Genomic DNA, 47,199 nt, shown 5'->3' on the forward strand with positions numbered 1-47,199 from the left:
GGAACGTCACGAAGGTACGCGAGTCCTCGTGGATGCCGTGCTCGGCCAGCCAGGTGTCGAAGGTGGCGTAGTAGTCCTGCCCGGAGGGCGAGGACGTCAACGCGGTGAAGAAGTCGACCATGTCCTGCTCGTAGCCGGTCCAGGCGACCATCGTCGGGGACAGTTGCACCGCCGGCACTCCGTAGCGTGCGCCCAGCAGCGGGCCCGGCAGCCCGCCGATGTCGTAGAGCACGAGGTCCGGCCGGTCCGCATCGTAGTGTGCGGTCAGTTGCGGCAGCACCGCGATGCCCTCGTCGAGGAAGACCCGCATCGCCGTGGCCGGGTCCTCCGGCCACGGCGTGTCGCCCTGCGGCAGGATCGTCGGGTGGGCGATCGGCTCGGCGCCGGTCGGTGCGACCAGGCCGGTGAGCGGTTCGCCGACCACGTAGGTCACCCGGTGACCCCGGTCGACCAGTTCGCGGATCAGCGCCAACGAGGGGTAGATGTGGCTGGGTGCGGTGCAGCCGACCATGGCGATATGAGCTGGTTTACGCATTCGAGATAGGTCCCGTCGAGTCGGAGAGACGTGTGTCATCCGAGGGTCGAGGCGACGCGGACCGGGCCCGGGCCACTCACCGAGGCGAGGGCGTCATCGGGCCGAGGAGGGCACCGGTCGGCAGCCGACCGGTGCCTAGCGCGCCGCCTCAGGCGGAACGCAGGCGCATGAAAGCGATGATCATGCGTACGACCCTAGTGCGGCAGATCAGACCCGTCAAACCGGAAACACCGGCACGTCTTGTCGGCCGCGAGCATCAGCCGGTACTGTCCCGACAATAGCCACCGATCAACCCGCCGCCACCCCGACCGGCCGGCACCTGCTCTGGTATCGGCGGCCCGCCGTGGACTGGCAGTCCCAGGCCCTGCCGATCGGCAACGGCCGCCTCGGTGCCATGCTGTTCGGCCAGCCCGACCACGAGCGGATCCAGTTCAACGAGCAGAGCCTGTGGGGCGGGGTCGACGGCTACGACAACGCCCTGGCCGGGCAGCCTGACGACGTGTTCGACCCGAGCATGACCGGCTTCGGCTGTTACCTGGCCTTCGGCGACCTGCACCTGCGCTTCCACACCCACCGCCAGCCGGACGCCGATTACCGCCGGGCGCTGGACCTGGAATCCGGTATCCACACCACCCGCTTCGGTGCGCCCGGTCGGGGCGTCCGGCGGGAGGCGTTCGCCAGTCGTACCGCCGATCTGCTCGTCTTCCACTACGCGGCCGAGCGGGCCGACGCGCTCGACTGCGACATCACCCTGACCAGCGCGCAGGACGCGACCGCGACCGCCGACGCCGGGACCATCGCCTTTCGCGGCGTGCTGGGCAACGGGCTGTGGTACGCCGCCGCCGTCCGCGTGGCGGCCACCGACGGGCAGGTCACCGCCGACGGCCACCAGTTGCGGGTACGGTCGGCGACCCGGCTGACGCTGCTGCTGGACGCGCGTACCGACTACCGGCTCGACGCCACCGCGCGGTGGCGGGGGCCGGACCCGGAGCCGGTCGTGCGGGCAGCACTCGGCACGGCGGCCCGGCAGCCCTACGCCGCGCTGCGTGCGGCGCACCTGGCCCAGAGCGGTGCGGTGGCCAGCCGGGTGCGGGTGAGCTGGGGTGCCAGCGCCGACGAGGTCGTGGCGTTGCCGACCGACGAGCGGCTGGCGCGGTATCGCGCGGGCGGTGCCGACCCCGAACTTGAGCAGACCATGTTCGTGCTCGGCCGGTACCTGCTGCACAGTTCCTCCCGGCCCGGTGGTCTGCCCGCCAACCTGCAAGGGCTGTGGAACGACAGCAACCAGCCGCCCTGGGCGGCGGATTACCACACGAACATCAACGTCCAGATGAACTACTGGTGCGCCGAGACCACCGACCTGGGCGACAGCCATCGGGCGCTGGTCGAGTTCATCCGGCAGGTGGCGGTGCCGAGCCGGGTCGCCACCCGCAACGCCTTCGGCGCCGGCACCCGCGGCTGGACGGCCCGCACCAGCCAGAGCATCTTCGGCGGCAACTCGTGGGAGTGGAACACCGTCGCCAGCGCCTGGTACGCCCAGCACCTTTACGAGCACTGGGCCTTCACCCAGGACACCGGCTACCTGCGGGACACCGCCTATCCGATGATCAAGGAGATCTGCGAGTTCTGGACCGACCGGCTGATCGACGACGGCTGCGGCCACCTCGTCGCGCCGCAGGGCTGGTCGCCGGAGCACGGTCCACGTGAGGACGGTGTGCCGTACGACCACCAGATCATCTGGGATCTGTTCCAGAACTACCTGGACTGTGCCGGCGCGCTCGACGTCGATGTCGACTATCAGGTCACCGTCGCCGACCTGCAATCCCGGCTCGCGCCGAACCGGATCGGGCGGTGGGGTCAACTTCAGGAGTGGCGAGCCGACCGCGACGACCCGGACGACCGGCACCGGCACACCTCGCACCTGTTCGCGGTCTATCCGGGTCGCCAGATCACCCCGACCGGCACACCGGAACTCGCGGCCGCCGCGCTGGTGTCACTCAAGGCACGCTGCGGCGAGCGCGACGGCAGCCCCGTCAGCGACACCACCGTCACCGGCGACAGCCGCCGGTCGTGGACCTGGCCCTGGCGGGCGGCGATCTTCGCCCGGCTGGGCGAGGCGCAGCCGGCGTGGCACATGTTCCGGGGCCTGCTGCGGCACAACACCCTGGACAACCTGCTGTGCAACCACCCACCGATGCAGTTGGACGGCAACTTCGGCATCACCGCGGCGATCGCCGAGATGCTGCTGCAGAGCCACGACGGGACCATCCACCTGCTGCCGGCACTGCCACCACACTGGGCCGACGGCAGCTTCGAGGGGCTGCGGGCCCGGGGCGGCTACCGGGTCGACTGTGCCTGGCGGGCGGGCCGGGTCACCGACTTCACGGTCACCGCCGACCGCGCTCCCCACCGTGACCCGGTGGCCGTCCGGGTCGACGGGCAGGATCTGCTGGTCGAGCCGGCACCCGGCTGACCGTCTCAGGACGCCAGCAGGCCGTCGGCCGCCAGGTCGTCCCAGAGCACGTCGGGCACCGGCTTGGCGAGCAGTTCGGCGTTACGCACCACCTGCTCGACGCTCTTGACCCCGACGACCACGGTCGCCACCGCCGGGTGCCGGGCCGCGAAGGCCAGGGCCGCCTGCGGCAGGGTCACCCCGTGCCGCCGGCAGATGGCGGCGATGCGTACCGCCCGGTCGTGCACCGGCTGCGGCACCGGGCGGTAGTCGTACATCCGGCCTGGTTCCTCGGTGGCCAGTACGCCGCTGTTGAAGACCCCGGCGGCGAGCACCGACACCCCGCGTTCCTGGCAGGCGGGCAGCAGGCGCTCCTGCGCCGACTGGTCGAGCAGGGTGTACCGGCCGGCGAGCATCACGGTGTCGATGTCCGTCTCCACCACGAACCGGTGCAACATCTGCCACTGGTTCATGCCGACGCCGATGGCACCCACCACGCCTTGCGTACGCAGGTCGTGCAACGCCGGGTACGCCTGCTCGACCGCCTGCCGCCAGTGGTCGTCGGGGTCGTGCAGCAGCACCACGTCGATGCGGTCGAGGCCGAGTCGGTCGAGGCTGGACTCCAGCGACCGGCGGACCCCGTCGGCGCTGAAGTCCCACTCGCGGACGTGGTCGGCCGGCACGTCGAACCCGCCCTCGTCGTCGCGCAGGTGCGCGGTCTGCGGCGAGGGCACCAGCAGCCGACCGACCTTGGTGGACACGGTGTACTCGGCGCGAGGCCGGTCGGCCAGTGCGGCGCCCAGCCGGCGTTCGGACAGGCCGAGGCCGTAGTGCGGGGCGGTGTCGAAGTAGCGGATGCCCGCCTCCCACGCCGCGTCGAGGGCGTCGTGTGCCGTCTGCTCGTCGACCGTCCGGTACAGGTTGCCGATCCCGGCCGCGCCGAAGCCGAGCGGACTGACGGTTACCGTCGAGCTGCCGAGCCGTCTCATGGGTGCTGCCTCGATTCTGCGGTGGGGATGGTCGTCGGTGGGCGCAGCCGCAGGCCGTGCATCCCGCCGTCGACGGCGAGCACGGTCCCGGTGGTGGCAGCGGCCAGTGGGCTGGCCAGGTAGGCGACCGCCGCCGCGACCTCGGCGGGGGTGACCAGCCGGCCGATGGGCTGGCGGGCGCGCAGGGCCGCGTACTCGGCGGTGGGGTTGTCGGCCGCGTCGACGAGTCGGCGTACCCACGGGGTGTCGACGGTGCCGGGGTTGACGCAGTTGACCCGGATGCCCTCACCGACGTGGTCGGCGGCCATGGCGAGGGTCAACGCCTGCACCGCACCCTTCGTGGCACTGTAGAGGGCCCGGCCGGGCAGGCCGGCGGTCGCCGCGATCGAGCAGGTGTTGACGACGGCGGCGGACGCGGAGACCCGCAGGTACGGCAGGGCTGCCCGGGTGACCCGGACGATGCCAACCACGTTGACGTCGTACACCCGGTGCCACTCGTCGTCCGGCTGCGCCTCGATGGTGCCCTGTGCACCGGCGCCGGCATTGTTGACCAGCACGTCCAGCCCGCCGAGCCGCTCCACCGCGGCGGGCACCGCCACGTTCACCGAGTCGGCGTCGCTGACGTCGCACTCGATGGCGTGCAGCGGTGCGGGCACGCCGGACGGGTCGAGGTCGAGACAGGCCACGGCGGCACCGCGCGCGGCGAGCAGCCCGGCCACTGCCAGACCGATGCCCGATCCTCCACCGGTCACCACGGCGGCCAGCCCGGCGAATTCCCCGCTCACGCGGTGCCGACCGGCTGGCGTTGCCGACCGAGCCCGTCGATCTCCAACTCGATCACGTCACCGCCGCGCAGGTACGGCTTCGGCTCGGGCATCCCGAGCGCCACCCCGGCCGGGGTGCCGGTGTTGATGACGTCACCCGGCTCCAACACCATGAACTGGCTGACGTAGTGGACGATCTCGGCCACCCCGAAGATCATGTTCTTGGTGTTGCCGTCCTGGCGCAGCATGCCGTTGACACTGCACCGCAGACCCAGCTGCTGCGGGTCGGGCACCTCGTCGGCGGTGACCAGCCAGGGGCCGAGGGGATTGAACGTCTCGCAGGACTTGCCCTTGTCCCACTGGCCGCCGCGTTCCAGCTGGAACTCGCGTTCCGAGACGTCGTTGGAGATCGTGTACCCGGCGACGCAGTCGAGCGCCTCGTTCGTACTCGTCAGATAGCGGGCGGTACGGCCGATGACGACGGCAAGCTCGACCTCCCAGTCGGTCTTGCCGCTGCCCCGTGGAATGAGGACCTGGTCGTTCGGGCCGACCACGGTGTTCGACGCCTTCATGAACAGGACCGGCTCGGCGGGTGGCTTCGCGCCGGTCTCGGCGGCATGGTCGGAGTAGTTCAACCCGACGCAGACGATCTTTCCCGGTCGGGCGATCGGGGCGCCGATCCGGGCCGTGGGATCGGCCTCGGGAAGGGTGCCGCTGTGCACCGCCGCGCGTACCTCGTCGATGCCGTCCCCGTCGAGGAACGCACCGTCGATCTCGGAGACCAGGCCGGAGAGGTCGACCAGTCGGCCGGCCCGGTCCAGTGCGGCGGGCCGCTCGTGCCCGACCGCTCCCACTCGCAGTAGCTTCACCGTGCACCCTTCGGCCAGACATCGGATCTATCGCCCTGGTTCTATCCGGATCATCGAGCACCGGCAAGCCCCGACCGGAAACTCAGGTGGCGGTGCGTTCGGCGGCCTCGATGGCGGCGTCGGTGACCCAGAACATGCCGACCAGCAGGATCAGGGCCAGCACGCCCATGATGACGAAGACCGCTTGGAGGCCGAACACCTCGGCGAGCCCGCCACCGACCAACGCCCCCAGCGGCATGCTCCCGAAGGCCAGCAGCCGGTATCCGCTGTTGACCCGCCCGAGCAGGCGGTCCGGGGTGATCTGCTGGCGCAGCGAAACCGTGATGACGCTCCAGGAGGTGAGCAGGATCCCGCCGACGAAGAAGATTCCGCCGAGGATGAACGGGTTGGTGCTCACCGCCGGAGCGCCCACGACGACCGCGATCGCGACCATCGCGACGCCGAGCGCGCGGGCCCGACCGAGCAGCCGCTCGATCCTCGCGGCGACGAGCGACCCGAGCACGATGCCCGCCGCCAGGGTGGTCAGCAGGAGGCCGTAGCCCGGCTCGCTGAGCCCGATGGCCGAGTTCGGCCCGACCGCGTACAGCACCAGCACCGCGAAGGTGGCCGTGGTGGTGAGGTTGCTGACCCCGACCATCAGTGCCAGGGTCCGCAGCAGTCGGTGTCGCCAGAGGAACCGTACGCCTTCGGCGATGTCGGCGCGCAGTGTGCTGGTGCCCTGCCGCGCCACCCGGAACCGGCCGCCGACCAGCAGCAGGGCCACCACCGCGGCCGCCCAGAGCCCGGCCGGCCCGAGCATCGCGTACGCGACTCCGCCGGCGACGAGGAAGCCGGCCAGCGGCGGGCCGACGAACTGGTTGGCGGCCAGTTCGACGGCGTACAGCCGTCCGTTGGCGCGGGGCAGCATCGCGCGCGGGACGAGTTGCGGCAGGATCGACTGGGCCGAGGTGTCGTACAGGGTCTCGGCGGTGCCCGCGCCGAAGGCCACCAGGTAGAGCAACCAGATCGAGCCGGCGTCGAGGGCCACGGCCAATGCCAGCGCGCCGAGCAGGGAGGCCCGGAGGCTGTTGGCGGCCAGCATCACCTGTCGCCGGTCGAGCCGGTCGACGAGCGCGCCGGCCGGCAAGGCGAACAGCAGCCACGGCAGGCTGAACGCGGCGGCCACCCCGGCGACGAGCACCGGCGAGGTCGTGTAGCTGACGGCGGTCAGCGGCAGGGCGATCTTGACGATCCCGTCGGCGAGGTTGGACACCGCCGACGCCGACCACAACCGCCAGTACCGGCCACCCAGACCGCCCGAGCCCGTGCCCGTCGACTCCGCAGCGGTCGGCTCGAGACCGGCCGGCACCGCGCCTGTCGACTCTGAGCCGGCCGGTTGCGTGGTCGCTACTGACTCATCCACCCCCGTCACCGGCAGATCATCGCAGACCCCGCGCCCCTTCTCGGTCCCCACCCGAGGCCGCCGGTACGCGGCGGTCGACCGGCCGGAAACCGACCGTGGAGAACCGCGATCATGGATGACCGAAATTATCGATATTCACAAGCATCTTGCTCCGACCCATGGTGCACGCCCATACTTTGGCTACACGCGAAGCTGCGGATTGGCACGAATTGCACCGTTGGCACGGCGAGGTGGACGGACACCATGCTCCGTAGGGCAGCACCTCCCGCATCGCGACGCCGGTCCTCGTCCTCGGTCCACGCCTTCCTGCCGTGGCCCGGTCCGGCGGCGCTGTCGTAGTCCATGGAGGTGGACGTGAACCGAACCGTAGCGGCGCTGGGATCCCTGGCTGCCGCACTCCTTCTCGCCGTGACGGGCGTGCTTTTCGCCCCGTCACCGGCCTCCGCCGCGTCCCTGGTCGAGGTGACCAACTTCGGCACCAACCCGGGCAACATGCGAATGCACATCTACGTACCGGACGTCCGGCCGGCGAATCCCGCCGTCGTGGTGGCCATGCACGGCTGTGGCGGCAACGGCCCCGGGTTCTACTCCGGCAGCGAGTTCGGCCGGCTCGCCGACCAGTACGGCTTCGTGGTCATCTACCCCACCGCCACCCAGCAGGCCGGCTTCGGCAACTGCTTCGACGTGTGGTCCGCCGCCTCGAAGGTGCGCAACGGTGGCAGTGACCCCGTGTCGATCATGTCGATGGTCAGCTACGCCCAGCGCCAGTACGGCGGCGACCCCCAGCGGGTGTACGCCACCGGCAGCTCGTCGGGCGGCATGATGACCCAGGCCCTGATGGCGCTCTACCCGGACGTCTACAAGGCCGGCGCGGCGTTCATGGGCGTGCCCTTCAACTGCTTCGCCAACGCCGCGGACTTCCCGCCCACCAACAGCCAGTGCGTCAACGGTCGGATGGACCGGACCCCGCAGCAGTGGGGTGACGCGGTCCGGCAGGCCTACCCCGGCTACACCGGTCCTCGCCCCCGGGTGCAGCTGTGGCACGGCACCAACGACAACCTGATCCCCTTCCAGCTCCTTCAGGAGTCGGTCGAGCAGTGGACCAACGTGGCCGGGCTGAGCCAGACCCCGACCCGCACGGACACCCCACAGGCGAACTGGAACCGGCGTCAGTTCGCCGACTCCACCGGCACGGTGCGGGTGGAGGCGTACGCCATCCAGGGTGCCGGGCACAGTCTGCCGTCGACCGGCATGGCCCGGGCCGCCATCGACTTCTTCGGCCTGACCAGCAGCACCCCGCCGCCCACCACCCCGCCGCCGACGACCCCGCCGCCCACCACCCCGCCGCCGACCACGCCGCCGCCCACCACTCCGCCGCCGACGACCCCGCCGCCGGGCGCCACCTCCTGCCGGGTGCAGTGGACGGCCGACACCTGGAACAACGGCCTGGTCGCCAACCTCACCGTCACCAACACCAGCCCGGTCGCGGTCAACGGCTGGACGGTGCAGTGGACCTGGGCCAACAGCCAGCAGGTGACCAACGCCTGGAACGCCACGATCACGCAGACCGGCAACCAGGTGACCGCCCGCAACGTCGGTTACAACGCCACCATCGGGGCCAACCAGAGCGTCACCTTCGGTTTCCAGGCCACCCACAACGGCACCAGCACCCCGCCTGACCGCTTCACCCTGAACGGGGCAGCCTGCAGCTGACCCCTCGACCAGATCGGTGCCCCGGCCGTCATCGGCCGGGGCACCGGCGCGACCGGTTCACGCGGGCACGCGCCTCCCCGACGACCCAGCACAGGGCGGGCGTACCGTTCAGCATGTCGCGTCGACCGGCGGCAGGTCGATCGGTACCCCGGTCAGGCGTTCGCTCTGCGCCCACAGCTGCTGTGCCACCCCGACGTCGAGGGCCCGGGCGCTGCGGCTCGCGGGCACCGGCGGGCCGAAGTTCTCCGCCCGGTACGCCGGGCCCCAGTAGCTGCCGCCGTCGGCGGCCGGGTCGGTGGCGGCGCGCAGGATCGGCAGCGCCCCCTCGGCCAGCGGCATCGCGAGGTACCGGCCGATGCCGTTGACGATCGTGACGAGACGGTCGCGACCCTGGCTCGGCCCGGTGTACGTCCACCCAGGATGGGCGGCGGTGACCCGCAACGACGATCCGGCCCCGGTCAGCCGCCGATGCAGTTCCAGGGTGAACAGCAGCATCGCCAGCTTGCTCTGCCCATAGGCGGCGAACCGGGCGTAGCGTCGTCGCTGCCAGTTCAGGTCGTCGAGGTCGATCCGCCCGGTGCGGTGCGCGTTGCTGGCCACGTTGACGATCCGGGCCCGCTCGGTGGCGAGCAGCAGCGGCAGCAGCCGGCCGGTGAGCGCGAAATGGCCGAGGTAGTTGGTGCCGAGCTGAAGCTCGAAGCCCTGCCGGGTACGCCGCAACGGCGGATACATCACCCCGGCGTTGTTGACCAGCAGGTCGAGCCGGTCGTGCTCGGCTCGGTAGGCGGTGGCGAAGGCGGTCACCGAGTCGAGGTCGGCCAGATCAAGTGGACGGCAGTGCACCTCGCCGTGCGGGTGCCGGGCGCGGATCACCTCGGCCGCAGCCTCACCCTTGCCGCTGTCCCGGCAGGCGAGCACCACCCGCGCACCCTTGCCGGCCAACGCTCGCGCCGTCTCCAGGCCGAGCCCGCTGTTGGCCCCGGTGACGATCACCGTGCGCCCCCGCTGGTCGGGAATGTCGTCGTACGTCCAGTGGGGCATCTGTCGCTCCTCGGTCCGCGCGGGGCCCGGCCGGCGCGACCAGGTTGGCCGGGCGCGATCGGCTCGTCAAGGCGACCGGTGTGGTCCGCCGGCGGGATGGCCCCGCCGGCGGACCGCACGGGGTCAGCCGATGGTGCAGAGGGTGCCGTTGAGCCGGAACGCCGTCGGTACGACGTTCGGGCCGCTGTACTCGCCGACGAAGCCGACAGTGGTGGAGCCACCGGCGGGGATCCGGCGGTTGTCGTCGGTGTTGGTCACCCGTACGGTGCTGCCGACCTGTTCCCAGTTCGCGCTCCACCCGCTGCCCACCTGCTGCCAGGACGTGGGCCAGGTCCAGGTCAGGGTCCAGCCGTCGACGGCGTGCGCGGAGTCGTTGACGATGTCGACGTTTGCCACGTAGCCGTTGCCCCAGTCCGTGGTGCTGGTGAAGCGGACGGTGCAACTGCTGTCTGTCGGGCTGCCGGTGGTGAAGGTCAGCGGCGGCGAGGCCCAGGAGACCCGCCCGGCGGTGTCGCGGGTCAGCACGTTGACCGTGTACCTGCGGCCCGGGACGAGGTTGCCGACGGTCAACGTGGTCCCCGACGTCTCGCCGAGCTGCTCACTGACCGTGCCGTTCTGCCGGTGGACCTCGTACTTGGCGATCGGGCTGGCCCCGGCGGTGGCCGCCGGCCAGTTGATCGTCACGTCCCGGTCGGTGACGCCGGTCGCGGTGGGTTGACCGGGAGCGCCGGGTGCGCCGGTCGCCGCAGCCGCCGGACGCACCACCAGGGTGGTCAACGAGTACGGCGGCAGCGTACGGCTGGTCGCGTCGCCGTTGCGGTCGGTGGTGACGGAGGTGGCGCCGTTGGTGTGGGTGTGGACGGTCGGCGCCCCGGCCGCCGGGGTGAAGCCGGCGTAGTCGATGGTGACCGGGTGGGCGTTGTCCGGGTCCTTGTTGATCAGCAGGACCGCCACCTCCCCGTTGGCCCGCCGCACCGCGTGCGCACTGACCAGCGGCTGGTCGGAGCCGGCGCGGATGAACTGGTCGCCGCTGCGGGCGAACAAGCTCATCATGGACAACCCGTGGTACGCGGCGAACGGCGTGTTCACCGGGGGTTCGCAGACCGAGCCGTCTGCGGTGCAGGTGCCGCTGGAGAGCAGCCCGAAGTCGCCGTAATCAGTCTGCCCCGCCACGGTGCTCACCCGGCCGATGCCGTTGTGCACGTTCCACCAGTGCACGGTGAAGACCCCGTTGGCCAGCAGCCCACTGTAGGCGTCGGCCAGGAACAGGGCGGCCGGCTGGCTGGTCATGCCCTCGGAGGTGACGTTGACCTCGGTGAGGCTGATCCCGATGCGGGCGGCGTCCGGGCCGGCGTACCGGGTGATCTGCTGCCGCAGCAGGTGCACCGCGTCGGTGATGTGACTGGTCCGGGGCAGCGACTCGGTGGCGCTACCGCCCGGATACCAGTGCACGTCCACGAAGTCGATCGACGGCCCGGCGATGGACAGTACGGTCTGGTTCCAGGGGCCCGGGTCGTTGCCGGCGGTCAGGCCGTCGGGCCAGTTGGCCGGCATGGTCAGCACCGCGCCGACCTTGATGGTCGGGTCGACGGCCTTCATCGCCTCGGCGTAGTCGACCACCAGGTTCGCGTAGTAGGTGGCGCTCTTGTCGGGGTGGTGGTCGGCCTCCCAGGCGGACCCGTAGTGACCGTTGCCGTAGTTCTCGTTGCCGACGGTCCAGTACCGCGCGCCGTAGCCCTTGGTCACGTTGGCGTACCGCACCCAGTCGGCCGCCTCCTGCGGGGTGCCGGTGCCGTAGTTCGCGATGATCATCGGCTCGGCGCCGACCCGCCGCGCCGCACCCATGAAGGTGTCGAAGTCGGTGCCGGGAGCGACGTAGCCGCCGGGCGCGGTGTGGTCGCGCCAGTGGTAGATGTCGGCGTACGAGCCGCCGGGGTAGCGCAACATCTGTACGCCGGCAGCACGCAGCAGGTCCGACGTCTCGGGGGCGGCCAGATACTGGTCCCAGATGGCGTGGTTGACGCCGAGTGCGGTGTCGGACATCTTGGCCAGCCCGGCCCGCGCATTCACGGTCACCGTCACCGGTGCCGTCGCCGCGTCGGCGCTCGGGGCGTTCACCCCGGTCACCATGCCGGTGGCGAGCAGCAGGCCCGCCACGAGCAGCGCACCACGCCGGGGCAGTCGCCACAGTCGGGCAGAGGATCGAACACCGTGCCTGTTCGGAATTCTCATGGTTGTCCTTTTTCGATCACGAGCGAGATCCGCCCGGCCGACAGCCCTCGACCGGCAGCGGAGAAGAAAGAACGACCAGCTCACCTGCCGTCACCCGCCGCAGGCCCGGACGGGCCCCGGCTGCCCATCGGGCGACGGTCACTCGCGCGACAACACATCGACAGATCAGAATTGCACAGCGTACGGCGATCACTCAACGCCTCGTGCCCACAAGGCCGATGCGAGGCGGATGAGAAAAGCGCCCGTCCCGACTTGGGAACGGGCGCTTTCGCGCATCCGGGTCAGGCTCGCTCGGCCACCTGGGCGACGAACGCCTTCCAGGCCGTCGGCCCGAAGGCCAGCATCCCGCCGTCACGGTCCTTGGAGTCCCGAACGAGAACGACCCCGGAGAGATTGTCCGCGACCTCGACGCAGTCACCGCCGTTCGCACTGCTGCGGCTGCTCTTGCGCCAGGTGGCACCGATCAGGTCCATGTCTCTGCCACTTCCCTCAGGAGCTCGATTGACTGCCGGTGGGACAGGGCCTCACCTCGCACATTCTCCCACGCTGCCATAAGGGCAACCAGCTCTGCCGGATCAGACACCACCTTGCCGTGCAGCTGCGTGTCCAGGTAGCCGGCGGTGCGGTTGTCGGCGCTACTGGCGATCACGAACGGCCCGGACAGACCAGCGTATGCCCCCGCAGACAGCGGCACCACGTGCACACGAACGTGCGGCAAATCTGCCGTCGCGGCCAGCGATTCCACCTGCTGCCGCATCACCTCGGGCCCACCCACGCTGCGCCGCAGCGCCCCCTCGTCGATGACCGCGGTCAACCATGGGGGACCATCACCGGAGAGCACCGATTGACGTGACATCCGCGCCGCCACCAGCCGCTCGATGTCATCCGGTGTGTACTGTCCGGCCGACCCGAACAGCGCCCGCGCATATCTCTCTGTCTGCAACAGTCCCGGCAGGACCAGCGGCTGATATGAGCGCAGCGAGCGCGCCTCGCGTTCGATTGCCTCCCACGGACGGAACCACACGAGATCCCGATGCCGTCGATTTGTGTCTGGCCATATGTCCGACACATTCTGTCCGAGTGCGGCTGCTGCCGCGCTGCGGTGTGCCGGGTGCGGAATGCGTCCCTCGCGAAGCCAGCGGTCTGTTGTCTTGGGGTCCACACCGATCTGGCCGGCAAGGGATTCCGTTGTGTGGCCGGCCCGTTGAAGCGCCACTCGTAGTGCGTCATTCATTGCGACACCTCTCGACACAAGGGATTCCTCGACACCATATCTCTACGCGGTGTCACTGTCTCCACACTGACGGCAAGGTGGCGGTAGGCGGTGTTCACGGGCTGGACCAGTAGCCCCCGTGGGCACTGCCGGGGGCCGACCCGTCCGTACACCTTCGAGGGTCGGCCCCCTTCCACGACGCGCACCGACGGAGGGGCCGCCCATGCCCGCGCAGAAACCAGCGAGCGCCGCCGCATCCGGCGGGACCGCCCCGAGGCGAGCCGCGAGCCCGACGGGTACGCGACCGGACGGCACGCCACGGGTCGTCCCCGGCGCGTACCTGCTGACCCGGGCGGCGTCACCGCAGTTCAGCCAGCCGATCGTGGTCCGCGTCATCCGCGAGTTGGTCGAACGGCAGCCGTACGACGGTTGGGCCTGGGTGGATTGTTACGTGCTCGACCGCCACGGCGACGCGACGCAGAAGCGGCAACTCTTCGTCCGCCCGGACGGCATGCGGCCGGTGCAGATCCGACCGGTCCCGTACGCCGAGCGTCACCGCGCAAAGGTCGGTCGGTGAGCCCGCCACACGCCCGGGATCACGTCGCCTCGCGCCCGACGTGGCGCTGTCGGGCGTGCGGGATCGCGTGGCCGTGCAGTGCGGCGAAGGTACGCCTGCTCGCCGAGTACCGGGGCAACACACCCGGGCTGATGGTCTACCTGGTGATGCTCCGTGAGGAGGCCACCGCCCAACTCGCCGAACTGAACCCCAGCGCCCCACCGCCGGACCTGCACCGGCAGTTCACCGACTGGGTTCCTGTGCGGTCGGGGTAGTCACCTCGGCTCTGGGTGCAGTTGTTGCTGCCCTGGCGACAACAACTGCACCCAGAGCCGGTGCCGAACCGAGTCGATCATGCCCGCCGCCCACCGTCTGACGGCCGCTGCCCGCTGCCCGCTGCCTGGCGCCTGGCGCCTGGCGCCTGGCGCAGCCTGATCGCGCCAGCGGGTCAGCTCAGTTTCAGGGTGGCACGGTCGAGGATGGCGGCGAAGTCGACGGTGGCGGGCAGGGTGCCGTAGGCGTGGCCGTGGTCTCCGGCGAGCCGGGAGGCACAGAAGGCGTCGGCGATCACCGGGTGACCGTGGCGCACCAGCAACGCGCCCTGCAACACCAGGGCCAACTGCTCGACCAGCCGCCGGGCGCGTACCTCACGGTCGGCCGGATCGGCGAGGGCCGCCTCGACCTGGCGTACGGCCGCGTCCAGGCGCGCATCGGCCCCGGCGGCGGCGTCCAACTCGGCGCGGAAGGCCGCCAGCACCTCGGGCTGGGCGGCGAGTGCCCGCAGTACGTCAAGCGCGGCCACGTTGCCCGAACCCTCCCAGATGGAGTTCAGCGGCGACTCGCGGAACAGTCTGGGCATGCCGGACTCCTCGACGTAACCGTTGCCGCCCAGGCACTCCAGGGCCTCGGCGGCATGCCCCGGCCACCGCTTGCAGACCCAGTACTTGCCGACGGCCAACGCGATCCGCTTGAACGCCGCCTCGGTGGCATCACCCCGGGCCGCCCGGTCGGTGGCCCCGGCCAGCCGCATCATCAGCAGAGTGGCGGCCTCGGACTCCACCGCCAGGTCGGCCAGGACGTTACGCATCAGTGGCTGGTCGACCAGGGCCCGGCCGAAGGCACGCCGGTACGTGGCGTGGTGCACGGCGGTGATCACGCCCTGGCGCATGCCGGCCGCCGCACCGATCACACAGTCGAGGCGGGTGAGGTTGACCATGTCGATGATGGTGCGTACGCCTCGACCCTCGTCGCCGACTCGCCAGGCCGTCGCGTCTTCGTACTCGACCTCGGCGGAGGCGTTGGAACGGTTGCCGAGCTTGTCTTTCAGGCGCATCAGCCGCATCGGGTTACGGGTGCCGTCGGGCAGCACCCGTGGCACCAGGAAGCAGGTGAGCCCGCCGGGCGCCTGGGCGAGGGTGAGGAACAAGTCGCACATCGGCGCCGAGGTGAACCACTTGTGCCCGACCAACCGGTAGCTGCCGTCGGGCTGCGGCTGGGCGACGGTGGTGTTGGCGCGTACGTCCGAGCCGCCCTGCTTCTCCGTCATCGACATCCCCGCCAGCAGCCCTCGCTTGGCCAGCGGCGGACGCAGCCCGAAGTCGTACGCCCCGGCGGTCAGCAGCGGTTCGAAGTCGGCGGCCAGGTCCGGAGCGTGTCGCAGCGCGGGCACCACCGCGTAGGTCATCGAGATCGGGCAGCCGTGCCCGGCGTCGGGACGCCAGGTGTAGAACTTCGCGGCCCGCGCGACGTGCGCGCCGACCCGGTCGTCTGCCCAGGGCGCCGCGTGCAGGCCATGCTCGACGGCGGTACGCATCAACTCGTGCCAGGACGGATGGAACTCCACCTCGTCGATGCGGTGGCCGTAACGATCGTGGGTGCGCAGCACCGGCGGGTGCTCGTTGGCCAACCGGCCGTGCTCGATGGCCGGTTCACTGCCGCCGAGCCGGCCGAGTTCGCGAACCTCGCCGGCGGCCCAGCCGGCGCCTTCGCGGATGAGGCCGTCCAGCAGCGCCGGGTCCTCGGCGGCGTCGTAGCCGACCAGCGGGGGAACCTGATTGGACACCTCGTGTGTGGTCACGGCGACACCCCCGGCTCGCGGTGCAGTTGCTTGGCAAACCAGTGATCAGGGTACGGGTTCGTGTTGTATCGCGGGATCTCCTCGTATCCGGCGCTGCGGTAGAGCCGGATCGCCTCGGTGAGGGCGCGGTTGCTGTCCAGGCGTACGCAGTGCGCACCGGCCGCTGCGGCGTGCCGTTCCAACTCGGTGAGCAGCCGCCGGCCGACGCCGAGCCCGCGTACCGACCCGGACACCCACAGGCGCTTGATCTCGGCGGTCCCGTCGGCGTCGAACCGTACCGACCCGCAGCCCACCGCCTCCGAGGCGAGGGTGGCGACCAGGAACACCCCGGCAGGTGGGACGAACTGGTGGTCGTCGTCGGTGGCGAGGGTGAACCCGGCCTCGAAACGTTGCGCCAACTCCCCCGCGTACGCCCGCAGGCAGGCACGGGCACGCGGGTCGGCGGGCGGGCAGGCCTCGACGGTGACCATCGAGGCCATCAGCAGCCGTTGCACCTCGTTCATCGCGGTGGTGAGCCGGTCACGCTGGCCGGTGGTCAGCGGCGCGAGCATCGACCAGGCCAGTTCGTCGGATCTGCGATCGAGCAGCGCCCACTCGGCGCGGCCGGCTTCGGTTAGCCGGGCCATGCGTACCCGTCCGTCGCCCTCGGCCGGTGTCACCGTCACCAGTCCCGCGCCCTCCAGGGTGCGCAGCAGCCGGCTGAGGTAGCCCGCGTCGAGATCCAGCCGGTTACGCAGCGCCGCCACCTCGGCCCCGGCCGGGCCGATCTCCCAGAGCAGCCGCGACTGGGCCAGCGGCCGGTCGCGGGCCAGGAACTTGTCGTCCAGCGCTCCGACGCGCTGGGTCACCGTGCGGTTGAAGCCCCGCACCACATCCACCAGTTCACGCTCCATGATGACTGACTTTAGTCAACTATTCTGCCCATCGGTAGGGCTGGTCCGCACTCGACACCGGAGCACCCCATCGGGCAGCCGAAAGTCCGACGCCAGTCACCACCGGTCCACGTCGGTCAGCACCGACAACCGCGCAGGGAGGGCGAGGTCAGTGCCGTCACCGCCGCCACGGCCAGCACACCGGCGCAGCCGTACAGCAGCGCCGCCACCGGCACGACCTCGGCGAGGGAGCCGAGGACGTTGACGGTGAGCAGCAATGGCAGGCTCTGCACGAGCACCAGCACCGACTGCACCCGGGACACGTGTGTGTCCGGGGCGACGGCCAGGATCATCGGGCCGATGTGGGTGGCGAAGCCACCCGATCCGACACCGATCACCATCCCGGCGACGACCGAGACCGGCAACGAACCGGCCGCCGCCAAAGTGACCACGCCGACGGCGGCAACCAGCAGCGCGGCACCGCTGGCACGACCGGGGTCGGGCAGGGCGCCACGCACCAGCACGAGGATCGCGACGGTCGCGGTGCCGAGCGCCAACGCCGCGACGATCGCACCGGTGGCCGGCGACGACCAGGTGCGCTCCCGCCCGAGCAACGGTACGAGCAGGCTGGACACCGGCAGCAGGAAGCCTGCGGCCACCCCGACCAGCAGCAGTGCGGGCCGCAGTACGGCATGCGAGGCGGCGATCCGCAGGCCGTCGACCGCGGCCCGCCACAGTGGTTGCGACGGCGGCTGCCCGGTCGGCGGTTCCGGCGATCCGCTCGGCCGTCCGTCCATGGCCGCTCGGAGCACCACCAGGACCGCCAGCATCAGGGCGAAACTGGAGGCGTTGGCCAGCGCCACTGCGGCCAGCCCGAGGGCGGCCAGCAGCAGGCTGCCCGCCGCCGGCCCGACGAACAGGGCGAGTTGACCGGCCAACTGCCGGGCCGACATCGCCCGCGCCAGCCCGGCCGGCGGCACCAGTCGCCGGGGCATCGAGCCCGTGCTGGGCAGATAGAAGGCGTCCACGACCCCGATGGCCAGGGCGGCCAGCAGCAGTGGCAGCCACGGATCCGCCGCCGACCACACGGCGGCGGCCAGCGCCACGGTGACGACGACCATCGCCGCGTCCGAGACCACCATGACGGTCCAGGCGCCCAGCCGGTCGGCCACCGCGCCGCCGACCAGCAGGAGCAGGGCCCGGGGCAGGTTGACGGCGGTGAGCACCAGCGCGGCGAAGCCGCCACCTTCTCCGGCCGCCACCCAGGCCATCGCGAACGCCATGGCTTGAACGCCGATCAGGGACAGCGTCGTCCCGCCCAGCCACGCCCAGTACGTGCCCGGCACCGCCGTCGCGCTGCCGCTCGATGGCGCCCTACCGGTGGATGTCGCCGCCACGGATCCTCCCGATCACCGAATCGCGCCGACCGGTGTCGAGGGTCTGGCCGGTCACTGTGTCGCGTCCGGCACTGTCCGGCCTCGACCCGGTCGAGGGTCAAGCCGGCACGGGAGCGACCCCGACGGGCGACCGTCAGTCGACCGGCGCGGTGCGCGGGAGCATCTCGGGCGACCAGGTGAAGCGGTAGCGCGGATCGGACACGGCCTGGGCGAAGGCCGCCGAGACGGCCGGGGAGCTGACGATCCGCCAGTCCCGTTCCTTGTTCACCTCGAACCAGATGAGCCCGATGATGCCCTCGTGCTCGGGTAGCGACCGGAACGTCTCGGTGATCCACTCTGCTTTGCGGCCGGCGATGTCGGAGGCCGCGGTCTCGGTGATGACCAGCGGTTTGGCGCTGAAGGCACGGATCTCCCCGATGGTCTCCTTGAAGATCGCGTCGAAGGAGCGGTACTTCGAGAAGGCGCCCATGCCGTAGTAGCCCGAGATGCCGATCCAGTCGACGTAGTCGTCTCCCGGGTAGAGCTCGGAAAGCTTCGGCGTCGAGCCGTCCCACCTGGCGTTCGGGCTCCACACCCAGATCACGTTGGTCGCGCCGGCAGCCTTGAACAGATCGTGCAGGTGGCGCCAGGCCTTGACGTAGTCGCCCGGCTGATTGCCGTTGGCGGTCTCGCACCACGGGTACCAGTTGCCGTTCATCTCGTGGGCGAACCGGATGGCCACCGGGTAGTCGAGTGCCTTGATCCCCTCGGCCCAGGAGCGCAGGTAGTCGTCGAAGTCGCCGCGCGTGATGTGGGACAACCGGTAGTCGGGCTGACGGGAGCGGAGCCGGTCGATCGTGCCGCGGGAGGCCCCCTTCTTGCGGGCCTCCTCGTCCACCCGGTAGTCCCACGGTTCCCAGGCCAGCATCGGCAGCATGCCCCGGTCGCGGACCGCGTCGAACAGCGCCCGGTCGAAGGTGTCGGTCGCCCAGCCGGAACCGAAGAGCATGACCTGCGGATGGTGCTTCGCCGTCGCGGTGAAGGTGTCCACGGGCGTGAAGTCGTGCGGTCCCTCCTTGGTCGCGATGCCGATGAACACCTTCTCCGTCGGCGGGAAGACCTCCGACGGGGATGGCGAGGGGCTCGGTTCGCGTACCGCCGCCTGGTCCGACGGGGCGGGTTCCCGTCCCCTGGGCCCGGCACCCGGTGCGATGGCGAAGGCGTACGCCAGCAGCAGCGCGCCGACCAGCGACATGGTGACCCGCGGCAACGTCAGCCGTGCCATGACACCTCCCGGGAAGCGACCACCGGTGCCGTCGCCCGGGCCCGGCGGCCACGGACGGCATGACGCCCGGTCGTACCGGCGCGGACGTCGGCGCGGGGACCACCCAGAGTTGGTGCGTGCGAGCGCCGGGCCAGAAGAGCCGACCCGCACGCGATCAGCGGTGGGCCGAGGCCGGTCAGGAGGGTCAGGACCGGCCATACCCGCAGCGGTGTGCGGCCGTGTTCCAGCACGAAGCTCACGGCGAGCAGGCCGGCGGCGAAGGCCGCCCAGCCCAGGTGCAGCCGGAACGTGCCGAGCGATTCGGTGGTGCGCAGCCTGCCCTTGGCGGTCACCACGAATCCGAGCTTGCGGCGCAGTAGCGCACCGGCGGCAGCCGCCACGTAGATCGGGCCGGCGAACAGCGCCAACGCCATGCCGACCAGGCCGATCTCCTCCCGCTCGTGCGGCGCGATGTTGAATCGACGCAGCCAGAGCCAGAGCACGAACCAGGTGCAGATGGTGGCGCCCCACAGCACCGACCACACGGCGATGTCGACCCGGGCCGCGCTCACCCCGGTGAGCAGGTACGCGGCGGTGGCGAAATTGCCCAGCAACAGACTGACCGCGACGCTCGGGTAGTAGAACTGGAGCAGCCGGTAGTGCCAGCGCCGTCGGGACCGCAGTTCGCGCGGCGCCCGCAACTCGGGGCGGACCAGGATCTCGCAGATCCCCGCCGCCCACCGCTTCTGCTGGTTGAAGTAGTCCGCCCACGATGTCGGGCCTTCCCCGATGGCCACCACGTCGGGGGTGTAGACGCCCTTCCACTGGTTGCCGGTCTGCGGGTTCACCGCAGCGTGGATCCGGATGCTGGTCAGGTGATCCTCGATGATCGAATCCTGGTAGCCGCCGATGCTGCGCCAGGCGGACGGCCGGTACAGGTGGCCGGTGCCGGTGAGCAGTGGGGCGTCCAGTCCGTTGCCACCGCGGGCGATCAGTCCGTTGTAGAGGTACTGCTGGACCGACGCGCCGTGGGCGACCATGTTCTGGTGCATGTTGCCGTAGACCTGTGGCGTCACCACGAAGGCGACGTCCGGGTCGCGGAAGTAGCCGAGCGTGCGCTCCAGGAAATTGGCCAGCGGCACGTGGTCCGGATCGACGTTGGCGACCACGTCGTAGTGGTGCTCGTGCTCGGCCCGCCAGGCGTTGTGGTTGCCGGACTTCGTCCTGGTGCGGAACTCACCGTCGGGTTGGTTGTACTCCGGTCGTCCCTTGCGGCTGAAGTGGCGTACGCCGAGCCGCGCGGCCATCTCCTTCACCGCCGGATCGTCGCCCTCGTCGAGGATCCAGACGTCGACCTGCCCGCAGTAGACGATCTGCCGCAGGCGCCGCAGGGTCCGCTCGACGACGTCGATCGGCTCCTTGCTCGGCACGATCGTGGTGAGCAGCGCCACCCGCAGGCCAACCGGAGGATCGACCGGGATCGGGTCCTTGGCGTGGTACGCGAACACCCAGACGACCATGTTCTGCGCGAGGCGGATCAGTTCGACGCCGACGATCACGCAGAAGCCGAGCCGGGCCACAGCGGTCTGCCAGTCGCCGAGCCCGATTCCGCCGGAGCCGGGTACGTGCTGGGGAAGCAGCAGCCAACCGACGAGCAGCAGTCCGGCCGCACTGTTGACGAGGACCAGCAGGGTCAGTACGAGCCGCGCCGCGGGTGACAGGACGGATCGGAACTCGACCGCCGCCTGCGGATGTCGTGGCGCGACGAGAGTTCCGGCGCTCGCCCCGCAACTCGCGTACGCGATACGAGCACTGATGTTGAGTTGACGACGATCGGGGCCTCGGGCGGGTGACGGCCGGACCGCGGTGCTCTCTACGGGCCCGCCTCCGGGCGGCCTCTCCGCCACGTCCTGAGACAGGCGTGTATCGGTCACGACGCCCACGTTGCCCCCCAAGGGTCGGAGTTCCCTGGCCTTCATGAACACGGCCATGCTGATCGTATGGACAGATACCGGCAAACTTCTCAGATAGCTTCGTTCAGCCCCAAAGGGCTACATATCTGCTCTTTCATCTACCAGCAGGGCCGGCGTGAGTCCCGAGTCGCGGACCGGTGCCCGGCTATCGCCGCCAGTACACCCGCCGACCGGCGGACGCGCATCGCGCGAGCGCGGCCGCGCCGAGCGTCGCCCAGGCCGGAAGCGTGAAGAGAATGAACTCCGGCCGCCAGATCGGCGTTGCCTGCGCAGCGAGCAGCAGGGCCAGCGGCGGCACGGCCGCCCAGGCGGTGAACACGGCGGCGGGGTAGCGCAGCGGAAGGCTGAACAGCACCAGCACCAGCAGCGCCGCACCCAGCGCGGTGACGCCGAACAGTTCTCCCGGCGTCGCGGCCAGTTCGGTCAGACTCGGGCTCGACGTTTGCGCGACCCGTACTCCCTGCCGCGTGGCGGGCCAGAGCAGGCCGACCGCGGGTAGCGCGCTCACCACCGCAGCGGCCAGCCATCGCAGCGCCACCTCGCGCCTGAAGGCGAGCACGGTCCAGCCGTGTCCGACGAGGAGCAGGAGCGCGGTCACCTGACACAGACCCATCAGGCCCACCACGGCGGCGTAGAGCGCGAAGCGCCAGAGTCTCGGCCGATCCACGGCCGCCTGGAGCAGCCATGTGGCGAGGACTGCGGCGAGCAGGGTGAGCGCGTACGGCTGAGCCTCCTGCGCGTACCGCGCGGACGTCGGCAGCAGGGCGAAGATGACGCCGGCCAGGACACCGGTGCCCGGTGCGAACATCCGGGCGGCCAGGGCTCCGACGAGCGCTGCCGCTGTGACCATGGCGAGGACGGAGAGCCCTCGCAGCGCCAGCTCCGAGGTGCCGAAGTACTCCGCCCAGGCCCGCACCAGCAGGTGGTAGAGCATGCTGTCGCCCGAGCGGAGCATCGACCAGGTGTCCCGCCAGGACGACGTGGCCCCGGCCCAGGTCGCGAGTTCCGCCAGCCGCGGCCCGGGTGTGTCGGCCCGTACGGCGCCGAGTGCGCCCATCAGCAGTGCCGGCACCAGCCAAGCGGCCAGCCGCATTCGGCGGGTACCGTTCACCGGCTCGCCCGGTGCCTCGCCGCGACCCTCCCCCCATGGGTCCTCGGCGGCCTCCGGCAACCCGAGTCGGGGCAGGACGATGGTGTCGGCGTCCTTCATCTGTCCCTCACGCATCTCCGTGGGTTCCGTAGATCCAGGAGCGTATTGAGCGGATCTCACCACCGAGGGCTTTATGCCTACAAAAGCCGCCAAACCGGTACGTCATAGCTTCAAAGCGACAAACAACTAGGGTCATCTGAGCGGACCGCCGTACGATGCCCGCCGCTCGACGTGACCGACAGGCGTGTTGCGGGAAGATTTCGACCCTGCGGTCGGCCGGAAACCCGAGGCTTGCGCACCCGTTACCGGAACCATTATGTTAGCGATAACATCGATGCCGGCGCATAAAGTTCGGAACTCGATCCGTGGAGACGGGCGAGGGCACCCCGCCGCCACGGCCGCATAATACCCGGCCGGACGGTCGTGGGTCGCCTGCGGTGCCGCCGTCTCCGACGCTCCGCCGTGCCCACCACCTACCGCAGCGACACCTCCTGCCCGCCGGCCGTTCCCTGGGCTTCGTCCCCCGGGGCTCACGGCCCGCCCAGCCGGCGTCACATCCCCGTCCCACCACCAGAAAGGTCCACCCCATGGCTTTGAGTCGACGAGCATTCACCCTGGGCGCGATAGCCAGCGCCGGACTCACCGCGACCGGCCTGGCGATCAGTCCACGACCCGCCTCGGCGGCCACCTACACCGCGTACCTGAACACCTACTTCACCGAGTCGCCGAACCAGTCGGCGGCCAACTACGGCCTGCATCTCGCGGTCAGCCGGGACGGTCTGAACTGGTCGCCGCTGAACCAGAACAACCCGGTGGTCACCCCGACTGCCGGTGACCTGGGCCTGCGGGACCCGTACATCTTCCGCAAGCAGGACGGCACGTTCGTGGTCATCGCCACCGACCTGTACGGGCTCAACTTCGGCCGCAACAGCCAGTACCTACACGTCTACGACTCGACGGACCTGACCAGCTTCACCGGATACCGCCGGGTCCAGATGCACACCTACAGCAATGTGCACACCTGGGCGCCGACAGTGTTCTGGGACGCCGCCCGTGGCCAGTACGGCATCGTCTACTCGGCCAACACCACCACGGACCTGTTCCTGGTCAACTACACCAGCGACTTCCGCACCGTCAGCGCCCCGCAGACCTACTTCAGTCCCGGCTTCCCGGTGCTCGACGCCGACATCCGGGTCAGCGGCGGCGTGACGTACATGTTCTACAAGAACCTCGCCAACGGGAACATCTACGGTGCCCGATCCAGCACCGGCGCGCCGAACAGCTTCACCACCTACACCAGCGGCCTGCGGCAGGGCACCGCCATCGAGGGCGCACACCTGGTTCCACGCAACGACGGCACCGGGTGGTGGCTGTGGGGCGACTCGTTCGGTCCGATCAACAACGACATGTATCTCTGGTCGACAAGCAACGTCGGCGGCAACTCGTGGGCGGTGGCGAATCAGCGCGACTACACCCCACCGCTGAACTCCAAGCACGGGTCGATCGTCGGGATCACCGAGGCCGAGTACAACGCGGTGGTCACCCGCTGGGGTCTGCCGAACTGGGTCCGGCTCAAGTCGTCCAACTTCCCCGACTACTTCGTCCGGCATCTCAACGGCGCGATCCGCATCGACCCGTACCCCTTCGACCCGCACCGCGACCAGATGTGGCGGATGGTGCCCGGCCTCGCCGACCCGGCCGGGGTCTCGTTCGAGTCGGTGAACGTGCCCGGCAGCTTCCTGCGGCACAGCGGCTACGTGGCGCGGCTGGCCGCCAACGACAACAGCGCGACCTTCCGCGCCGACGCCACCTTCTACCGCACCGCCGGGCTGGCTGACAGTTCCTGGTCGTCGTTCCGCTCGTACAACTTCCCCACCTACTACCTGCGGCACGCCGGCTACGTGCTGCGCATCGACCCGCTCAGCTCCTCCTCCAGCGCCAACGACCGGCAGGACGCCACCTTCCGGGTCACCTCGTAACGGTCCACCGGCCCGGGGTGACGCCGCGTCCCCGGCCCACCCCGGCCACGTACGTACCGCCACCCCCTCACCCGCGACCTGGGAGGCCGTGATGCCTTACCCGTCCCTCAACCGTCGACATGTGCTCCAGGCCGCCGGTGCGGCCGCCCTCGCCACCGCGGTCGGCCCCGCCCTGCGTGGCGGCACCGCCAGCGCAGCCATTCCACCGGCCCGGCCCGACCTCGGCGTCTCGGCGTACGCCTTCGACATGGGCCAGGTCCGGCTGACCGCCAGCCGCTGGCTGGACAACCAGAACCGCACCCTGAACTACCTGCGCTTCGTCGACGTGAACCGGCTGCTCTACAACTTCCGCACCAACCACCGCCTGTCCACCGGTGGCGCCGCCGCCCTCGGCGGCTGGGAGGCGCCCAGCTTCCCGTTCCGCACCCACTCCCAGGGGCACTTCCTGACCGCCTGGTCGCACATGTGGGCCGTGCTCGGTGACACCACCTGCCGGGACAAGGCCAACCACATGGTGGCCGAGCTGGCGAAGTGCCAGGCCAACAATCCCGCCGCCGGATTCAACACCGGGTATCTCTGCGGTTACCCGGAGTCCGACTTCACCGCCGTGGAGGCCCGCACCCTCAACAACGGCAACGTGCCGTACTACACCATCCACAAGACGCTGGTCGGGCTGCTCGACGTGTGGCGGCACATCGGCAACACGCAGGCCCGGGACGTGCTGCTGGCGTTGGCCGGTTGGGTCGACTGGCGTACCGGCCGGCTCAGCTCGGCGCAGATGCAGGCCATGCTGGGCACCGAGTTCGGCGGCATGAACGCGGTGCTGACCGACCTGTACCAGCAGACCGGCGACGCCCGTTGGCTGACCGTCGCGCAACGCTTCGACCATGCCGCCGTGTTCAACCCGCTCGCGGCCAACCAGGATCAACTCAACGGCCTGCACGCCAACACCCAGATCCCGAAGTGGATCGGCGCGGCGCGCGAGTTCAAGGCCACCGGCACCACCCGCTACCGCGACATCGCCAGCAACGCCTGGAATCTGACCGTCAACACCCGCACCTACGCCATCGGCGGCAACAGCCAGGCCGAGCACTTCCGCGCCCCGAACGCCATCTCCGGGTACCTGCGTAACGACACCTGCGAGCACTGCAACACGTACAACATGCTCAAGCTGACCCGGGAGCTGTGGCTGCTCGACCCGAACCGGGTCGCGTACTTCGACTTCTACGAGCGCGCCCTGCTCAACCATCTTGTCGGCGCGCAGAACCCGGCCGACAACCACGGCCACATCACCTACTTCACTCCGCTGCAACCGGGCGGCCGGCGCGGCGTCGGACCGGCCTGGGGCGGCGGCACCTGGAGTACGGACTACAACTCCTTCTGGTGCTGCCAGGGCACCGGCCTGGAGAACAACACCACCCTGATGGACTCGATCTACTTCCACAACGGCAGCACGCTGACGGTGAACCTGTTCATGCCGTCGGTGCTCGACTGGTCGCAGCGCGGCATCACGGTCACCCAGTCGACCAGCTACCCGGCCAGCGACACCAGTACGCTGACCGTCACCGGCAACGTCGGCGGGTCATGGACGATGCGCATCCGCATCCCGGCCTGGACGCAGGGCGCCACGGTCAGCGTCAACGGCACGGTGCAGAACATCGCCACCACGCCCGGCACGTACGCCACCCTGACCCGCTCGTGGACCTCCGGCGACACGGTGACCGTACGGCTGCCGATGCGGGTCGTCGTGGAGCCGACGAACGACAACCCGAGCGTCGTGGCGCTCGCCTACGGCCCGGCGGTGCTCTCCGGCAACTACGGCAACACCGCGCTGTCGGCGCTGCCCGCGATGGCCACCGCCTCGGTCACCCGCACCAGCACCACGGCGCTGACCTTCACCGCCACCGCCAACGGCGCGCAGGTCAACCTGCTGCCGTTCTACGACGCGCACGGGCACAACTACACCGTCTACTGGAGCAGTGGCGGCTCCCCCAACCCGGCGGGGGCCACGTTCCGGCTGGTCAACGCCGCCAGCGGACTGGTGCTGGGAATCGAGAACATGTCCACCGCCGACGGCGCACCGGCGTTGCAGTGGGCCGACAACGGCACCGCCGACCACGACTGGCAGTTGGTGGTCGACGGCAGTGTGATCCGGTTCCGCAACGCCAACAGCGGCAAGGTGCTCGGCGTACAGAACATGTCCACCGCCGACAACGCGCAGGTCCTGCAATGGTCGGACACCGGCACGGCCGACCACCGCTGGACCATCGTCGACGCCGGCGACGGCTCACACAAGATCCGCAACGGCAACAGCGGCAAGCTGCTGGCGGTCCTGGGCGGCTCCACCGCGCAGGGCGCCCGAGTGGTGCAGGACCCGGACAACGGTACGCCGGACAACCAGTGGCGGTTCGTCCCCAACGGGGCCCGCCGGATCCAGAACCTGGCCACCGGCCTGGTGCTCGGCGTGCAGAACATGTCCACCGCCGACGGTGGCCTGGTGATCCAGTGGGGTGACACCGGCACCGCCGACCATCTCTGGACCGCGATCGTGGACAGCGGCGGTTACCTGCGGCTACGCAACTCGCACAGCGGCAAGGTGCTGGGGGTGGAGAACGGCGGCAGCGCCAACGGCGCCCGGGTGGTGCAGTGGGCCGACAACGGCTCGACGGCACACCGGTGGCGGCTGCGCTACGGCGCAGGCGGCTACTTCCGGATCCAGTCCGCGAACGGTGGGCGGGTCCTCGGCGTGCTGAACGCCTCGTCGAGCCAGGGCACCCAGATCGTCATCTGGGACGACAACGGTGCCAGTGACCATCGCTGGCGCTTCATCTGATCGTCGACGGACGTGCGGCCCGGGCCTCGGCTCGGGCCGCACGTCCGTCCGGGCGTTCCGAGGCATCGAATTCATCGACGTCTCTTGAGAATGTTATCGATAACATGCTAATTTCTGGCCAGGAGTAAGGGCACACTCCTTTTCGAGGTCGCCGTCCGTTCGGCCGGCGCGGGACGTCAACCGATCCCGCCACCGCCGACCGGTGACCTGTCCGGGTCGGCAAACCCCGCGAGGCGCCGCACGCCACCACGTCGGTGACGGCCACCGCCCCGACGGCAGGCAGCACTGGGTCAACTTGTGGCAGCCGGCTGCCACGAGCGGCTCGAAGCATCCACCACACACCACACCGCACCCCCGGCACCGGCGTGCCCGCACCGACGCCGGGCATGGTTCCGCCCTGCCCGGACCAGTTCCTCCGTGGCCGCCGTGTGGCCCACCACCACCGACAGAAAGGGCCGATCATGCACCGCAGATCCGAACGCACCCCGAGGCCACGGCCTCGTACCGTGCTGTTGTCCGTCGCGGCGGGGGTGGCGCTGCTCGCCCCGACCGTGCTGGTCGCTCCCGCCGCCAACGCCGCAGCCAGCACGCTGGGCGCGGCGGCTGCCCAGAGTGGCCGCTACTTCGGCGCCGCCACCAGCTCGTTCATGTTCTCCAACACACAGCACACCACGATCCTCAACCGCGAGTTCAACTCCATCGTGGCTGAGAACGAGATGAAGTGGGACGCCACCGAGCCCCAACAGAACGTCTTCAACTTCACCGGCTCCGACCGGCTCGTGGCCCACGCCCGCGCCAACGGAATGTCCGTACGCGGACACGCCCTGGTCTGGCACGCCCAGCAGCCTGGCTGGGCACAGAATCTCACCGGCACCGCCCTGCGCAACGCCATGATCAACCACATCAACCGGGTGGCCGGCCACTTCCGGGGACAGATCCACTCCTGGGACGTGGTGAACGAGGCGTTCGCCGACGGCGGCAGCGGCGGGCGCCGGGACTCGAACCTGCAACGCACCGGCAACGACTGGATCGAGGTGGCGTTCCGCACCGCCCGCACCGCCGACCCGAACGCCAAGCTCTGCTACAACGACTACAACACCGACGGCATCAACGCGAAGTCCACCGGCATCTACAACATGGTGCGCGACTTCAAGTCCCGCGGCGTGCCGATCGACTGCGTCGGCTTCCAGTCCCACCTGGGCACCACGCTCTCCAGCGACTACCAGGCCAACCTGCAACGCTTCGCCGACCTGGGGGTGGACGTGCAGATCACTGAACTCGACGTCGCCCAGGGCAGCAACCAGGCGAGCATCTACGAGCGGGTCACCCGCGCCTGCCTCGCCGTGGCCCGCTGCAACGGCATCACCGTCTGGGGCGTACGCGACAACGACTCCTGGCGACGCGGGGAGAACCCCCTGCTGTTCGACGCCAACGGAAACAAGAAGCCGGCGTACCAATCGGTGCTCAACGCGCTGAACAGCGTCACCCCCAACCCGACCACCCCACCGCCGACCACCACCCCACCACCGCCCGGTAACGCGGGCTGCACCGCCTCGGCCTCGCTGAACTCCTGGAACGGCGGCTTCGTGGCCACCGTCCGGGTCACCGCCGGCAACGCCGCGATCCGGGGCTGGACGGTACGCATCACCCTGCCCGGTGGGACCGCGGTGACCGGCACCTGGAACGCCCAGGCCAGCGGCAGCACCGGAACGGTGAACTTCGGCAACGTCAGCTACAACGGCCAACTCGGCGCCGGCGGCAGCACCGAGTTCGGCTTCCAGGGCACCGGCGTCGGCCCCTCCGCCGCACCCACCTGCACCCCCAACTAACCACCACCCCGGCCCACCCAAGACCGGTGATCAAGAGGTTTTGGTCGGAATCCGAGTCAAGCCCGACCAAAACTTCTTGATCACCGACATAGGTCGAGGCCGGCCGGCTCGGGCCGGGGCTGCGGTGGGTGACAGCGTCAGCGGCGGGGTGGGGTGGAGACGCTCTGGCGGGACACCAGGGACGGGGCGATGGTTTCGCGTAGCGCGCCGCCGCTGTCGGATTCGATCTGCGCCAGCAGCATCTCCAGGCTGGCCCGCGCCACCGCACCGAAGTCCGGCCGGACGGTGGTCAGCGGCGGGATGAAGTAGGCAGCTTCGGGCACGTCGTCGAAGCCGACCACGCTGATGTCGTCCGGCACCCGGCGGCCGTGCTCATGCAGGGCCCGCAGCACCCCGAGGGCGAGGTGGTCGTTGGCGGTGAAGACCGCGGTGACGTCGGGCATCCGGGCGAGCATCTGCCCGCACCGGTAGCCGGCCGCCGCCGACCAGTCCGCCGGCACCAACGGCGGGATCTCGACACCCGCCGCGAGCAGGGCAGCCCGCCAGCCCTCGATACGCCCCGCGCTGTCGAACCAGTCGGACGGCCCGGACACGTGCCACACCGTACGGTGGCCGGCGTCGAGCAGATGCTGGGTCGCGGCCCGGGCACCGGCGGCCTGGTCCACCGTCACCAGCGGCATCGGCCGGCGCGGATCCCCGTCGACGGTGACCAGCGGAACGTCGTTGGGCAGGCGTTCCAGCGCCTCGCCGGCCGACTCCACCGGTGCGATCACCACGATGCCGGCAACCCGGTGGGCCAGGTGCCGTTCGACGACCGCGGAGATGGAGCGATGATCGAGGTCGCGGACGCTGCCCACGCTGACCGCGAAGCCGGACTCCGCGGCTGTCTGCTCCAAGGCGGCCAGCAGTGACGCCGGCCCGTAGAGGGTGGTGTTCTGCGCGACCACGCCGATCACCTGAGAGCGACCGGTGACCAGCGCACGCGCCGCCCGGTTCGGCCGGTAGCCCAGCTCGGCTATTGCCGCCTGGACCCGCAGCCGGGTCTGTTCCCGCACGTTCGGGTGGCCATTGAGCACTCGCGAAACCGTCTGGTGGGAGACGCCAGCGAGGCGAGCCACGTCCGTCATCGCAGGATCGCGTACGGCCATCTCACACTCCCGCATGCCCGTGGGTCGCCGCGGCCCGTCGACACTGACCGGAGCGGCTTTGATTCACGATCCCTCTCGCGACGCCCACGCCGGCCCGTGCCCGCCGGGGTGGCTTTGCGCTAGATCACGCACAGTCTACGACAGCGACGACGTCAATCGCCGACAGGTCAGTCGCAGATGACGGATGTCCGTCTTCCGATCAGCGCCGATCGACAAAAGGGGGATTCGAATGCGCTGATCATCGGCTTGCCGGCAGGATCGCCGCGCGCGAATCCGGGCCGCGATTCCGCTGGATTGCGGCTCGGACTCGCGCGGAAAGGGGCCGGTAACGCGCAGCGGGCGCCGCCCGGACCGCGCAGAGTGCGGGTGGCGCCCGCTGTCGGACGCCACCCGCCGGTCACCGGTGCCCGGTGACTCAGGTCCCGGTGGTCGGCGCTGCCGGAGGAAAGCGCCGTACCCAACCCGAGGGCCGCCTCATCATCACGGTCAGGGCGTGGCCAACTCGAAGCGTCGCACCGTCACCGCGCCACCCAGTGCCTGGGTCGCGTGGTTGAAGATGGCGAACCGGTACCCCATGAAGAACGTCCAGTTGTTGTTGAGCGTCAGGGCGTTGCCCAACGAGACGAAGTTGACCCCGTCGGTGCTGTACGAGAAGCGGGCCTGCCGACCGGAGCCGGGCCTGATGTCGGCGTTGGCCCGCAGCCAGATCCGCCCGCCGGACACCGCCGCGCTGGCGATCTCGCTGCCGGTGCTGGTGGTGTCCCAGTTGCTGTTCATGTTCAGCCCGTTGGTCATGACCACCCGGGTCTGCCCGTTGTCACGCCGGACCCCGATCCAGGCCGAGACGTCGCGCAGCATGGCCAGCCCGGTCCGGTCGCCGTCGCGCATCGTGGAGTAGTCGAGCTCGATGGTCGCCGTGGAGGTCGGCCCCTGGATGCGGTGGGTGACCGTGTTACGGGCCTGGTAGAGGTCGTTGGTGACCGAGGCGGTCTGCAGACGCAGGCCGTTGTTCACCGACCACCGACTGTTGTCCGGGTTGTGGTTCCACTCCCACTGCGGGCCCAGCGTGGTGCCGGCGAAGGTGTCCACGCCGGTGAGCGGCTTGACCGGACGCAGCGGCAGCGGGTTGGGGTAGTTCACCCCCCAGGCGCCGTTGACCGTCTGCACCTGCGGCCAGCCGTCGGCGGTCCAGGTGATCGGGGCCAGCGTCGGCACCCGCCCGCCCGGGTACGCGTCGGTGAAGGCCATGTAGTACCAGGCGCCGTTCGGGGTCTGCACCAGCCCGCCCTGGTGGGGCACGCCGCCACCGGAGATCGGGCCCTGCATGTTGAGCAGCACCTGCCGCTGCTCGTACGGGCCGAAGGGTCCGTTCGTGGACTTCAGCACGTACTGGCCGTTGGCGGGTCGGGTCAGCCAGATGTAGTAGGCGCCGTTGCGCTTGTAGAAGCGCGCCCCCTCCAGGGTGCCGATGCTCGACGGCGTCTGGTAGACCTGCTGGGCCCGTACCTGGCTACGCCCGTCGGCGGAGAGCTGGGCGACGCTGATCGTGCCGTTGCCGTACGCGACGTACATCGTGTCGTTATCGTCGATCAGCATGCCGGCGTCGTAGTAGCAGGGCAGGGTGGCGTGCCGGGTCCAGGTGCCGTCGACGGCCTTCGCGGTGTAGATGTGCGTCTGGGCGAAGTTGATGCACCCGGCCCAGTAGTACGTCTGGTTGCTCGGCCGGTAGTTCAGCGTCGAGGCCCAGATGCCCTCCACGTACGCCTGTTGCCCGGCGGGCAGGTCGTACTTGGTGCCGAAGTCCAGCCGGGGCACCGAGTGCCCGGCGAACTCCCAGTTGACCAGGTCCCAGGAGCGCAGGATCGGCGCGCCGGGCGAGTAGTGCATGGTGGAGGCGGTCATGTAGTAGACGTCGCCGACCCGGATCACCTCGACGTCCGCGAAGTCCTGCCAGACCACCGGGTTGGTGAAGTTGCCACCCGTGGGCGGCGGCGTCGTCGGCCCGGGGGTGGGCCCGTCGCCGACCCGGACCAGCTGCCACTGCTGGTTGGCGCCGTTCCAGTCGTCGTACTGGACGATGTTGCCGCCGTCGGCGGTCGAGGCGTTCTGCACCTCCATCACCCGGTTGGAGTTCCGGTTGATCAGCCGTACGTAGCCACCGGCCGAGTCGGCCAGCCGGAACTGCTGGTTGGTCCCGTTGTGGTCGGACCACTGCACGATCGAGGCACCGTTGGCGGTGGAGAAGTTGTAGACGTCGAGCACCTTGCCGGAGTGCCGCGACTTGAGCCGGTAGTAACCACCACCGGAGTCGACGAACTGCCACTGCTGCTGGTTTCCGTCGTTACGCGCCCACTGGGTGATCCGCGCCCCGTCGTTGGTGGCCAGGTTGTAGACGTCCAGCGCCTTGCCGCTGTTGCGGTTGACCAGCACGTACCACGCGTTGGTGTCCACCGTCGCGGCCGACGCCGGGGTGGCGGCAACCGCCACCAACGTGCCGCCGACCATCACCGCCGCCGCCACCGCGGCCCACATCCGCGACCACCACCCACGCCTGCGCGGCGCGGGTCCTGAGACCTCGCCAATGGCAACCATGATCCTCCTTCAGGAATGACGAGCCGTCTGACCGGGACGGTCTCCACTGCGGCGAGCGTCGTGGTGATCTCAGGCCAGCCATGTGATCGCTAACATGCCATCCGGTGCCCAAGGGATGACAAGAGATCGTTTGCTGGGAAGAGATGCGAAGCGGCCCGGACAGCCACAGATATCGTCCGTCTTCACTATCGACTGTGAGCGATAACACGGCGTTAGTCAAGACGTAACATCCGCCGCGCGATCAGGCGGCGGAGGGGAAGGCGAGGACACGCCACCGGCGCGGCGGTGCCCCGGCCGGTGGGTGGCGGGCCGGCCGGGGCGAGGCAGCCGCGAGAGTGCGCGCGGCCGCCTCGGCGTGACGGGCGTGCCGCCCGTCACGCCGGCAGGGTCGTACTCAGAAGCCCCGGGCGAGCCGGTAGTACGCCTGGTTCCAGCGCAGTTCGTTGGCGAAGCGGCGCGGGTCGGTGTCCCCGTCGATGACGACCAATTCGGTACGGGCCATCTCGGCCAGGTCGTGCAACGCCTCCACCCCGATGCCCTGGGACAGTACGGTGTGGTGCGGCGCGCCCGCGGTGATCCATGCCTCGGCCGAGCCGGCCAGGCTCGGGCGGGGCCGCCAGACGGCCCGGGCCACCGGGAGCCGGGGCAGCGGCTGCGGCGGCGCCACCACGTCGACCTCGTTGGCGACCAGCCGGAACCGCTCCCCCATGTCCGCCAGGCCGAGCACCACCGCCGGACCGGGTTCGGCGTCGAAGACCAGCCGGACCGGGTCCTCCCGGCCACCGATACTCAGCGGGTGGATCTCGACGTTCGGCACTCCCGCGGCGATCGTCGGGCACACCTCCAGCATGTGCGCGCCGAGGATCAGCTCCTGGCCCGGCGTGAGGTCGTAGGTGTAGTCCTCCATGAAGGAGGTGCCGCCCTCGGCGCCGACCGCCATCGCCTTGACGGTGCGCACCAGCACGGAGGTCTTCCAGTCCCCCTCGCCGCCGAAGCCGTACCCGTCGGCCATCAGCCGCTGCACCGCGATGCCGGGCAGTTGCCGCAGTCCGCCGAGGTCCTCGAAGTTTGTGGTGAAGGCGCGGAAGCCGCCGGCGTCCAGGAAGGTACGCAGTCCGAGTTCGATGCGGGCGGCGTAGCGCAGCGAGTCGTGCCGATCGCCGCCGGGCCGCAACTCGCCGGCGACACGGAAGGTGTCGTCGTACTCCTTGACCAGGTCGTCGATCTGCGCCTCGGCGACCTCGTCGACGGCGGTGACCAGGTCGTTGACCCCGTAGGTGTTGACCGAGACGCCGAAGCGCAGCTCCGCCTCCACCTTGTCGCCCTCGGTGACCGCGACGTCGCGCATGTTGTCGCCGAACCGGGCCAGGCGCAGCGAACGCATCGCCGACCAGCCGATCGCCGCCCGGGTCCAGGCGCCGACTCGGGAGACCACCCGCGGGTCGGTGACGTGCCCGGCGACCGTCTTGCGGGCCACCCCGAGCCGGGTCTGGATGAACCCGAACTCCCGGTCGCCGTGGGCGGCCTGGTTCAGGTTCATGAAGTCCATGTCGATCTCGTGCCATGGCAGCTGGACGTTGGCCTGCGTGTGCAGATGCAGCAGCGGCGTACGCAGCGCGTCCAAGCCGGTGATCCACATTTTCGCCGGCGAGAAGGTGTGCATCCAGGCGATGACCCCGACCGCCCCCTGCACGCTGGCATCCTGGCAGACCTTCAGGATGTCGGCGCTTGTGGTCAGGACCGGCTTCCAGACCACCCGGGCGGGAATGTGCGGCGAATCGTCGAGCAGGGCGGCGATCTGACGGGACTGCTCGGCCACCTGCCGGAGGGTGTCCTCGCCGTACATCGCCTGGCTTCCGGTGAGGAACCAGACCTCGGGTTCAGGTTGTGCTGCCATGGGAGTTGCCTTCCGCGAGAGGGGCGGTCACTTGTAGCGGATGCCGATGAGGCGCTGGAACAGGATGAACGCGAAGAGCAGGCCTCCGATCACGATCTTGGTCCACCAGGAGTTGAGGCTGCCGTCGAAGGTGATCAGGGTCTGGATCACACCGAGCACCAGCACTCCGAGCACCGTGCCGAAGATGTAGCCCGCTCCGCCGGTCAGCACGGTGCCGCCGATCACCACCGCCGCGATCACGTCGAGTTCCATGCCGACCGCGATCAGTGGTGCTCCGGAAAGGGTGTAGAAGGACAACAGGATCCCGCCGATCGCCGAGCAGAGCCCGCTGATGGTGTAGACCGCGATCCGGGTACGCGCCACCGGCAGGCCCATCAACAACGCCGACTGCGGGTTGCCACCGATCGCGTACACGTTGCGCCCCAACCGGGTGTACGCCAGCACGTACGCGGCGATCAGGACCACCGCGAAGGCGATCAGCACGCTCACCGAGACGAAGTTGCCTCGGGGATCCCCGATGCGGTGCTGCGCCATGGTGGTCCAGAAACCGTCGGTGATGCGGATCGAGGAGTCACTGATGAACGTGCACATGCCCCGGGCGAAGAACATTCCGGCGAGTGTCACGATGAACGGCTGGATGTCGAAGAAATGGATCGCACAACCCATCAGGAACCCGAGGGTGGGCCCGATGAGCAGCGCGATGACCAGCACCAGCAACGCCGGCAGGCCGGACTGGAGCAACCAGGCCGAGACCATCGCCGTCATCGCGACCACCGAACCGACCGACAGGTCGATGCCGCCGGTCAGGATCACGAAGGTCATCCCGACCGCGACCACGAGCAGGAAGCCGTTGTCGATGAAGACGTTGAAGATGACCTGGATGTTGGAGAAGGCGCGGTACTGGGACACGCCGATGCCGTACATGACCAGCAGCAGGGCGAGGGTGACCAGCACCGGTACGTGCCGACGCGGCAACCGGGCCCAGCTCGGGCCGGTGGTCAGCGAGGTCGTGGTCACGCCGTCACCTCTTCCTTCTGCCGCTGCTGCGTCGAGGCCGGCGGAGGCGGGGTACCGCGCCTGCGCCGACTGAGCTTGGCGCGGAAGGCCGGTGCCTGGATGAGGCAGACCGCGATGACGACCACCGCCTTGAACAGCAGTGCCGTCTGCGGGGAGATGTTCATGGCGTACACCGTCGTGGTGAGGGTCTGGATGATCAGCGCGCCGAGGATGGTGCCGCTGAGGTAGAACCGGCCGCCGGCCAGCGACGTACCGCCGATCACGACCGCCAGGATCGCGTCGAGCTCCACCCAGAGACCGGCGTTGTTGCCGTCGGCACTGGAGACGTTGGCGGTCATCATGAAGCCGGCGACGGCCGCGCACGCGGCGCTGACCACGTAGACGAGGAAGACCATCCGGGCCGACCGGATACCGGCCAGCCGGCTGGCCTCGCGGTTACCACCCACCGATTCGATGATCATGCCAAGGGCGCTGCGGCGGGTGAGCGCCGCGACGAGCAGGGCCGCGCCCAGCGCGATGAAGATCGCGAGCGGCAGGGTCAGCAGGTGCCCCAGTCCGATCGCCCGGTACGGCCCCGAGTTGATGGTGATGATCTGCCCCTCGGTGACCAGTTGGGCCAGACCCCGCCCGGCCACCATGAGGATGAGCGTGGCGATGATCGGCTGGATGCCGATCACGGACACCAGCACACCGTTCCAGGCGCCGAGCACGAGCGCGGCACCGAGTGCCATGGCGAGCGCGGTGAACACGGTGGCCAGGTTGTTCTGGTCCGGCGCCTGACTGATGTGCAGGCAGGCGATGGCGCCGCTGATGGCACAGATCGAGCCGACCGACAGGTCGATGCCGCCGGTGGAGATGACCAGGGTCATGCCGAGCCCGACCAGGATCAGCGGGGCGCTCAACCGGAGGATGTCGATCGGGGTGCCGTAGAGGTGCCCGTTGTTGACCTCGACGGCCAGGAAGCCGGGACGGTAGATCGTGTTCGCCGCCAGCATCACCACGAGGACGGCCACCGGCCAGAACAGCCGGTGACTCAACATCGACTTGAGACGTTCGTTCATTGGTTCGCCTCCTCCCGCGGTGATCCGCTGGCGATGGTCTGCATGACGCGGTCGGCATCCACAGTGTCGTCGTTGTCGAGCTGCGCGACCATCTCCCGGTCCCGCATCACCGCGACCTTGTGGCTCAGCCGCAGCACCTCCTCCAACTCGGCGGAGATGAACAACACGGCCATGCCGCCGTCGGAGAGCTGCACGACGAGTTTCTGGATCTCGGTCTTGGCACCGATGTCGATGCCACGGGTGGGTTCGTCCAGGATCAGCAGGCGAGGCTCGGTGATCAGCCAGCGCGCCAGCAGGACCTTCTGCTGGTTGCCGCCGGACAGGTTACGAACCGGCAGCTCAGGGTTGGCGGGACGGATGCTCAACGCCTTGATGTACTGCTCGACCAGTTCGTCCTGACGGCGACGCGGAATCGGGCGCAGCCAGCCCCGGGCCGCCTGCATCGCCAGGATCATGTTCTCCCGGACAGTCAGGTCGGGGATGATCCCCTCCGCGCGGCGGTTCTCCGAACAGAACCCGATGCCCTGCTCGATGGCCTGGACCGGGTTACGCAGGCTGGTCGCCCTGCCGTTCACCGCGACCTCACCCCGGTCGGCCCGGTCCGCGCCGAAGAACAGTCGCGCCGCCTCGGTACGACCGGAGCCGAGCAGGCCGGCCAGGCCGACCACCTCACCGGCGTGAATGGTCAGGCTGAACGGGGCGACCGCGCCCTTACGGCCCAACTGCGAGACCGCCACGAACGGGGTACCGCCCTCCAGCGCCGCGAGTTCCCGGCGGGGCTGCTCCTCGATCCGTTCCAGTACGTCGAGCTCCTTGCCGATCATCTTCTCGACCAGGGCGAGCTGCGGCAGCTCCGCGATCGGGTACTCGCCGACCAGGGTGCCGTTGCGCAGCACCGTGATCCGGTCGGCGATGCCGTACACCTGGTCGAGGAAGTGGGTCACGAAGAGGATCGCGATTCCCTCCTCGCGCAACTGGCGCATGACGCGGAACAGCTGCGCCACCTCACCGGCGTCCAGGCTGGAGGTCGGCTCGTCGAGGATCAGCACCCGGGCCTGTACGTCGATCGCGCGGGCGATGGCGACCATCTGCTGCACGGCCAGCGAGTAGCTGGCCACCGGCGCAGTGACGTCGATGTCGAGGTCGAGGCGGGCCAACAGTTGTCGGGCGCGCCGTCGCACCTCGCCCCAGCGGACGGCACCGAGGCGGCGGGGCTCCCGGCCGATGAAGATGTTCTCCGCCACGGAGAGATTCGGGCAGAGGTTGACTTCCTGGTAGACCGTACTGACTCCGGCGGCGGACGCCTGCATCGGTCCGGAGAAGGCCACCTGCTCGTCGCCCAGAGTGATGGTGCCCTCATCGATGTCGTAGACCCCGGTCAACACCTTGATCAGAGTCGACTTGCCGGCACCGTTCTCGCCCATCAGGGCGTGCACCTCGCCGGGAAAGAGCCGGAAGTCGACATTGTGGAGTGCACGTACTCCAGGAAAGGACTTGCTGATCCCGGTCATCGTCAGGACCGGACGGCTATCCGTCATCCCATCAGGCCTTCTTCTGGGTTGTGTCTTTTCGGGGGGCTACGGCCTTGTCGTGACGTCCGCCCGATCGACCCTCGGGGTCGACCGGGCGGACGTGGCACCGGAGGTGTCGGGCCGCGCGGTCCGTCGGGAAGTGGCGACGCGGCGGGGCCGCCACGATCAGTGTGGCGACCCCGGGCGTCGATCAGTACTTGCGGTTGGGCAGGGCCTCCTTGGCCTGCTCCTGGGTGAAGGTGGTCTCCTCGGTCTCGATCCGCGGCGGCACCTCTTCGCCCGCGTGCACCTTCTTGGCCAGGTCCATCAGCTGTGGGCCGAGCAGCGGGCTGCACTCCGCGATGAAGTTGAACTTGCCGTCGGCCAGGGCCTGCATGCCGTCCTTGACCGCGTCGATGGTGATGATGGTGATGTCCTTGCCGGGCTCCTTGCCCGCCGCGGTGATCGCCTCGAGAGCACCCAGACCCATGTCGTCGTTGTGCGCGAAGAGCACGTCGATCTTCGGGTGGGCCTTGAGGAACTGCTCCATGACCTGCTTGCCACCGGCACGGGTGAAGTCACCCGACTGGGAGGCGATGACCTTCAGCTTGGGGTCGGCGGCGATCGCCTCGGCGAAGCCCTTCTTCCGGTCGTTGGCCGGAGCCGAGCCGGTGGTGCCCTGAAGCTCGACGATGTTCACATCGCCGGTCGCGTCCTTGGAGTTCTCGACCAGCCACTCCCCCGACAGCCGGCCTTCCTTGACGAAGTCCGAGCCGAGGAAGGTCTTGTACAGCGACTTGTCGGCCGAGTCCACGGCGCGGTCGGTCAGGATGACCGGGATCCCGGCGTCCTTGGCCTCCTTGAGCACCGTGTCCCAACCCGACTCCACGACCGGCGAGAAGGCGATCACGTCGACCTTCTGCTGGATGTAGTTGCGGATGGCCTTGATCTGGTTCTCCTGCTTCTGCTGGGCATCGTCGAACTTCAGCTCGATGCCCGCCTCGGCAGCCGCCTCCTTGATGGAGTTGGTGTTGGCCGTCCGCCAGCCGCTCTCCGCGCCGACCTGGGAGAAGCCCATGACGAGCTTGCCGTCGTCGCCTCCTCCGCCGGTTCCGGTGTCGCTGTTGCCGCAGGCTGCCATGCCGCCGGCCAGGAGCACGGCGGCAAGCGCCGCGACGGCGCGCCGAGGCGCGAGGGACATTCGCATGTTTCTCATCGGATCTCCTCGGGTGGGGTGCGGGTTCCACGCCGCCGGCCGAGGCGGGCGGCGTGGCGTACTGGTGGTGTGGATCCTGTGCGCGGGTGCGCGCGTTCGGCCGAGACCCGGGTGGGCCGCGACCTGGCTAGCTGTTCGTCGCCGGCGTGGGACGTTGGCCGTAGACGTTCTGGTAGCGGTCGTAGAGGGCGTCGATGTCGGCCTGCGCCATCGGCACCGGTTGCCCGAGCGCCCGTGCCAGGTGCGCGGTCCGCGCGACGTCCTCGCACATCACCGCGGCCTTGACCGCGGCCCGGGCAGAGCGTCCGATGGTGAAGACGCCGTGGTTACGCATCAGCACCGCGGGTGAGCGGTGGCCGGTGAGGGTGCTGACGATCCCCTTGCCGATGTCGTCGCCGCCGATCAGCGCGAACGGGCCCACCGGGATCTCACCGCCGAACTCGTCGGCCTGGGCGGTCAGCCAGCAGGGGATCGACTCGCCGCGAGCCGCCCAGGCGGTGGCGTACGTGCTGTGGGTGTGGACCACCCCGCCCACCTCGGGCATCGCGCGGTAGACGTAGGCGTGCGCGGCGGTGTCACTCGACGGCGACAGCTCGCCCTCGACGGGTACGCCGTCGAGGTCGCAGAGCACCATGTTGTCGGCGCAGAGGTCGTCGTAGTCGACGCCGCTGGGCTTGATGATCATCAGGTCCCGGCCGGGTACCCGCGCGGACACGTTGCCGGCCGTCCACGCCACCAGCCCGTAGCGGGTCAGCTCGCCGTGCAGCCGAGCGACGGTTTCGCGCAACTCACGCTCGATCATGGAACCACCTCCAGCGCGGTGTCGTTCGTCGACGCGACCGATTCGGCGGCCGCATTGCGGATCGCCCGCAGGCGCAGCATCACGTCGTTGGCGCCTCGACCGAAGTGGTCGTGCAGCTCTCGGTATTCGGCGTAGAGGGCGTCGTACGCGCGTACCCGGTCCGGGTCGGGGCGGTAGACCGCCTCGCTCACCCGGCCCATCGCCTGCGACGCCTCGTGGATCGACGGGTACGCACCGGCCGCCACCGCGGCGTGGATGGCCGAGCCGAGCGCCGGCCCCTGCGCGGAGCCGATGATGCCCAGCGGCCGGTTCGTGACATCGGCGTAGATCTGCATCAACAGCTTGTTCGAGGTGAGTCCCCCGGCGATCACCAGGTCGTCGACGGTCACCCCGGCCTCGACGAACGCCTCGATGATCATGCGCGTGCCGTACGCCGTCGCCTCCAGCAGCGCCCGGTAGACGTCCTCCGGGCGGGTGGCCAGCGTCAGGCCGACGATCAATCCGCTGAGATCGTGATTGACCAGCAACGACCGGTTGCCGTTCCACCAGTCCAACGCGACCAGGCCGTGCGCGCCGACCGGCTGCGCGGCGGCCAGTTCGGTGAGCCGCTCGTGCGAGGAGACCTCCGCCGGGGCGGCGTGCTTGACGAACCAGCCGAAGATGTCGCCGACCCCGCTCTGACCGGCCTCGTAGCCCCAGGCTCCGGCGCTGATGCCACCCTCGACGACGCCGCACATGCCGGCCACTTCCGCCGGGTTGGCGCCGTTGACCACGTGGCAGGTGGAGGTGCCCATGATCGCGACCAGTCGGCCCGGTGCGAGGGCCTGCGCGGAGGCCGCGGTGACGTGCGCGTCGACGTTGCCGACGGCCACCGCGATCCCCGGCGGCAGGCCGGTCCAGGCGGCAGCCTGCGCGGTCAACTCGCCGGCCTTGTCACCCAACGGCATCAGCGGGCCGTCCAGTTTGGCCACAAAGTCGCCGAACTCGGGATTCAGAGCGGTCAGGTAGTCCGTCGAGGGGTACTTCCCGTCCTGCATGATGCCCTTGTAACCGGCCGTGCAGACGTTGCGGGTCTCGACGCCGCACAACTGCCAGACGATCCAGTCGGCAGCCTCGATGAAGCGCTCGGCCCGCCGGTAGACCTCCGGATCCTCCTCCAGCAGTTGCAGGCCCTTGGCGAACTGCCACTCGGCGGAGATCTTGCCGCCGTAGCGGCCGATCCACGGCTCACCACGTTCGTGGGCCAGCGTGTTGATCCGGTCGGCGTGCGGCTGGGCCGCGTGGTGCTTCCACAGCTTCACCCAGGAGTGCGGGCGCTGGCGCAGTTCCGGCACCTCACACAGCGGGGTCCCGTCGGCGAGGGTCGGCAGGACCGTACAGGCGGTGAAGTCGATGCCGATGCCGACCACGTCGCTCGGATCCACTCCCGCGGCGGCGACGGCCGCCGGTACGGCGTGGCGCAGCACGTCGCGGTAGTCCTGCGGGTCCTGCAACGCCCAGTCGGGTGGCAGGGACGGGCCACCGTCGGGCAGGGTGGACTCGATGACGGCGTTGCGGTACTCGTGCACCGCCGTCCCCAGTTCGGCACCGTCGCGTACGCGGACCACCAGGGCCCGCCCGGACAGGGTCCCGTAGTCGACTCCGACGACATACCGGTCGCCGACTTCGTCCACACCGCTCATGCTCACCTCCGGCCGATGACGGAACTCAGTGTTAACGCTCACATCCGGCGCCGTCAAGACACCTTCCGGCAACAGCTCCGTAACGGAGTGCGGCGACCCGTCCGGCGCTCCACGACCGGGGCGGGGCCAGTCGGCCCGGCAGCCCCGCCACCGGCCCGGATCGCCCCATCTCTGCGACACCTGCCGGATGCCGGAGACCCCTCCGCCGGTCTGCTCACCGACGGCCGGGGCGACCGCCCGCACCGGCTGCCCGCGACCGCTGCGGCACCTCCCGTCGAGAAGGCCGCGCCCCGGCCCGAACCGGCTCAGTCCCATCGGCCCGCCACTGAAGCGCCGGCCGCCGAGCCGACCGCCCGACCGGCCCGACCGGCAAGCCACCGAGACCATCGCCGAGGCGGCCCGGCAGCCCCCGAAATGGACTCACCCACCGCCACATGAGCGTTAACAACTGTCGATCGGCGGGAACTGCTTCGGCTGACTCTGTCGGCGGGTTCGACGCCTGCGGCGCCGGGCCGTCATCAACCCCACCTGAATCGTTTCCACATGCGACTTCAGCAGCATCAGCGTGATCCGACAACCGCTGCGCAGGCCGAGAACGCCACCTGGAAGACATCGACGATGATTTACAGAACTAGATGTCAGCGATAACATCCCTGACATCGGAGCGCCCGTCCGAAAGAACCGCCACCGTCACACCGCCCGCGTCACGGCGCGACCACAAAGCCGGCCGACGCGATCGCGGGCGGGCCGTGCGCGACGGCGTCCCCGCCACGGCCGGCGGCACTGGGTCCAGCTGACTGCGAGCAGACGACGCCTGCCCGCGCCCGCTCGACGAACCACCTGGGCTACCCGACAACTCACGGTCGGTCATCGATGACTGGCACCTGCCCGTCCCTGTCCCGAGGAGGATCGAATGCGCGCACGACCACGATGGTTGGCCGTCCTGAGCGTCCTGGTGCTGACGCTCACCACGGTCGTCGTCGACGGACTCCACTCGCCGAAACCCGCACAGGCCCTCAACAACGGCGTGGCCCGCACCCCGCCGATGGGGTGGAACACCTGGAACACCTTCGGCTGCAACATCAACGAGACGCTGATCCGGCAGATGGCCGACGCGATCGTCAACACCGGCATGCGCGATCTCGGCTACAAGTACGTCGTCGTCGACGACTGCTGGTTCGATCCGAACCGCGACGCCCAGGGCAACCTCCAGGCGCATGCGGGCCGATTCCCCAGCGGCATGAAGGCGCTCGGCGACTACCTGCACTCCCGTGGCCTGCTGTTCGGCCTCTACCAGGTGCCCCGGGAGAAGACCTGCGCGCAGTACTTCGGCGCCTGGCCCGGTTCCACCGGCAGCCTCGGACACGAGTACCAGGACGCCCGGCAGTTCGCCGCCTGGGGAGTGGACTTCCTCAAGTACGACTGGTGCTCACCGTGGGGCACCATCAACGACCAGATCGCCGGGTTCTCGCTGATGCGCGACGCCCTGGCGGCCACCGGTCGGCCCATCGTCTACAGCATCAACCCGAACAGCATCCACGAGAAGACCGGCCCCCAGCGCAACTGGGGCGACATCGCCAACATGTGGCGGACCACCGAGGACATCACCAACGCGTGGAACACCGGCCAGACCAACGGCTACCCGATGGGCATCCAGAACATCGTCAACGTCAACGTGCCGATCGCCTCGTACGCCTCGCCAGGTTCGTTCAACGACCCGGACATGCTCGTGGTGGGCAACGGTGGCATGACCGACACCGAGATGCGCAGCCACTTCGCCCTCTGGGCGATCATGGCGGCCCCCTTGATCGCGGGTAACGACATCCGCAACGCCAACGCGGCGACGCTGGACATCCTGCGTAACCAGAACCTCGTCACCATCAACCAGGACCCGCTGGCGCTACAGGCCGTGCAGGTCTCCAACGACGGCACCCGCCGGGTGCTGGCCAAGCGGCTGGCCAACGGAGATGTCGCGGTCGCCCTGTTCAACCAGGGCAACTCCACCACCACCGTGTCCACCACGGCGGCGGCGATCGGCAAGTCGGGCAACTCGTTCACCCTGCGCGACGCCTGGACCAACACCACCTCGACGAGCACCGGGACGATCTCGGCCAGCGTGCCGGCGCACGGCACGGTGGTCTACCGGGTCAGCGGTGGCGGTACGACCACTCCCCCGCCCCCGCCGACCACCTTCCGGCTGCGCAGCGAATCGTCCGGCCGCTGCCTCGACGTCAACAACAGCGGCACCGCCAACGGCACCGCGACCCTGATCTGGGACTGCCACACCGCCAGCAACCAGAGCTTCACCCAGAACGGTCAGGCGCTTCAGGTGCTCGGCAAGTGCCTGGACATCTCCCCGACGGCCACCACCGGTACCCCGGTGCAGATCTGGGACTGCAACGGCGGCACCAACCAACAGTGGACGTTCAACAGCAACGGCACCATCAGCAACGTCCGCTCCCCCAACCTCTGCCTGGACGTCAACAACAACGGCACCGCCAACGGCACCCCAGTCATCGTCTGGACCTGCCACACCGCCCCCAACCAACGCTGGACCCGCACCTAAAACCCACCCACCCCCCACCCTCCCCACCCTCCCCGCCCGCCCCCGCCCCGTCGATCTTGCACTTCTGGTCGCCGAAATGACCGCTTAGCGGCTTTCGTCGAGGCAGAAAGTGCAAGATCGACGGGCGCAGGGGGCGGGGCGACGGGGGTGGGGTGGGGTGGGGTGGGTCAGGTGGGGTGGGTCAGGTGGGGGTGGGGAGGGGGTTGGTCAGGAGGGGGGTGAAGGCTAAGGCGTGTTTCAGAAGTCGTGGGCGGGTGAAGGTCCTGGCGTGGTGGTGATCGACATCTGAAGAGGTCTCCGGTATCTGGTTCTGCGACCAAGCAAGAACGTCATACCGGAGACCTCGTGGCCACCTTAGCGGTGACGAGGCGGCACGACCTCACCGACGCTCAGTGGCAGCGGCTCGCTGCGCTGCTGCCTGCCGCGTCGGGGAAGGGTCGTCCGCCGAAGTGGGAGAAACGGCAGCTCATCGACGGGATCAGGTGGCGGATTCGGATTGGGTCGCCCTGGCGTGACGTCCCGGTCGAGTACGGGCCCTGGCAGACGATCTACGGCCTGTTCCGTCGCTGGCAACGCGACGGCACCTGGGACAGGATCCTGGCCGTGTCACAGGCCGCCGGCGATGCGGACGGCCGCATCGGCTGGACGGTCAGCGTGGACTCGATGACCAGCCGCGCCCATCAACACGCCGCCGGTGCCCGCACAGATGGCCACCTGCAGAAAGAGCCACCGGGCGGCGTGCACGACGAACCCGCCGATCACGCCCTCGGACGATCTCGCGGCGGTCTGACCACCAAGACGCACCTGGCCTGTGAGCAGGGGCAGAAGGTCCTGTCGATGGTCGTGACCGCCGGGCATCGTGGTGACAGTCCGCAATTCATCCCGGTCCTGCGCCGTATCAGGGTGAGCCGTCTCGGGGTGGGCCGTCCCCGCACCTGCCCTGACCTGGTCCTGGCGGACAAGGCGTACACCAGCCGCGGTAACCGCGCCTACCTGCGCAAGCGTGGGATCAAGACCTGCATCCCGAGCAAGAAAGACCAGGACGCCCACCGCAAGGCCAAGGGCAGCCGCGGCGGACGCCCGCCGAAGTTCGACCGAAACCTCTACCGGATGCGACATGCCGTCGAGAACGGCATCGCCCGACTCAAACGCCACCGCGGCGTGGCCACCCGCTACGACAAGTTGGCCGTCCGGTTCCAGGCCGTCCTGACCATCGTCATCATCTGCGAGTGGCTCTGACCGGGCTTATGAAACACGCCTTAGTTCGGCGGCGCCGGTGAGCGTGGCGTCGTCGCGCAGTGCGGCGGTGCGCAGGCGTACGTGTTCCCGGGCGACCGGCAGGACGTTGCGGGAGATGCGGGCGCGGACCTGGTCCGCCGCGCCCGGATACAGATCGCACAGCATCCCGCCGAACACCACGATCCCGGGGTTGAACAGGTTGATCAGGTTCGCTACCCCGATGCCGAGCCAGTCGCCGACGCGGCGCAGCGCCTCGCGGGCGGCGGGATCTCCCCGGTCGGCGTCGTCGGTCACCGCCCGGATGGCGTCGCGGCCGAACAGTTCGGCGGGCCGTCCGGCCGCGTCGAGCAGGGCCCGCTCGCCGACCTCGGCCTCCAGACAGCCGGACGAGCCGCACCCGCAGGGACGCCCGTCGTACGGGTTGACCACCATGTGCCCCAGTTCGCAGCCGTAACCGCCGTCACCGCCCAGCAACTGGCCGCCGACGATGATCCCGCCGCCGACCCCGACGTCCCCGTGCAGGTAGATGAGGTTCTGGAAACCGACGCCGGCGCCACGCTGGTGCTCGGCCTGCGCGCCCAGGTGCGCCTCGTTGCCCACCGCGACCGGCAGGCCGAGCCCGAGACGGCGACCCAGTTCGGCGCCGAACGCCTGATCGACCCAGCCAAGGTCGGGGCCGAAACGCACCATCCCGTCGCCCGGGCGGATCATCCCGCAGTACGACGCTCCCACACCCACGCAGGTGGCCGACGGTGGTGCGGCGCGATGCAACTGACGACCGAACCGGGCCAGGACCTCCACCACCCGCGGCAGGTCGGGCCCGGCGCGTGGGCGTACCGCCTCGCGGCGGTCCAGGATGACGCCACCCAACCCGACCCGGGCGGCGACCAACCGGTCCACCGCGACGTCGAAGGCCAGCACGTAGAACCGGTCGGATGCGGGCCGGACCAGCAGCGACGGCCGGCCGGCGCGGCCGGTGTCCGAAGGCGTCTCCTCCTCGACCAGGCCGACCCGGGTCAGCTCGGTGGTCAGCGCCCGGATGGTGCTGCGGTTGAGCCCCATCCGGGCGGCCAACTCGGCACGGGAGACCACACCGCCCAGATGCACGTGACGCAGCAGTGTGCCGGCGTTGCGCCGACGGATCTCCTCCTGGACCAAACCGATCCTCCGGCATCAGCGTTGATGCGGGACTCCCCAACGCGAGGCAGTCTGGTCAAGACCCGCCGCGACGTCAAGGCGTGGGGGGGGGGGGTTGGTGGTCCCCCCCCGCTGGGGGGGGCGCTCGGGCCCGGCCCGCGCGGGGTGTTTTTAGAGGAGGGGGACCCGCCCAGCGCGCCCCCCCCCCCCGC

Annotated in this window: 34 protein-coding genes (1 of these 34 running past the window's edge); 9 read left to right on the forward strand and 25 right to left on the reverse strand. The window is 69.7% G+C overall.

From position 1 onward, the window contains the following. Positions 1–535, reverse strand: the 5' portion of a protein-coding gene (locus AB0M35_RS24755; protein ID WP_363748215.1) for a macrolide family glycosyltransferase. The gene continues 647 nt to the left of window position 1, outside the view; 535 of the gene's 1,182 nt are visible here — the first part of the coding sequence; its start codon is at positions 533–535; its stop codon lies off the left edge, out of view. A 319-nt stretch (positions 536–854) separates the two neighbouring features. Here AB0M35_RS24755 and AB0M35_RS24760 point away from each other — a divergent pair, with 319 nt between their 5' ends. Continuing rightward, positions 855–3,008, forward strand: a complete 2,154-nt coding sequence (locus AB0M35_RS24760) for a glycoside hydrolase N-terminal domain-containing protein (protein ID WP_363748260.1) — start codon at positions 855–857, stop codon at positions 3,006–3,008. A 5-nt stretch (positions 3,009–3,013) separates the two neighbouring features. On the opposite strand, the gene AB0M35_RS24765 is transcribed toward AB0M35_RS24760, so the two are convergent. From AB0M35_RS24765 to AB0M35_RS24780, 4 genes are all read right to left on the reverse strand, one after another. Continuing rightward, positions 3,014–3,976, reverse strand: coding sequence for an aldo/keto reductase (locus AB0M35_RS24765; protein WP_363748216.1), 963 nt, complete (start codon positions 3,974–3,976; stop codon positions 3,014–3,016). Further along, the gene (locus tag AB0M35_RS24770) at positions 3,973–4,761 is read right to left on the reverse strand and encodes an SDR family oxidoreductase (protein WP_363748217.1); all 789 of its coding nucleotides are present in this window, start codon (positions 4,759–4,761) and stop codon (positions 3,973–3,975) included. Before AB0M35_RS24770 ends, AB0M35_RS24765 begins: the two co-directional genes overlap by 4 nt. Further along, positions 4,758–5,609 (reverse strand): fumarylacetoacetate hydrolase family protein, encoded by an 852-nt coding sequence (locus tag AB0M35_RS24775; RefSeq protein ID WP_363748218.1) that lies wholly within the window; start codon positions 5,607–5,609, stop codon positions 4,758–4,760. Before AB0M35_RS24775 ends, AB0M35_RS24770 begins: the two co-directional genes overlap by 4 nt. Positions 5,610–5,691: 82 nt before the next feature. Next, entirely contained in the window at positions 5,692–6,957 is a 1,266-nt protein-coding gene (locus AB0M35_RS24780; protein ID WP_363748219.1) for an MFS transporter, read from the reverse strand. 396 nt (positions 6,958–7,353) lie between these two features. Between AB0M35_RS24780 and AB0M35_RS24785 the strand changes: the two genes are divergently transcribed. Continuing rightward, positions 7,354–8,724, forward strand: coding sequence for a PHB depolymerase family esterase (locus tag AB0M35_RS24785; protein ID WP_363748220.1), 1,371 nt, complete (start codon positions 7,354–7,356; stop codon positions 8,722–8,724). Positions 8,725–8,832: 108 nt separating this feature from the next. On the opposite strand, the gene AB0M35_RS24790 is transcribed toward AB0M35_RS24785, so the two are convergent. The 4 genes from AB0M35_RS24790 to AB0M35_RS24805 all read right to left on the reverse strand — a co-directional run bounded on the left by AB0M35_RS24790 (position 8,833) and on the right by AB0M35_RS24805 (position 13,231). Continuing rightward, positions 8,833–9,765 (reverse strand): oxidoreductase, encoded by a 933-nt coding sequence (locus AB0M35_RS24790; RefSeq protein ID WP_363748222.1) that lies wholly within the window; start codon positions 9,763–9,765, stop codon positions 8,833–8,835. Between the two features lie 123 nt (positions 9,766–9,888). Then, on the reverse strand, positions 9,889–11,895 hold the full coding sequence (locus AB0M35_RS24795) for a cellulose binding domain-containing protein (protein WP_363748261.1): 2,007 nt from the start codon (positions 11,893–11,895) through the stop codon (positions 9,889–9,891). Between the two features lie 383 nt (positions 11,896–12,278). Then, positions 12,279–12,470, reverse strand: a complete 192-nt coding sequence (locus AB0M35_RS24800; protein WP_363748224.1) for a DUF397 domain-containing protein — start codon at positions 12,468–12,470, stop codon at positions 12,279–12,281. Then, positions 12,461–13,231 carry a DUF5753 domain-containing protein gene (locus tag AB0M35_RS24805; RefSeq protein WP_363748225.1) on the reverse strand — a complete coding sequence of 257 codons (771 nt, stop codon included), beginning with the start codon at positions 13,229–13,231 and terminating at the stop codon, positions 12,461–12,463. Before AB0M35_RS24805 ends, AB0M35_RS24800 begins: the two co-directional genes overlap by 10 nt. A gap of 202 nt (positions 13,232–13,433) precedes the next feature. On the opposite strand from AB0M35_RS24805, the gene AB0M35_RS24810 reads away from it, so the two are divergent. Together AB0M35_RS24810 and AB0M35_RS24815 are read left to right on the forward strand one after the other, a co-directional pair. Continuing rightward, positions 13,434–13,787, forward strand: a complete 354-nt coding sequence (locus tag AB0M35_RS24810; RefSeq protein WP_363748227.1) for a hypothetical protein — start codon at positions 13,434–13,436, stop codon at positions 13,785–13,787. Next, positions 13,784–14,041 carry a flavin reductase gene (locus AB0M35_RS24815; RefSeq protein ID WP_363748229.1) on the forward strand — a complete coding sequence of 86 codons (258 nt, stop codon included), beginning with the start codon at positions 13,784–13,786 and terminating at the stop codon, positions 14,039–14,041. The genes AB0M35_RS24810 and AB0M35_RS24815 overlap by 4 nt, the downstream gene beginning before the upstream one ends. A 173-nt stretch (positions 14,042–14,214) precedes the next feature. Here the strand turns inward: AB0M35_RS24815 and AB0M35_RS24820 are convergent, their stop codons facing one another. The 6 genes from AB0M35_RS24820 to AB0M35_RS24845 form a co-directional block, all read right to left on the reverse strand. Beyond that, the gene (locus AB0M35_RS24820; protein ID WP_363748231.1) at positions 14,215–15,843 is read right to left on the reverse strand and encodes an isovaleryl-CoA dehydrogenase; all 1,629 of its coding nucleotides are present in this window, start codon (positions 15,841–15,843) and stop codon (positions 14,215–14,217) included. Then, positions 15,840–16,736: a bifunctional helix-turn-helix transcriptional regulator/GNAT family N-acetyltransferase gene (locus AB0M35_RS24825; protein WP_363748232.1), complete on the reverse strand. Its 897-nt coding sequence runs from the start codon at positions 16,734–16,736 to the stop codon at positions 15,840–15,842. Before AB0M35_RS24825 ends, AB0M35_RS24820 begins: the two co-directional genes overlap by 4 nt. A 116-nt stretch (positions 16,737–16,852) precedes the next feature. Beyond that, positions 16,853–18,112 carry an MFS transporter gene (locus AB0M35_RS24830; protein WP_363748234.1) on the reverse strand — a complete coding sequence of 420 codons (1,260 nt, stop codon included), beginning with the start codon at positions 18,110–18,112 and terminating at the stop codon, positions 16,853–16,855. Between the two features lie 133 nt (positions 18,113–18,245). Next, positions 18,246–19,376, reverse strand: a complete 1,131-nt coding sequence (locus tag AB0M35_RS24835) for a glycosyl hydrolase (protein ID WP_363748236.1) — start codon at positions 19,374–19,376, stop codon at positions 18,246–18,248. Further along, on the reverse strand, positions 19,364–21,289 hold the full coding sequence (locus tag AB0M35_RS24840; protein WP_363748238.1) for a glycosyltransferase family 2 protein: 1,926 nt from the start codon (positions 21,287–21,289) through the stop codon (positions 19,364–19,366). The genes AB0M35_RS24835 and AB0M35_RS24840 overlap by 13 nt, the downstream gene beginning before the upstream one ends. A gap of 184 nt (positions 21,290–21,473) precedes the next feature. Then, positions 21,474–22,553: a glycosyltransferase family 39 protein gene (locus AB0M35_RS24845; RefSeq protein WP_363748239.1), complete on the reverse strand. Its 1,080-nt coding sequence runs from the start codon at positions 22,551–22,553 to the stop codon at positions 21,474–21,476. Between the two features lie 512 nt (positions 22,554–23,065). Between AB0M35_RS24845 and AB0M35_RS24850 the strand changes: the two genes are divergently transcribed. The 3 genes from AB0M35_RS24850 (at position 23,066) to AB0M35_RS24860 (ending at position 29,119) form a co-directional block, all read left to right on the forward strand. After that, complete coding sequence (locus AB0M35_RS24850; RefSeq protein WP_363748240.1) at positions 23,066–24,457, forward strand: glycoside hydrolase family 43 protein; 1,392 nt, start codon at positions 23,066–23,068, stop codon at positions 24,455–24,457. A 91-nt stretch (positions 24,458–24,548) separates the two neighbouring features. Continuing rightward, positions 24,549–27,290 carry a beta-L-arabinofuranosidase domain-containing protein gene (locus AB0M35_RS24855; protein ID WP_363748241.1) on the forward strand — a complete coding sequence of 914 codons (2,742 nt, stop codon included), beginning with the start codon at positions 24,549–24,551 and terminating at the stop codon, positions 27,288–27,290. Positions 27,291–27,751: 461 nt separating this feature from the next. Beyond that, on the forward strand, positions 27,752–29,119 hold the full coding sequence (locus tag AB0M35_RS24860) for an endo-1,4-beta-xylanase (RefSeq protein ID WP_363748242.1): 1,368 nt from the start codon (positions 27,752–27,754) through the stop codon (positions 29,117–29,119). 137 nt (positions 29,120–29,256) lie between these two features. Here the strand turns inward: AB0M35_RS24860 and AB0M35_RS24865 are convergent, their stop codons facing one another. The 9 genes from AB0M35_RS24865 to araB all read right to left on the reverse strand — a co-directional run bounded on the left by AB0M35_RS24865 (position 29,257) and on the right by araB (position 42,045). After that, positions 29,257–30,246 carry a LacI family DNA-binding transcriptional regulator gene (locus tag AB0M35_RS24865; protein WP_363748244.1) on the reverse strand — a complete coding sequence of 330 codons (990 nt, stop codon included), beginning with the start codon at positions 30,244–30,246 and terminating at the stop codon, positions 29,257–29,259. 507 nt (positions 30,247–30,753) lie between these two features. Beyond that, entirely contained in the window at positions 30,754–32,799 is a 2,046-nt protein-coding gene (locus AB0M35_RS24870; protein WP_363748245.1) for an RICIN domain-containing protein, read from the reverse strand. 454 nt (positions 32,800–33,253) lie between these two features. Next, on the reverse strand, positions 33,254–34,756 hold the full coding sequence (araA, locus tag AB0M35_RS24875) for an L-arabinose isomerase (RefSeq protein WP_363748247.1): 1,503 nt from the start codon (positions 34,754–34,756) through the stop codon (positions 33,254–33,256). Positions 34,757–34,783: 27 nt separating this feature from the next. Continuing rightward, on the reverse strand, positions 34,784–35,773 hold the full coding sequence (gene yjfF, locus AB0M35_RS24880) for a galactofuranose ABC transporter, permease protein YjfF (RefSeq protein ID WP_363748248.1): 990 nt from the start codon (positions 35,771–35,773) through the stop codon (positions 34,784–34,786). After that, entirely contained in the window at positions 35,770–36,834 is a 1,065-nt protein-coding gene (locus AB0M35_RS24885; RefSeq protein ID WP_363748249.1) for an ABC transporter permease, read from the reverse strand. Before AB0M35_RS24885 ends, yjfF begins: the two co-directional genes overlap by 4 nt. Then, positions 36,831–38,372, reverse strand: a complete 1,542-nt coding sequence (locus AB0M35_RS24890; RefSeq protein WP_363748250.1) for a sugar ABC transporter ATP-binding protein — start codon at positions 38,370–38,372, stop codon at positions 36,831–36,833. Before AB0M35_RS24890 ends, AB0M35_RS24885 begins: the two co-directional genes overlap by 4 nt. A 184-nt stretch (positions 38,373–38,556) precedes the next feature. Further along, entirely contained in the window at positions 38,557–39,561 is a 1,005-nt protein-coding gene (locus AB0M35_RS24895; RefSeq protein WP_363748251.1) for an ABC transporter substrate-binding protein, read from the reverse strand. A gap of 127 nt (positions 39,562–39,688) precedes the next feature. Further along, positions 39,689–40,363 (reverse strand): L-ribulose-5-phosphate 4-epimerase, encoded by a 675-nt coding sequence (locus AB0M35_RS24900; RefSeq protein ID WP_363748252.1) that lies wholly within the window; start codon positions 40,361–40,363, stop codon positions 39,689–39,691. Then, on the reverse strand, positions 40,360–42,045 hold the full coding sequence (gene araB / locus AB0M35_RS24905) for a ribulokinase (protein ID WP_363748253.1): 1,686 nt from the start codon (positions 42,043–42,045) through the stop codon (positions 40,360–40,362). The genes AB0M35_RS24900 and araB overlap by 4 nt, the downstream gene beginning before the upstream one ends. A gap of 913 nt (positions 42,046–42,958) precedes the next feature. On the opposite strand from araB, the gene AB0M35_RS24910 reads away from it, so the two are divergent. Beyond that, positions 42,959–44,611, forward strand: coding sequence for a ricin-type beta-trefoil lectin domain protein (locus AB0M35_RS24910; RefSeq protein WP_363748254.1), 1,653 nt, complete (start codon positions 42,959–42,961; stop codon positions 44,609–44,611). Between the two features lie 345 nt (positions 44,612–44,956). Beyond that, positions 44,957–45,850: an IS5 family transposase gene (locus tag AB0M35_RS24915; RefSeq protein ID WP_363748255.1), complete on the forward strand. Its 894-nt coding sequence runs from the start codon at positions 44,957–44,959 to the stop codon at positions 45,848–45,850. 6 nt (positions 45,851–45,856) lie between these two features. Here AB0M35_RS24915 and AB0M35_RS24920 read toward each other — a convergent pair whose 3' ends face one another. Then, positions 45,857–47,008 (reverse strand): ROK family transcriptional regulator, encoded by a 1,152-nt coding sequence (locus tag AB0M35_RS24920; RefSeq protein WP_363748257.1) that lies wholly within the window; start codon positions 47,006–47,008, stop codon positions 45,857–45,859. Positions 47,009–47,199 lie beyond the last annotated feature (191 nt).

The sequence above is a fragment of the Micromonospora sp. NPDC051196 genome (assembly GCF_040682415.1).
GTDB lineage: Bacteria > Actinomycetota > Actinomycetes > Mycobacteriales > Micromonosporaceae > Micromonospora.

Excerpts from the sequence above, each read along its gene's own strand:
- AB0M35_RS24835 (WP_363748236.1), bottom strand. The coding sequence starts at position 19,376 with ATGGCACGGCTGACGTTGCCGCGGGTCACCATGTCGCTGGTCGGCGCG.
- araB (WP_363748253.1), bottom strand. The coding sequence starts at position 42,045 with ATGAGCGGTGTGGACGAAGTCGGCGACCGGTATGTCGTCGGAGTCGAC.
- AB0M35_RS24825 (WP_363748232.1), bottom strand. The coding sequence starts at position 16,736 with ATGGAGCGTGAACTGGTGGATGTGGTGCGGGGCTTCAACCGCACGGTG.
- AB0M35_RS24800 (WP_363748224.1), bottom strand. The coding sequence starts at position 12,470 with ATGGACCTGATCGGTGCCACCTGGCGCAAGAGCAGCCGCAGCAGTGCG.
- AB0M35_RS24795 (WP_363748261.1), bottom strand. The coding sequence starts at position 11,895 with ATGGTGACCGGGGTGAACGCCCCGAGCGCCGACGCGGCGACGGCACCG.
- AB0M35_RS24790 (WP_363748222.1), bottom strand. The coding sequence starts at position 9,765 with ATGCCCCACTGGACGTACGACGACATTCCCGACCAGCGGGGGCGCACG.
- AB0M35_RS24845 (WP_363748239.1), bottom strand. The coding sequence starts at position 22,553 with ATGCGTGAGGGACAGATGAAGGACGCCGACACCATCGTCCTGCCCCGA.
- AB0M35_RS24865 (WP_363748244.1), bottom strand. The coding sequence starts at position 30,246 with ATGACGGACGTGGCTCGCCTCGCTGGCGTCTCCCACCAGACGGTTTCG.
- AB0M35_RS24850 (WP_363748240.1), top strand. The coding sequence starts at position 23,066 with ATGGCTTTGAGTCGACGAGCATTCACCCTGGGCGCGATAGCCAGCGCC.
- AB0M35_RS24900 (WP_363748252.1), bottom strand. The coding sequence starts at position 40,363 with ATGATCGAGCGTGAGTTGCGCGAAACCGTCGCTCGGCTGCACGGCGAG.
- AB0M35_RS24870 (WP_363748245.1), bottom strand. The coding sequence starts at position 32,799 with ATGTGGGCCGCGGTGGCGGCGGCGGTGATGGTCGGCGGCACGTTGGTG.
- AB0M35_RS24805 (WP_363748225.1), bottom strand. The coding sequence starts at position 13,231 with ATGAATGACGCACTACGAGTGGCGCTTCAACGGGCCGGCCACACAACG.
- AB0M35_RS24860 (WP_363748242.1), top strand. The coding sequence starts at position 27,752 with ATGCACCGCAGATCCGAACGCACCCCGAGGCCACGGCCTCGTACCGTG.
- AB0M35_RS24855 (WP_363748241.1), top strand. The coding sequence starts at position 24,549 with ATGCCTTACCCGTCCCTCAACCGTCGACATGTGCTCCAGGCCGCCGGT.
- AB0M35_RS24785 (WP_363748220.1), top strand. The coding sequence starts at position 7,354 with ATGGAGGTGGACGTGAACCGAACCGTAGCGGCGCTGGGATCCCTGGCT.
- AB0M35_RS24890 (WP_363748250.1), bottom strand. The coding sequence starts at position 38,372 with ATGACGGATAGCCGTCCGGTCCTGACGATGACCGGGATCAGCAAGTCC.
- AB0M35_RS24810 (WP_363748227.1), top strand. The coding sequence starts at position 13,434 with ATGCCCGCGCAGAAACCAGCGAGCGCCGCCGCATCCGGCGGGACCGCC.
- araA (WP_363748247.1), bottom strand. The coding sequence starts at position 34,756 with ATGGCAGCACAACCTGAACCCGAGGTCTGGTTCCTCACCGGAAGCCAG.
- AB0M35_RS24885 (WP_363748249.1), bottom strand. The coding sequence starts at position 36,834 with ATGAACGAACGTCTCAAGTCGATGTTGAGTCACCGGCTGTTCTGGCCG.
- AB0M35_RS24765 (WP_363748216.1), bottom strand. The coding sequence starts at position 3,976 with ATGAGACGGCTCGGCAGCTCGACGGTAACCGTCAGTCCGCTCGGCTTC.
- AB0M35_RS24895 (WP_363748251.1), bottom strand. The coding sequence starts at position 39,561 with ATGAGAAACATGCGAATGTCCCTCGCGCCTCGGCGCGCCGTCGCGGCG.
- AB0M35_RS24910 (WP_363748254.1), top strand. The coding sequence starts at position 42,959 with ATGCGCGCACGACCACGATGGTTGGCCGTCCTGAGCGTCCTGGTGCTG.